Source organism: Pseudarthrobacter sp. NPDC059871, from assembly GCF_042731175.1.
GTDB lineage: Bacteria > Actinomycetota > Actinomycetes > Actinomycetales > Micrococcaceae > Arthrobacter.
Genome location: NZ_JBHWJV010000001.1, coordinates 345,180 through 401,565, shown reverse-complemented (window position 1 = coordinate 401,565; position 56,386 = coordinate 345,180). Strand labels below are relative to the sequence as shown.

The 56,386-nt window shown below is 67.5% G+C and carries 52 protein-coding genes and 2 tRNA genes (2 of these 54 only partly in view); 22 read left to right on the top strand and 32 right to left on the bottom strand.

The features are described 5' to 3' along the window. Positions 1–906 carry the 3' portion of a hypothetical protein gene (locus ACFV4R_RS01800; protein WP_377202221.1) on the top strand. Its footprint begins 303 nt before the window's first position, so only the last 906 of its 1,209 coding nucleotides appear in the window; the start codon falls outside the window, past its left edge; its stop codon occupies positions 904–906. Between the two features lie 302 nt (positions 907–1,208). Then, positions 1,209–1,284 (top strand) — tRNA-Lys (locus ACFV4R_RS01795). A gap of 204 nt (positions 1,285–1,488) precedes the next feature. Here ACFV4R_RS01795 and ACFV4R_RS01790 read toward each other — a convergent pair. Then, entirely contained in the window at positions 1,489–1,947 is a 459-nt protein-coding gene (locus ACFV4R_RS01790) for a MarR family winged helix-turn-helix transcriptional regulator (protein WP_377202286.1), read from the bottom strand. Between the two features lie 96 nt (positions 1,948–2,043). Here ACFV4R_RS01790 and bcp point away from each other — a divergent pair, with 96 nt between their 5' ends. The 8 genes from bcp (at position 2,044) to ACFV4R_RS01750 (ending at position 12,020) form a co-directional block, all read left to right on the top strand. Further along, positions 2,044–2,517: a thioredoxin-dependent thiol peroxidase gene (bcp, locus tag ACFV4R_RS01785; protein ID WP_377202222.1), complete on the top strand. Its 474-nt coding sequence runs from the start codon at positions 2,044–2,046 to the stop codon at positions 2,515–2,517. Between the two features lie 96 nt (positions 2,518–2,613). Then, positions 2,614–2,695, top strand: a tRNA-Leu gene (locus tag ACFV4R_RS01780). A 218-nt stretch (positions 2,696–2,913) separates the two neighbouring features. Beyond that, the gene (locus tag ACFV4R_RS01775; RefSeq protein ID WP_377202223.1) at positions 2,914–3,603 is read left to right on the top strand and encodes a fasciclin domain-containing protein; all 690 of its coding nucleotides are present in this window, start codon (positions 2,914–2,916) and stop codon (positions 3,601–3,603) included. 181 nt (positions 3,604–3,784) lie between these two features. Beyond that, positions 3,785–5,455 carry an ABC transporter substrate-binding protein gene (locus ACFV4R_RS01770; RefSeq protein WP_377202224.1) on the top strand — a complete coding sequence of 557 codons (1,671 nt, stop codon included), beginning with the start codon at positions 3,785–3,787 and terminating at the stop codon, positions 5,453–5,455. A 79-nt stretch (positions 5,456–5,534) separates the two neighbouring features. Next, complete coding sequence (locus ACFV4R_RS01765) at positions 5,535–7,037, top strand: malate:quinone oxidoreductase (protein WP_377202225.1); 1,503 nt, start codon at positions 5,535–5,537, stop codon at positions 7,035–7,037. 63 nt (positions 7,038–7,100) lie between these two features. Further along, positions 7,101–10,328 carry an efflux RND transporter permease subunit gene (locus ACFV4R_RS01760; protein WP_377202226.1) on the top strand — a complete coding sequence of 1,076 codons (3,228 nt, stop codon included), beginning with the start codon at positions 7,101–7,103 and terminating at the stop codon, positions 10,326–10,328. A gap of 115 nt (positions 10,329–10,443) precedes the next feature. Continuing rightward, positions 10,444–11,553, top strand: a complete 1,110-nt coding sequence (locus tag ACFV4R_RS01755; RefSeq protein WP_015937467.1) for an LLM class flavin-dependent oxidoreductase — start codon at positions 10,444–10,446, stop codon at positions 11,551–11,553. Next, the gene (locus tag ACFV4R_RS01750) at positions 11,553–12,020 is read left to right on the top strand and encodes a MarR family winged helix-turn-helix transcriptional regulator (protein WP_377202227.1); all 468 of its coding nucleotides are present in this window, start codon (positions 11,553–11,555) and stop codon (positions 12,018–12,020) included. Before ACFV4R_RS01755 ends, ACFV4R_RS01750 begins: the two co-directional genes overlap by 1 nt. 51 nt (positions 12,021–12,071) lie before the next feature. Here the strand turns inward: ACFV4R_RS01750 and ACFV4R_RS01745 are convergent, their stop codons facing one another. Together ACFV4R_RS01745 and ACFV4R_RS01740 are read right to left on the bottom strand one after the other, a co-directional pair. After that, complete coding sequence (locus ACFV4R_RS01745; protein ID WP_377202228.1) at positions 12,072–12,878, bottom strand: transglutaminase family protein; 807 nt, start codon at positions 12,876–12,878, stop codon at positions 12,072–12,074. A 70-nt stretch (positions 12,879–12,948) separates the two neighbouring features. Next, positions 12,949–13,812, bottom strand: coding sequence for a hypothetical protein (locus ACFV4R_RS01740; protein ID WP_377202229.1), 864 nt, complete (start codon positions 13,810–13,812; stop codon positions 12,949–12,951). On the opposite strand from ACFV4R_RS01740, the gene ACFV4R_RS01735 reads away from it, so the two are divergent. From ACFV4R_RS01735 to ACFV4R_RS01725, 3 genes are all read left to right on the top strand, one after another. Then, positions 13,811–13,993: a hypothetical protein gene (locus ACFV4R_RS01735; protein WP_377227103.1), complete on the top strand. Its 183-nt coding sequence runs from the start codon at positions 13,811–13,813 to the stop codon at positions 13,991–13,993. The two genes, ACFV4R_RS01740 and ACFV4R_RS01735, sit on opposite strands and share 2 nt — an antisense overlap. Before the next feature lie 9 nt (positions 13,994–14,002). Beyond that, the gene (locus ACFV4R_RS01730; RefSeq protein ID WP_377202231.1) at positions 14,003–14,665 is read left to right on the top strand and encodes a DUF1684 domain-containing protein; all 663 of its coding nucleotides are present in this window, start codon (positions 14,003–14,005) and stop codon (positions 14,663–14,665) included. Between the two features lie 101 nt (positions 14,666–14,766). Further along, complete coding sequence (locus ACFV4R_RS01725; RefSeq protein WP_377202232.1) at positions 14,767–15,258, top strand: GtrA family protein; 492 nt, start codon at positions 14,767–14,769, stop codon at positions 15,256–15,258. Between the two features lie 13 nt (positions 15,259–15,271). Here the strand turns inward: ACFV4R_RS01725 and ACFV4R_RS01720 are convergent, their stop codons facing one another. Genes ACFV4R_RS01720 through ACFV4R_RS01700 form a run of 5 tightly spaced genes read right to left on the bottom strand, consistent with a single transcriptional unit; the run spans position 15,272 to position 21,138 of the window. Continuing rightward, entirely contained in the window at positions 15,272–16,429 is a 1,158-nt protein-coding gene (locus ACFV4R_RS01720) for a cysteine desulfurase family protein (protein WP_377202233.1), read from the bottom strand. Between the two features lie 3 nt (positions 16,430–16,432). Then, entirely contained in the window at positions 16,433–17,347 is a 915-nt protein-coding gene (gene nadC / locus ACFV4R_RS01715; RefSeq protein ID WP_377202234.1) for a carboxylating nicotinate-nucleotide diphosphorylase, read from the bottom strand. Beyond that, positions 17,340–19,130, bottom strand: a complete 1,791-nt coding sequence (gene nadB, locus ACFV4R_RS01710; protein WP_377202235.1) for an L-aspartate oxidase — start codon at positions 19,128–19,130, stop codon at positions 17,340–17,342. Before nadB ends, nadC begins: the two co-directional genes overlap by 8 nt. Next, positions 19,130–20,431, bottom strand: coding sequence for a quinolinate synthase NadA (nadA, locus tag ACFV4R_RS01705; RefSeq protein WP_377202236.1), 1,302 nt, complete (start codon positions 20,429–20,431; stop codon positions 19,130–19,132). The genes nadB and nadA overlap by 1 nt, the downstream gene beginning before the upstream one ends. After that, positions 20,428–21,138, bottom strand: coding sequence for an NUDIX domain-containing protein (locus ACFV4R_RS01700; RefSeq protein WP_377202287.1), 711 nt, complete (start codon positions 21,136–21,138; stop codon positions 20,428–20,430). The genes nadA and ACFV4R_RS01700 overlap by 4 nt, the downstream gene beginning before the upstream one ends. A gap of 239 nt (positions 21,139–21,377) precedes the next feature. On the opposite strand from ACFV4R_RS01700, the gene ACFV4R_RS01695 reads away from it, so the two are divergent. The 3 genes from ACFV4R_RS01695 (at position 21,378) to ACFV4R_RS01685 (ending at position 24,439) form a co-directional block, all read left to right on the top strand. After that, positions 21,378–22,757, top strand: coding sequence for an amino acid permease (locus ACFV4R_RS01695; RefSeq protein ID WP_377202237.1), 1,380 nt, complete (start codon positions 21,378–21,380; stop codon positions 22,755–22,757). A 108-nt stretch (positions 22,758–22,865) separates the two neighbouring features. Continuing rightward, positions 22,866–23,693, top strand: coding sequence for an alpha/beta fold hydrolase (locus tag ACFV4R_RS01690; RefSeq protein ID WP_377202238.1), 828 nt, complete (start codon positions 22,866–22,868; stop codon positions 23,691–23,693). 98 nt (positions 23,694–23,791) lie between these two features. Beyond that, positions 23,792–24,439: a phosphoribosyltransferase gene (locus tag ACFV4R_RS01685; protein WP_377202239.1), complete on the top strand. Its 648-nt coding sequence runs from the start codon at positions 23,792–23,794 to the stop codon at positions 24,437–24,439. Positions 24,440–24,541: 102 nt separating this feature from the next. On the opposite strand, the gene ACFV4R_RS01680 is transcribed toward ACFV4R_RS01685, so the two are convergent. Next, positions 24,542–25,876, bottom strand: coding sequence for an MFS transporter (locus tag ACFV4R_RS01680; protein ID WP_056085224.1), 1,335 nt, complete (start codon positions 25,874–25,876; stop codon positions 24,542–24,544). A gap of 219 nt (positions 25,877–26,095) precedes the next feature. Between ACFV4R_RS01680 and ACFV4R_RS01675 the strand changes: the two genes are divergently transcribed. Continuing rightward, complete coding sequence (locus ACFV4R_RS01675) at positions 26,096–26,827, top strand: IclR family transcriptional regulator (protein ID WP_377202240.1); 732 nt, start codon at positions 26,096–26,098, stop codon at positions 26,825–26,827. Positions 26,828–26,867: 40 nt separating this feature from the next. On the opposite strand, the gene ACFV4R_RS01670 is transcribed toward ACFV4R_RS01675, so the two are convergent. The 4 genes from ACFV4R_RS01670 to ACFV4R_RS01655 all read right to left on the bottom strand — a co-directional run bounded on the left by ACFV4R_RS01670 (position 26,868) and on the right by ACFV4R_RS01655 (position 33,628). Further along, complete coding sequence (locus ACFV4R_RS01670) at positions 26,868–28,226, bottom strand: MFS transporter (protein WP_377202241.1); 1,359 nt, start codon at positions 28,224–28,226, stop codon at positions 26,868–26,870. Between the two features lie 108 nt (positions 28,227–28,334). After that, the gene (locus tag ACFV4R_RS01665) at positions 28,335–31,412 is read right to left on the bottom strand and encodes an AAA family ATPase (RefSeq protein ID WP_377202242.1); all 3,078 of its coding nucleotides are present in this window, start codon (positions 31,410–31,412) and stop codon (positions 28,335–28,337) included. Continuing rightward, entirely contained in the window at positions 31,409–32,587 is a 1,179-nt protein-coding gene (locus tag ACFV4R_RS01660) for an exonuclease SbcCD subunit D (RefSeq protein WP_377202243.1), read from the bottom strand. The genes ACFV4R_RS01665 and ACFV4R_RS01660 overlap by 4 nt, the downstream gene beginning before the upstream one ends. Positions 32,588–32,665: 78 nt before the next feature. Continuing rightward, positions 32,666–33,628: an aquaporin gene (locus ACFV4R_RS01655; protein ID WP_377202244.1), complete on the bottom strand. Its 963-nt coding sequence runs from the start codon at positions 33,626–33,628 to the stop codon at positions 32,666–32,668. Positions 33,629–33,804: 176 nt separating this feature from the next. Between ACFV4R_RS01655 and ACFV4R_RS01650 the strand changes: the two genes are divergently transcribed. Beyond that, a complete protein-coding gene (locus tag ACFV4R_RS01650) occupies positions 33,805–34,887 on the top strand; it encodes an ADP-ribosylglycohydrolase family protein (RefSeq protein WP_377202245.1) in 1,083 nt (360 codons plus the stop codon). Here ACFV4R_RS01650 and ACFV4R_RS01645 read toward each other — a convergent pair. Continuing rightward, complete coding sequence (locus tag ACFV4R_RS01645; protein WP_377202246.1) at positions 34,868–35,344, bottom strand: DUF4395 domain-containing protein; 477 nt, start codon at positions 35,342–35,344, stop codon at positions 34,868–34,870. The two genes, ACFV4R_RS01650 and ACFV4R_RS01645, sit on opposite strands and share 20 nt — an antisense overlap. 117 nt (positions 35,345–35,461) lie before the next feature. After that, a complete protein-coding gene (locus ACFV4R_RS01640; protein WP_377202247.1) occupies positions 35,462–36,472 on the bottom strand; it encodes an exonuclease domain-containing protein in 1,011 nt (336 codons plus the stop codon). Between the two features lie 108 nt (positions 36,473–36,580). Between ACFV4R_RS01640 and ACFV4R_RS01635 the strand changes: the two genes are divergently transcribed. Next, positions 36,581–37,360 carry a DedA family protein gene (locus ACFV4R_RS01635; protein WP_377202248.1) on the top strand — a complete coding sequence of 260 codons (780 nt, stop codon included), beginning with the start codon at positions 36,581–36,583 and terminating at the stop codon, positions 37,358–37,360. Between the two features lie 83 nt (positions 37,361–37,443). Here ACFV4R_RS01635 and rdgB read toward each other — a convergent pair whose 3' ends face one another. The 6 genes from rdgB to clpS form a co-directional block, all read right to left on the bottom strand. Continuing rightward, positions 37,444–38,097, bottom strand: a complete 654-nt coding sequence (rdgB, locus tag ACFV4R_RS01630; protein WP_377202249.1) for an RdgB/HAM1 family non-canonical purine NTP pyrophosphatase — start codon at positions 38,095–38,097, stop codon at positions 37,444–37,446. Further along, positions 38,094–38,852, bottom strand: coding sequence for a ribonuclease PH (rph, locus tag ACFV4R_RS01625; RefSeq protein ID WP_015937492.1), 759 nt, complete (start codon positions 38,850–38,852; stop codon positions 38,094–38,096). The genes rdgB and rph overlap by 4 nt, the downstream gene beginning before the upstream one ends. A gap of 65 nt (positions 38,853–38,917) precedes the next feature. Beyond that, on the bottom strand, positions 38,918–39,715 hold the full coding sequence (locus ACFV4R_RS01620; RefSeq protein WP_056085206.1) for an MBL fold metallo-hydrolase: 798 nt from the start codon (positions 39,713–39,715) through the stop codon (positions 38,918–38,920). Continuing rightward, positions 39,712–40,752 (bottom strand): glutamate racemase, encoded by a 1,041-nt coding sequence (gene murI, locus ACFV4R_RS01615; protein WP_377202250.1) that lies wholly within the window; start codon positions 40,750–40,752, stop codon positions 39,712–39,714. Before murI ends, ACFV4R_RS01620 begins: the two co-directional genes overlap by 4 nt. A 105-nt stretch (positions 40,753–40,857) precedes the next feature. Further along, complete coding sequence (locus tag ACFV4R_RS01610; RefSeq protein ID WP_377202251.1) at positions 40,858–41,424, bottom strand: DUF2017 domain-containing protein; 567 nt, start codon at positions 41,422–41,424, stop codon at positions 40,858–40,860. Then, positions 41,417–41,779, bottom strand: a complete 363-nt coding sequence (gene clpS / locus ACFV4R_RS01605; protein WP_377202252.1) for an ATP-dependent Clp protease adapter ClpS — start codon at positions 41,777–41,779, stop codon at positions 41,417–41,419. Before clpS ends, ACFV4R_RS01610 begins: the two co-directional genes overlap by 8 nt. A 96-nt stretch (positions 41,780–41,875) precedes the next feature. Between clpS and ACFV4R_RS01600 the strand changes: the two genes are divergently transcribed. Beyond that, positions 41,876–43,204: a nicotinate phosphoribosyltransferase gene (locus ACFV4R_RS01600; RefSeq protein ID WP_377202253.1), complete on the top strand. Its 1,329-nt coding sequence runs from the start codon at positions 41,876–41,878 to the stop codon at positions 43,202–43,204. Between the two features lie 9 nt (positions 43,205–43,213). Continuing rightward, a complete protein-coding gene (locus ACFV4R_RS01595) occupies positions 43,214–43,837 on the top strand; it encodes an isochorismatase family protein (RefSeq protein ID WP_377202254.1) in 624 nt (207 codons plus the stop codon). Positions 43,838–43,898: 61 nt separating this feature from the next. On the opposite strand, the gene ACFV4R_RS01590 is transcribed toward ACFV4R_RS01595, so the two are convergent. The 9 genes from ACFV4R_RS01590 to ACFV4R_RS01550 all read right to left on the bottom strand — a co-directional run bounded on the left by ACFV4R_RS01590 (position 43,899) and on the right by ACFV4R_RS01550 (position 53,643). Next, positions 43,899–45,680, bottom strand: a complete 1,782-nt coding sequence (locus ACFV4R_RS01590) for a DEAD/DEAH box helicase (RefSeq protein WP_377202255.1) — start codon at positions 45,678–45,680, stop codon at positions 43,899–43,901. Further along, positions 45,680–46,021 carry a DUF3039 domain-containing protein gene (locus ACFV4R_RS01585; RefSeq protein ID WP_015937500.1) on the bottom strand — a complete coding sequence of 114 codons (342 nt, stop codon included), beginning with the start codon at positions 46,019–46,021 and terminating at the stop codon, positions 45,680–45,682. Before ACFV4R_RS01585 ends, ACFV4R_RS01590 begins: the two co-directional genes overlap by 1 nt. Before the next feature lie 131 nt (positions 46,022–46,152). Then, complete coding sequence (nagB, locus tag ACFV4R_RS01580; RefSeq protein ID WP_377202256.1) at positions 46,153–46,932, bottom strand: glucosamine-6-phosphate deaminase; 780 nt, start codon at positions 46,930–46,932, stop codon at positions 46,153–46,155. A 27-nt stretch (positions 46,933–46,959) separates the two neighbouring features. After that, positions 46,960–48,531, bottom strand: coding sequence for a transporter (locus tag ACFV4R_RS01575; protein ID WP_377202257.1), 1,572 nt, complete (start codon positions 48,529–48,531; stop codon positions 46,960–46,962). Then, positions 48,513–49,331 carry an ABC transporter ATP-binding protein gene (locus tag ACFV4R_RS01570; RefSeq protein ID WP_377202258.1) on the bottom strand — a complete coding sequence of 273 codons (819 nt, stop codon included), beginning with the start codon at positions 49,329–49,331 and terminating at the stop codon, positions 48,513–48,515. The genes ACFV4R_RS01575 and ACFV4R_RS01570 overlap by 19 nt, the downstream gene beginning before the upstream one ends. Before the next feature lie 88 nt (positions 49,332–49,419). Beyond that, positions 49,420–49,761 (bottom strand): DUF3253 domain-containing protein, encoded by a 342-nt coding sequence (locus ACFV4R_RS01565; RefSeq protein WP_377202259.1) that lies wholly within the window; start codon positions 49,759–49,761, stop codon positions 49,420–49,422. A 10-nt stretch (positions 49,762–49,771) separates the two neighbouring features. Next, a complete protein-coding gene (locus ACFV4R_RS01560) occupies positions 49,772–50,869 on the bottom strand; it encodes an NADH:flavin oxidoreductase/NADH oxidase (RefSeq protein WP_377202260.1) in 1,098 nt (365 codons plus the stop codon). Next, positions 50,869–51,873: a co-chaperone YbbN gene (locus tag ACFV4R_RS01555; protein ID WP_377202261.1), complete on the bottom strand. Its 1,005-nt coding sequence runs from the start codon at positions 51,871–51,873 to the stop codon at positions 50,869–50,871. The genes ACFV4R_RS01560 and ACFV4R_RS01555 overlap by 1 nt, the downstream gene beginning before the upstream one ends. Positions 51,874–51,942: 69 nt before the next feature. Continuing rightward, a complete protein-coding gene (locus tag ACFV4R_RS01550; RefSeq protein WP_377202262.1) occupies positions 51,943–53,643 on the bottom strand; it encodes a hypothetical protein in 1,701 nt (566 codons plus the stop codon). Positions 53,644–53,845: 202 nt separating this feature from the next. On the opposite strand from ACFV4R_RS01550, the gene ACFV4R_RS01545 reads away from it, so the two are divergent. Then, on the top strand, positions 53,846–55,153 hold the full coding sequence (locus ACFV4R_RS01545; RefSeq protein WP_377202263.1) for an AI-2E family transporter: 1,308 nt from the start codon (positions 53,846–53,848) through the stop codon (positions 55,151–55,153). A 34-nt stretch (positions 55,154–55,187) separates the two neighbouring features. Here the strand turns inward: ACFV4R_RS01545 and ACFV4R_RS01540 are convergent, their stop codons facing one another. Continuing rightward, entirely contained in the window at positions 55,188–55,988 is an 801-nt protein-coding gene (locus ACFV4R_RS01540) for an alpha/beta hydrolase (protein WP_377202264.1), read from the bottom strand. 71 nt (positions 55,989–56,059) lie between these two features. Beyond that, positions 56,060–56,386, bottom strand: the 3' portion of a protein-coding gene (locus ACFV4R_RS01535; protein WP_015937510.1) for a hypothetical protein. It continues 27 nt past the right edge of the window; the window shows 327 of its 354 coding nt (coding positions 28–354); the start codon falls outside the window, past its right edge; the stop codon is at positions 56,060–56,062.

Below are 56,386 nucleotides of genomic sequence, written 5' to 3'. Positions count from 1 at the left end.
GCACCGGCAGAAGCCACGCCCCAGCCGGGCGCCGCCCACACGGCAGCAGCTGCCGGCCAGGATGTTTCCGACACATCCCATCCCGAAGCAGCAGCGGATGCCTCTGAGTCGTCGCCGCTGGAAGCCGCCGGCCCTGAACCCGTTCCGACGGCGGAGGCCGGCGCGGAAAGCCCCAGGGACAATCGGACCCGCCAGGACCAGGCGGAATGGGAGACGCAGTGGTCCGAGGCCGGCGGTTCGGGCACCACGGACTCAGCACCCCACGCCGCACCCGCGGCGGAACAGGACCCGGTGCCGGCCGCCCAGCCGGTTCACCACGCGGAATACACGGAGTCCCACGCACCCACCCTCCCCGGCGCTGAGACGGCAGCCGTGGAAGAGGACGACGCCGGCCCGTCGGCTTCCGCCCGGACCGGCGCGCACACAAGCTACTCCCCCGGCGAGGCCCGGGGCGCCGACGTCCCCGCCGGTGCGGCCGCAGCGGCTGCGCCCGGCTCAGCGGACAGCCGCACAGGCAGCAACCCCAGCGACGCCCCGGTTGCCCCCGCTGCAGAATCCGCCGCTACTGACTTCGCTGCTGCGGAAACAACTGACCGCACCCAGTCATCTGCCTTGGCCGAGAACGGCGCCGACCACCTGCAGGCACCCCCGTCCGATCCCGCACAGGGAACCCCGGAACCACAGGGCCACCTTGCAGCAGAGGAACCGTACGGAGCGGGCTCCGCAGGGGCCGGCTCGGACGGCAGCGGCCCCGCCGAGTACACAGTCAAGGGGGATGCCGGCTCGATGGTCTATTACGAAGAGGGCCACCCGGACTACGACGCGACACGTGCCGAGGTCTGGTTTGAATCGGCCGCCCATGCCGAAGCCGCCGGTTTCCGGGCTCCCCGCCGCAGGCGCCTCTGAGGCTGTGCCGGCAGGACCCGAAGGAGCCTGCAAACCCCGCGAATCCCGCCCGGCCCGCTGTGTCCCAACTCACAGCGGGGCCGGGCGGCTGGAGCCCACGCCACGGGCCCCTTTCCCCCGTCCTGCAGCTGTCCGCATGTGCCGAAAATCCTTGAGTTTCCGCGGTTCCTGGACCCGCAGACCCTCCACACGGAACCGCCGGGCAGGCCGATTTCACATGCATCAAAAGTTCGTGTAGAGTTTCATGTCGTTGCGGAGATCAACGGGAAAGAAAAAGCCCGGGAGATCGAAACAAATAAGATGCACCTCTAGCTCAATTGGCAGAGCAATTGACTCTTAATCAATGGGTTCCGGGTTCAAGTCCCGGGGGGTGCACCACTGGGAAAACAGCCTCTGGCTCGCGGAAACGCAAGCCAGGGGCTGTTTTGTTTTGTCCGGCATTCTTTGCCCGGCACCGCCCCACCGCCACACACGGCTCACGGAGACTCCTCCCGCAGAAGAGGCACCCCTTGCGGGCACAAAAAACGTGGCCCGGGAGTCCGGGCCACGTTGTGTGTGGAAAGTTCGCGTGTGGTGGCGCGTTCAGCTGGAAGGGTTGTCCACCAATGCAGCAGCGTTGGCAGGAGTGGTGGCGAACTGGCTGGCCAGTTCCCGGACCACTGATTTGAGCTCCTGCCGCAGGAGTTCGGGGTCGATGGACGAGGACGCCAGCACCGACCGCTCCATTTCGACAGCCTCGGCCACCGCTTCCTTGCCCCTCTCGGTAAGGGAGACCACGTGGCTGCGGCGGTCCGACGTGCTGCGGACGCGGGCAATGTGGCCGTGCGTCTCAAGCCGGCTAAGGGTCTTGCCCATGGTTTGCGCCTGGACACGCACGTATTGGGCCAGCTGCGCCTGGGTCATGGGACCCTGCGCGGCGAGGACCTCAATGGCGATAACGCCGGCGTGGGTCAGGCCGATGGCGCCAAGTTTTTCGTTCCACGAGTGTTCGACGAGGCGCGCGGCAGTGGACAAGAGGCGCCCCGTGGGCCAGTGATCCATATCAGGCATAGCAGCAAGTATAGCCAAATGCTGATTAGCGCTGGCTTCCCCCGCTTATTAGGCTGTTGTGTCCCGCCCGCAACAAGGAGAAAAACAATGGCTGAAAGACTCGTTACCGGCGACGACGCGCCCGGTTTCACGCTCAAGGACGCGACAGGCAAGGACGTTTCCCTCTCCCCCGCCTCCGGCCGCAACACGGTGGTCTATTTTTATCCGGCAGCCGCCACGCCGGGTTGCGCCAAGGAAGCCTGCGATTTCCGGGACAGCCTGGCGGCCCTTCAGTCCGCCGGATACGACGTGGTGGGAATCTCTCCGGACCCCGTGGAGAAGCTCGCCAAATTCGCTGCCGCGGAAGAACTGACCTTTCCCCTGCTTTCGGATGAGGACCACGCCGTGGCGGAGGCCTATGGCGCGTGGGGTGAAAAGAAGAACTACGGCAAGACCTACCAGGGGCTCATCCGCTCCACTGTCGTGGTGGGCCCAGACGGCAAGGTGGCACTGACGCAGTACAACGTCCGGGCCACCGGCCACGTTGCCAAGCTGCGGCGGGACCTGAAGCTCGACGCCTAACGTCCCGGACTGCCGGGCGGTGCGCATGCGCACCGCTACAATGGAAGCTGGCATCCGCCGTCGTGCTCGTTTTTTGACGTAGCGCAGGGGTGCCGGGCGCGAGTGGTGAAATTGGCAGACACGCAGGATTTAGGTTCCTGTGCCTTCGGGCGTGGGGGTTCAAGTCCCCCCTTGCGCACTCAGTAAATACAGGAATCCCCTGGCTCCGGCCGGGGGATTTTTGTGTTTAAGCAGGTGGATCCCGGAAAAACTTTTCGGAACCGCCCATCCGGAAGGACCGGCCGCCCGAATGCACTGTGAGACGCCAGCCACAGTGCAGGTGCCCACCAGCCGGATCAGTACCTTTACCGCAGACATCCAGTAGGCGGCCGGCCCACAACAATCAAGGAGAACGCAATGCAGACAATCAAGCGCACAACTTTCACGGTCGCAGGCGTTGCAGCTGCCGCGCTGCTTAGCCTGACCGCGTGTGGCGGTTCCGGAAGCACCTCCGGATCCTCAACCGCTCCGTCAGCGGCGCCGTCGGCCTCCAGCATGGCCCCGTCACCGTCGGCAAGCTCCACCGCCAGCGCCTCCGCCGGCGCTATGGACCCGGCAGCAAACCTGGTGGGCCCGGGCTGCGCCGGCTACGCCGAAAAGGTACCCACCGGCGCCGGATCGGTCCAGGGCATGGCCCTTGACCCCGTGGCCGTTGCGGCCTCGAACAACCCGATCCTGACCACCCTCACCGCTGCGGTTTCCGGGAAGCTGAACCCGAAGGTTGACCTGGTTGACACGCTCAACGGCGGTGAATTTACGGTGTTCGCCCCGGTCGACGACGCCTTCGCCAAGATCGACCCCGCCACCATTGAAACGCTGAAGACCGACGACGCCCTCTTGAGCAAGATCCTGACCTACCACGTGGTTCCCGGCCAGATCACGCCCGACAAGATCGCCGGCACCCACGCAACTGTCCAGGGCGGCTCCGTGACCGTAACGGGCAGCGGCGACAACCTCAAGGTGGACGATGCCAACGTGATCTGCGGCGGCGTCAAGACCAAGAACGCCACCGTTTACCTGATCGACTCGGTGCTGATGCCCAAGTAGGCAGTGCCGGAATTCCGGCCCAAATCGTTGAAGCTGGGCCCGCTGTGAGCGGGCCCGGCTTCAGCGCGTTGGACCTGTACCCGCCCGGCGGATGCCAGCGCCCGCGCCGGCACGGTGGCGGCGGCTAGACTGGACCCGGTCCGCAGGCGGCGGAGATCCACAATCCAGGGGTGATAAACGGGTGACCAGAAGTACATCGCGGCGAACGGTCCTCACTGCCGGCGCCGCACTCCTGGCCTGGGGCGTGACCTCGTGCACCAACGCACCGTCCCCCTCGCCGTCGTCGGATTCCCCCAGTTCCGCGGCCGCTGCCGAACCTGCGGCGACGTTCAGCTTCGGTACGGCAGCCCAGCCGCTCGGGCTGGACCCCGCGCTCTCCAGCGACGTCGAATCCCAGCGCATCACCCGGCAGGTCCTCGAAGGCCTGGTAGGAGTGGACCAGACCACCGGCAAGCCCACTCCCCTGCTCGCCACCGAATGGTCCGAGTCCAACGAGGGCCGCAGCTACACCTTTAAGCTGCGCAACGGTGTCACCTTCCAGGACGGCACCCCCTTCAACGCCGACGCCGTCTGCACGAACTTCAACCGCTGGTTCGCTTTCCCCGCAGAGCTGCGGCGGCAGGCTCCCGGCAGCTCGTTCAAAGGCGTCTTCAAGGCGCACTCCGACGAAGCGGCGCTGTCCATCTTCAAGAGCTGCACCGCCGTGGACCAAGGCACCGTCCGGATCGACCTCACGCAAAGGTTCACGGCCTTCCTCCAGGCACTGACGCTTCCCGCTTTCGCCATTGCGTCTCCGGCAGCCCTGGCGGCGGGGAAAGCCGATGTCCTGGACCAGAACCGCGCCGGGCGGCCCGTTTCCGCCTTTGCCACCGCGCCGGTGGGTACAGGGCCCTTCAGCTTTGGCTCCTGGGATGACCAAAGCGTCACCCTGCTGACCAACAAGGCCTACTGGGGCGACCGGGGCCAGATCGCCACCATCAACTTCCTGGCCTACGACCACCCGCAAACACGTCTGCAGGCGTTGCTCGACGGCCGGATCGACGGCTACGACGCCGTCACCGTGGGCAACTTCGACCAGCTGGTGAAGCGCGGCAAGCAGATCGTCCAGCGCGACCCGTTCTCGGTCATGTACGTGGGCATCAACCAGGACATCCCGGTCCTGCAGAACCAGAAGGTCCGGCAGGCCATCGAGATGGCCATCGACAAGGAGACCCTGATCCGCAGGTTCTTCATCGACAACACCACCAAGGCAACCCAGTTCGTCCCGCCGAAGATCAGCGGCTTCAACAAGGACGCACCCGAGCTTGGCCACGATCCGGCGAAGGCAAAGGAATACCTGAAGGAAGGGGGCTATGCAGGCGAGGAACTGAAGTTCTACTACCCGCTCAATGTCACCCGCCCGTACCTGCCGACCCCCGAGAAGGTGTACGCCGAGATCAGCCGGCAGCTCATTGCCGTCGGCATCAACGTGCGGCCGGTCCCCGTTGACTGGGCCGACGGCTACCTCCAGAAGGTCCAATCCCCCGGCGACCATGCCCTGCACCTGCTGGGCTGGAACGGTTCCTACTCGGACGCAGACAACTTCGTGGGGCCGCTGTTCGGCGAGAAGAACGGCGAGTTCGGGTACCAGGATCCGCAGGTGTTCTCCAAGATCAACCGTGCGCGGGGCCTGCCCGAGGGTGAGGACCGTGATGAGCTCTATCACACCATCAACGCCCAGATTGCGGCCACCGTCCCGGCAGTCCCCATCGCTTTCCCCATCTCCGCGCTGGCTTTGTCCGACCGGGTGGTCAGCTACCCTGCGTCACCGGTCTTAAATGAAGTTTTTACGAAGGTGCAATTAAAGCCTTGACGGGCCGGGCCAATTTCAGTATGTCGGCAGGGCGGGGATATTCTGTGACAGCCAGAGCCGCTGCAATCGGAGACTGATCGTGACCTTCATTTCCAAGACCCAACATGCCGACGTCGTCCTGATTGGCGGCGGCATCATGAGCGCAACGCTGGGGGCTTTCCTCAAGCAGCTGGAACCGGACTGGAGCATCTCCCTGTTCGAGCGGCTGGACCAGCCCGGCCTCGAAAGCTCGGACCCGTGGAACAACGCCGGCACCGGCCACGCTGCCCTCTGCGAGCTCAACTACTCCCCCGCAGCCAAAGACGGTTCGGTCAGCCCGGCCAAGGCACTGCTGATCAATGAGCAGTTCCAGCTCTCCCGCCAGTTCTGGTCCCACCTGGTGGACGGCAACCTGATCGGATCCCCCAAGGGCTTCATCAACACCGTGCCGCACATGAGCTTCGTGATCGGCGATGACCACGCCCGGTTCCTGAAGACCCGCTACGAGGCCCTCAAGCCGCACACGCTGTTCCGGAGCATGGAGTACTCCGAGGACCACGGCCAGATCGCCAAGTGGGCGCCGCTGATCGTCAAGGGCCGCAACGCCCAGCAGAAGGTCGCTGCCACCCGTGCCGCCGAGGGCACCGACGTCGACTTCGGGGCACTCACCCGCGAGCTGACCACCTACCTCGGGAACAACGGCGTCGAGATCAACTACGGGCACGATGTCACCGGGATCAGCAAGGCGTCCGACGGCGGCTGGGACCTGACGCTGAAGCACCCCAGGTCCGGCGAGCACGGCAGGATCCACGCCAAGTTTGTCTTCGTCGGCGCCGGCGGCGGTGCACTGCACCTGCTCCAGGCCTCGGGCATCCCGGAAAGCAAGGGCTACGGCGGGTTCCCCGTTTCGGGCCAGTTCTTCCGCTGCACGGACGAAACCATCGCCGCCCAGCACAGCGCCAAGGTCTACGGCCAGGCGTCGGTGGGCGCTCCTCCGATGTCCGTTCCGCACCTGGACACCCGCTACGTCAACGGCAAGCGGTCCCTCCTGTTTGGGCCCTACGCCGGGTTCTCCACCAACTTCCTCAAGAACGGTTCCTACCTGGACCTGCCGTTGTCCATCCGGCCCAGCAACATCATTCCGATGCTGGCCGTGGCCAAGGACAACATGGACCTCACCGCCTACCTGGTCAAGGAAGTGGCCAAGCGCCACGGCGACAAGGTTGAGGCGCTCCGGGAGTACTACCCCGAAGCAAAGGACGGCGACTGGGAACTGATCACTGCCGGCCAGCGTGTACAGATCATCAAGAAGGATCCGCAAAAGGGCGGCATCCTTCAGTTCGGTACCGAAGTGATTGCCGGCCGCGACGGTTCCATCGGCGCGCTGCTGGGAGCCTCACCCGGAGCCTCCACCGCTGTTCCCATCATGATCGAACTGCTGCAGAAGACGTTCCCCAAGAACTTCAAGGGCTGGCAGGGCAAGCTGAAGGACATGATGCCCGGTTACGGGGTGAAGCTGGATGAGAATCCCGAGCTCGCCGCCGAGCTTGAGCGCGCAACTGCCAAGTCCCTTCAGCTGGAGAGTGTTTCCGCCAGCAACTGACCCTGCCGGGGCCAGTGGCTGGCCAACCGGGATACAGTCACTAACCCTTCCAGGAGACCATCGATGTTTCGGCTGGCACACCTTTCATTGGCGAACCGGGCGCTGATCGCGCTGATCACCATCTTCGCTTCGGTCTTCGGCGTGATCACCATGTCGTCGCTGAAGCAGGAACTCATCCCATCCATTGAGTTCCCGCAGATCACCGTGCTGACCTCCATGCCGGGGGCCTCGCCGGAGGTGGTGGACAAGCAGGTCAGCGGCCCGCTGGAAACGGCCCTGAACGGCGTGGAGGGGCTGGAATCCACCTCCTCCACGTCCCGCAACGGCGTCTCGCAGATCACGATGGTGTTCACCTACGGCTCCAACCTGGACCGGGCGCGGAACCAGATCGACCGGGCCATCTCCAACGCCAAGCGCACCCTGCCGGCCGACGTCCAGCCGCAGGCCATCGCCGGGAGCATCAGCGATTTCCCGATCGTCTTCCTGGCGGTGTCCTCGGACAAGCCGCTCAGCGAACTTAACACCGACCTCCAGCGGCTGAGTGTTCCCCGGCTGCAGAAAATCGACGGCGTCCGGGGCGCCGATGTCACCGGCGGCGCCACCCAGCACATCGAGATCCTTCCGCGCCCCGAGGCGATGGCTGCCTCCGGTGCCACCATCGCCTCCCTCCGAGACACGCTCTCCAACAACGGAGCCCTGGTTCCTGCCGGCACGCTGGAGGAGCAGGGCAAGACGCTCTCGCTGCAGATCGGCAGTCCGGTCGATTCGCTCGACGCCGTCAAGGCCCTTCCGGTGTCCGGCGCCAAAGACGGGGCCACCATCGGGTCCGTGGCCGACGTCGCCATCAAGGACGACGAACGCACGTCCATCACCCGGACCAATGGAGCCGAAACCCTCGCGGTGTCCGTCACCAAAAAGCCCGAAGGCGACACGGTGGCCATCTCCCACGCAGTGCGGGACAGCCTGGACGAGCTGTCAGCGGAGCTTGGCTCCAACGCCACGTTCACCCCGGTCTTCGACCAGGCGCCCTTCATTGAAAAGTCCATCAAGGACCTCACCACCGAGGGCCTGCTGGGGCTGGGATTCGCCGTGGCGGTCATCCTGGTCTTCCTGATGTCGGCCCGCTCCACCCTGGTGACAGCGGTATCCATCCCGCTGTCCCTGCTCATCACTTTCATTGGGCTCTCGGCTACCGGCTATTCCCTGAACATCCTCACCCTCGGCGCCCTCACCATTGCCATCGGCCGCGTAGTGGACGACTCCATCGTCGTGATCGAAAACATCAAACGGCACCTCACCTACGGCGAGGACAAGGTCACTGCCATCCTTACCGCCATCCGTGAAGTGGCCGGGGCCATCACCGCGTCCACCCTCACCACGGTGGCCGTGTTCCTGCCTATTGCCTTCGTGGGCGAACTGGCCGGCGAGCTGTTCAGGCCGTTCGCCCTCACGGTCACCATCGCACTGCTGGCGTCACTCCTGGTGTCCCTCACCATCGTTCCGGTCCTGGCTTACTGGTTCCTTAAGAGCCCCACACCGGCCGGCGCAGGTGCCCGCGCCGACGCCGACGCCGCCCGGGCAGCGGCCCAGAAGAAGGAACAGCGCGGCCGGCTCCAGCGCGGCTACCTGCCCATCCTCACCAAGACGCAGAAACACCCCGTGCTGACCCTGGTGGCCGCCGTCCTGGTCCTCGGCGCCACGGCAGCCATGACGCCGCTGCTGGCCACCAACCTGCTGGGCAACTCCGGCCAGAACAGCCTCACCGTTCGCCAGGTGCTTCCGGCCGGCACCAGCCTGGCGGACACCAGTGCCGCAGCCGTCCGCCTCGAAGAGGTCCTGCGCGGAATCGATGGAATCAAGGACGTTCAGGTCACCTCCGGCAACGCACAGGCCGGATTCGCTGCACTGGTGTCCTCCGGCTCGTCGAATTCAACCTTCACGGTAGTGACGGATGAGAAGGCGGACCAGGACCAGCTGCAGGAAACCGTCCGCACTGAACTGGCGAAGGTTCCGGACTCCGGCAAGGTGTCTGTGGGGACCCAGCAGGGCGGCTTCGGCACTTCCTCCACCGTGGACATCACCCTCAAGGCTGCCAGCACCCAGGACCTGCAGGCAGCCAGTGACGCCATGGTGAAGGCCATGACCGGCGTGCCGGGCACCAGCGAGGTGGAAACCAACCTCGCCGCGAGCCAGCCGGTGGTCCAGGTCAAGGTGGACCGGGCAAAGGCAGTGGCGGCGGGCCTGAATGAGGAGCAGGTGGCAGGAGTCCTCGCAGCCACCATCAGCCCGGTCCCTGCCGGTACAGTCCGGATCGACACCAACGACTTCCCCGTGAGGATCGGCCAGGGAACCAGGTTCACCAGCATCGACGCCGTCCGGAACATCCCGCTGCCGGCCGCCGGAAGGCCTGTCACCCTTGGCAGCATTGCGTCCGTGGAACAGGTGGATATTCCGGTGTCCATCACGGCCAGCAACGGCCAGCGCACCGCCAAGGTGTCCGTGACGCCGTCGGGATCCAATCTGGGTGCCGTCAGCACCGAGGTTCAGGGGCGCCTGGCAGGCGTCGAACTTCCTGCGGGTGTAACCGCTGAGATCGGCGGTGCCACCACGCAGCAGGCAGAGTCCTTCCGGCAGCTGGGGCTGGCGCTGCTGGCCGCGATCGCCATCGTGTACGTCATCATGGTGGCCACCTTCAAGTCCCTGGTCCAGCCGCTGATCCTGCTGGTTTCCGTGCCGTTCGCCGCCACAGGCGCAGTTGCCCTGCTGCTGGTCACCGGCGTTCCCCTGGGGCTGCCCTCGCTGATCGGCATGCTGATGCTGGTGGGCATCGTGGTCACCAACGCCATCGTGCTGATCGACCTCATCAACCAGTACCGGCAGCCGCGAACCGGCCCTGCCGGAACAACCATGCCGGGAATGAACGTCGCGGACGCCATCACCCACGGCGCCCGGCAACGCCTCCGGCCCATCCTGATGACGGCACTGGCAACAGTTTTCGCGCTGACGCCGATGGCCATGGGGCTCACCGGCGGTGGCGGCTTCATTTCCCAGCCGCTGGCCGTGGTGGTGATCGGCGGCCTGGTTTCTTCCACAGCCCTGACCCTGGTCCTAGTTCCTGTCCTGTACCGGCTCGTGGAGGGCCGGCGCGAACGGAAGGCGCTCCTCCGCGACCTGCAGGCACAGCCGGAATTCGAGCCGGCGGCCGACGTCGATGCCGAGTTCCGCGACTGGACCACCGGCGATGTGCCGAGGGTCAGCGGACGCCGCGCCGCGCCCGGCAGCCCCGACTGACAAAAGTGGAATAAATCCCGCATGGATGCGTTGTATCCGTCGATAGATGCAAATGCATCTAATTTGGACTACACTGGAACCAAGCCAGCAAGTCCAGGAAACGGAAGGGCACATCATGCAGTTCGGTGTTTTCAGCGTCAGCGACATCACCACGGACCCCACCACGGGCCGCACCCCCACCGAGAACGAACGCATCAAGGCCTCGGTGGCCATCGCCAGGAAGGTCGAAGAGATAGGCATGGATGTCTACGCCTTGGGCGAGCACCATAACCGGCCCTTCTTCTCATCCTCCCCCACCACCACCCTCGCCTACATCGCCGCGCAGACCGAGCGGATCACCCTGTCCACGGCAACCACGCTGATCACCACGAACGATCCTGTGAAGATCGCCGAGGACTTCGCCATGCTCCAGCACCTGTCCGATGGGCGCGTGGACCTGGTGCTGGGCCGCGGCAACACCGCCCCGGTCTACCCGTGGTTCGGAAAGAACATCCAGGACGGCGTGGAGCTCGCCATCGAGAACTACAGCCTGCTGCGCAAGCTGTGGGATGAGGACACCGTCAACTGGTCCGGCAAGTTCCGGACCCCGCTGCAGAATTTCACCTCCACCCCGCGCCCGCTCGACGGCGTGGCCCCCTTCGTGTGGCACGGTTCCATCCGCACACCGCAGATCGCCGAGGTGGCGGCCTACTTCGGTGACGGGTTCTTTGCCAACAACATCTTCTGGCCCAAGGAGCACTACCAGCAGCTGATCGGGCTCTACCGCGAGCGGTACGAGCACTACGGGCACGGCACCGCAGACCAGGCAATCGTGGGCCTCGGCGGCCAGTTCTTCATGAGGAAGAATTCCCAGGACGCTGTAAAGGAATTCCGCCCGTACTTCGACAACGCCCCGGTGTACGGCCATGGACCCTCCCTGGAGGACTTCACGTCGCAGACCCCGCTGACCGTGGGCAGCCCGCAGGAAGTCATCGAGAAGACCCTGAGCTTCCGCGAGCACTTCGGTGACTACCAGCGCCAGCTGTTCCTGATCGACCACGCCGGCCTCCCGCTCAAGACGGTCCTGGAACAGCTGGACCTGTTTGGCGAGGAAGTCCTGCCGGTCCTCCGCAAGGAGTACGCGGACCGCAAGCCGGCGCACGTGCCGGACGCACCCACCCACGCATCCCGCGTCGCGGCGCACCTGGCAGCCCAGGACGCCGAAAAGGCCACGGCGGAGGCGTAATGGCAACCAGCCAATCCACGTCCCCCGTCCGGCTCGCCGCGGAAACCTGGGAGTCACTGTTCCGGGCGCAGGTGGCCGTAATGCGCAGGCTGCAATCCGGCCCGGCGTTCCGGAAGCTGGCGCTGAATGAGTACGACGTCCTGTTCACCCTGTCACGCTGCCCATCCGGCTGGCTCCGGCTGAACGAGCTCAACGACAACGTCCTGCTCAGCCAGTCCAGCCTGAGCCGGCTGGTGGAGCGGCTGGAAAAGCGCGGCCTGGTAGCGCGGATGCCCGCCCCGGAGGACGGCAGGGGTGTGCTGCTCAAGCTCACCGACGAAGGCCGGGAGCTCCAGAAGGAGATCGGCCGTGAGCACGTCCGCGACATCTCCGCCCTGGTGGGGCCGGCGCTGACCCCCGACGAACAAAACGAACTGCGCCGGCTCACGGACAAGCTCCGAAACTCGCTGGGACAGCTGCCGAGGTAGGAGCGCCGGGCGGGACCTGAACCTGCCGGACCGGAACCGGCCGGCGACAGGTCAGCCCAGCGCTACCAGTGCGGCAGGATCCTCTGCCGGCAGCATGCCGTTGACCACTGCGGTGACGCGGAGCTGGTTGAGTGTCAGGCTTCCGCCCACCGTGGACAGGAACGCAGTGTCGGACGAGTCACGGCCGGCTGTGATGCGCAGCATCGACTCCCGCGGGGCCAGCCCCGTGGGGTCGATGATGCGCCACGAGCCGTTAACGTAGGCCTCTGCCACGGCATGGAAATCCATGGGCGACAAACCCGGAGCGTAGACAGCGGCTAGCCGTGCGGGGACGTCCTTGGACCGCAGCAGCGCGATGGCCAGGTGTGCGAAATCCCGGCATACTCCGCGGCGGTGCAGCAGTGTTTCCACAGCGCCGTCTGTGCCACGGGACGAACCGCTGATGTACCGGAGTTCCCCATAGACCCAGTTCCTGACGGCCTGGACAAGTTCTTCCCCATGCAGTCCCCCGAATTCCGCGTAGGCGGTGGGGAGGAGCCGGTCAGATTCTGCATACCGGCTGGGCCGGACGTAGCGGATCTGTTCGGCCAGCGTCGCACCCTCCGGATCAGCGCGGCCGGCCACCGTGGCTGAGTACTCGACGGTGACGTCGGTGGGGTCGGCGAACTCCATGTAGTGGAAACGGCCGCCGTGGTGGTCGGAGATTTCCGTTAGCGGGACTTCCTCACCGCCTGCCAGCACCGACAAAGATTCCTCGAAGGACGAGTATCCGTTGTTCCTGGCGGCGGCAATAGCCATGGCCACCTTGGTATTCGCCGCGGTGCGGAAGGCCAGGCGTGCGGAAACAGAGCGTTCCATGAATCTCCGGGGGTGTCGGCGTTGGAAAGCAGTGCCGTGCCTGGGCGCCCTGTGGGGGCCGGCGACGGGACTAGTTTTTGATCTCCAGCGACATTAGCATCCGCTGGACATTGGCAAAGTCCGGGCTTTCCCCGGCGTACGCGGCCGCCGCGCCGAGGGTGTCGAAGGCTTTGGCGGGAGCCACCTTTTCATCCGGCGCAAACGCCTTCAGTGCCACCAGGTCGCCGAAGGCCCAGTCACCCTTGCCCGCCGGGCCGCGGACGGTGTTCCGCAGTTCGCAGGCCTGGTTGCCGGCCCCGCCCACCACGTTGGTGATGCCGTAGGAGCCGAAGTAGCGGTAGCCCTGGATCACCCTGAAGACCACGCGGGGCGGGATGGTGCCTTCGCCTGACCCGGCGGAGGCGGCCGGGGAGGCGGGAACACTGCTGATCACCGTGTAGGGCCGGCGCGACCCTTCCGGGCATTCGGCGGACGACGGCGGCAGTCCGGTCCGCAGCGCGGCCATGAAGGTCCCGTCGGGCTTCTTCACCTCGATCTTCAACGCTCCCGGAAGGGTGCCGTCCTCGGGTTGGACTGATTGGGCGATCCAGTCCTGGGGAAGCTCAAAGCTGACCGTCCTGGCAGGATCGGAGAAGGTCTTCCACGCAGCGGCGGTAGCCGCCGGCCGCGGTTCGGCTGAAGCAGTGCCGGAGGCGCCCGCTTCACCGGACGGGCCGGGCGCGCCACCCGATGCCGACGTGTCCGCCCGCGCCGCCGTTGACGCACCGGCCGAAGCGTTTGAGGGCTCCGCCTGCGCGGTCCAGCCCGAACCGGATCCACCCGCCTGCGGGCCGCTGCAGCCGGCAAGCAGCAGGGCAGCCACCGTCAGGACACCCAGGGACCCCGGCCTGGCCGGGCCCCGCGCCGGTACTGCTGCTCTTCCCCTGGCTTCCATGCAGCCAGCCTATCCGCGCCGGGCTGCCCCGCCGCCCAGGCGCGTGGCGTTTCCCGTTGCCGCGCGTGGACCGCTCGTGCACGGCATCCCGCTGCTCCGCTCCGCTCCGCACCGCACCCATGGAACCGCCGGAGGTGCCGTCGTCGTGCGCTGCGCCGTCAGTACGCGGCAGTACGGCTAGGCTGGGGACATGGCGCACGGGCAGCAGGGCATGGACGAAGAGAACCTGGCGGAAATGTCCGCAGTCGACATCGCCGACTGGAGGCTGCGGACCTTCGCCCTCTACGACAATGTGCGCCGGATCGCCGCCGATAACCCGGCGGAAGCGCATTCGTACTGGCGCCATCAGCGCGACCTGATGTTTGGCACACACCCGGCCTCGGCGCTGACACCGGCGGACAAGGCGCAGTTCTCCGGGTTGAAGACCGCTGATTACGATCCCATCTACCGGTTCCATGTTCCCCTCACCAAGGAGGGTGCCGGCCGGGAGATGAGCGTGGAAACGGGCACCGACGGCGTGGTCAACTTTGTCCGGCTGGGCACCTTCGACCTTCCCGAGATGGGCCAATTGGCCGTGTGGAAGCTCAAGGGGTACGGCGGCGGTATCTTCGTGCCGTTCCGTGATGCCACGGCGGGCCGGCCGGGCGGCACTTACGGGGCCGGCAGGTACCTGCTGGATACCATCAAGGGCGCGTTCCACGGAGTGCAGGGTTCCGGCCCCCACGCCACGTTCGTCCTTGACTTCAACTTTGCCTACAACCCGTCCTGCGCCTACAACGATGCCTGGGCGTGCCCGTTGCCCGGCCCGTCCAACCGGCTGGCCGTGGAGATCCCTGCGGGCGAGCTCTACTGACGATTCAGGAGCCCGGGCGCCGCCTGCCCCGCGGCACCAATCACTGCGCCGCGCCTGCGGACTGAACCGGGACGGTGCTCCCGGTATGGCAGGGTGGACGGATGGATTCCACCAGCGCGCCGGCAGCCGTCCATAAACAGCAGGACGCCCGCCGCAAGCCGGCCGCCCTGCGCCGCCGCGGAATCCTGCGGTTTCCGGTGGTCCGGCAACTCCTTCGCTTCTCGGGTGTGGGGATCATCTGCACGGGCGCATCCCTGGCGCTTTACGCCCTGCTCAGGCCGTGGATCGGGCCGCAACCGGCAAACGCCGTTGCCCTGGTCCTGACTTCCCTGCTGAACACAGCGCTGAACCGGCGGCTGACATTCAAGATCTCCGGGACCCAGCGCCGGGCCACCGACCACCTGAACGGACTGGTGGTGATCGCCGTGGCACTGCTGATCACCGGAGGCAGCCTGGGCGTGCTGCACTGGATCAATCCGGAGGCCACTGTGGCGGACGAACTGCTGACCACCACCCTGTCCGGGTTCCTGGCCACGGCGGTCCGGTTCACGCTGCTCCGCCACTGGATTTTCCGCCGGGCGCGGCACCGCTAACCGGTCCACCCGATCAGTTGGTGCCGAGTGACCTTACCCCGGCCACGGCCGAGATGACGGCTTTGGCCGCGGTGTCCAGGTCTTCGCCCGTCACCGCCGCGTCGAAGCTGAAGCGGACCGCCGTCTGCGCCACTTCGCGGGGAATGCCAAGGGCCGTCAGCACGGCAGAGGGTTCATCCGAACCCGCCGCGCATGCAGATCCGCTGGAACACACCACCCCCTGGCGTTCGAGTTCCAGCAGGACCGATTCGCCGCTGGTGCCGGGAAAGCAGAAGGATGCCACCGAGGGCAGCCGGTCGGTGGGGTGGCCGGTAAGGATGGCCTCCGGCACTCCGGTAAGCACAGCGTCAATGAATGCGTCCCTCAGCCGCGAGACCCGGCCGGCCTGTTCACGTTGCGCGGGCTGCGCCAGGGCCAGTGCGGTGGCGAGGCCCACGGCCCCCGCGACGTTTTCGGTGCCGGACCGGCGTCCGCGTTCCTGTCCACCGCCATGGAGCACAGGTTCCAGGCGGACCCTGCCCCTGACGTACAGCAGGCCGCAGCCCTTGGGGGCGCCGAGCTTATGGCCGGAGATGCTGAGGGCGTCAACGCCCAGGGCGGCGATGTCCAGCGGCAGCCAGCCCGCCGCCTGTACGGCGTCCGTATGGAAGGGGATGCCCTGCCCACGGGCCAGCTCCGCGAGCGCCGGGATGGGCTGGACCGTACCCACCTCGTTGTTGGCATACATGATGCTGACCAGCGCCGTTTCCGGCCGGAGCAGCGGCAGCAGCGCTCCCGGCGTCACCTGGCCTGTGCCGTCCACGGGAACCACGTCAACGGAGAAGCCGTGGAAGCGTTCAAGGTACCTGGCAGACTCCTCCACGGCAGGATGCTCGACGGCGCTGATCACCACACGGTTCAGGGCGGGGTTCGCAGCCTGCCGGGCCAGGGCTATGCCCTTGACGGCAAGGTTGTCCGCCTCGGTGCCGCCTGAGGTGAAGACCAGCTCGCCTGGCCTGCACCCCAGGACCGCGGCCACGGAGGACCTGGCGCCGGCGAGCGCTGCAGCGGCCGACTCCCCCAGGCTGTGGTGGCTGGAGGGGTTTCCGAAGTCACCGGTCAGGTACGGCCAGACGGCTTCCAGCACTTCGCGGCGGACGGGTGTGGTGGCGGCGGCGTCAAGGAAGATCATGGTTCACCCGACAGTCAGTTCCACGTCCAGGCCCAGGTCCAGCGCAGCGACGGTGTGGGTGAGGGCACCGATGGAGATGACGTCCACGCCGGTGGCGGCGATCGCGGCGACGGTGCCAAGGTTCACGTTGCCGCTGGCTTCCGTGCGGGCCCGTCCGGCCACCAGGGCAACCCCTGCGCGCAGTTCATCCAGGCTGAAGTTGTCCAGCATGATGGTGTCCACTCCGGCGGCGAGGACGGGTTCGATCTGGTCCATCCGGTCCACCTCCACTTCGAAGTGCGTGGTGTGGCCCAGCTGAGCCTTCGCCGCCAGGAGGAGCCCGGTGAGTTTGGCGGGGTCGCCGCCGGTCATGACGGCAAGATGGTTGTCCTTGGCCAGCACGGCGTCCGAGAGGCTGTAGCGGTGGTTCGCTCCCCCACCGCAGCGCACGGCGAACCGCTCGAGGATCCGCAGCCCTGGGGTGGTCTTGCGGGTGTCGGTGATGCGGGCCTGCGTACCCTCGGCGAGCCGGACGAACTCGGCGGTCCTGGTGGCGATGGCGGACATCCGCTGGACCAGGTTCAGTGCCACCCGTTCGGCGAGCAGTACCGAGCGCGCCGTTCCGCTGACGCGGGCCAGGTGGGTGCCGGCGTCGAACGCCTGCCCGTCGTGGACCAGCAGGTCCACGTCCGTGTCCGGGTCCACCAGCTGCATGGCATCCCGGAAGACCGTGGCGCCGCTGAAGACGCCGGGGACCCTGGCGTTCAGCACGGCTGTTGCGCGGGCCCGGGCGGGGATAAGCACCTGGGACGTGATGTCACCGGCCGGCGCGTCCTCCGCGAAGGCACGCTCCAGGATGTCGCGGACGGGTGCCTGCGGAAGGGTGAGGCCGAGGGCGGCGTCAGTACGGACGTGCTCGATCACGGTGGGCTCAGTCATGGGAGAGGCTCGCTTTCGGCCGGAGTGGGATGGTCTCGACAGTTTCGTCGCTGCGGTAGTGGGCACCCAGTGAATCGCGCCGTGCCAGCGCGGCGGACACCAGCAGCTGCGCGGCCAGGAGCAGGTTGCGGTCTTCATGCACGGCGGGGTCCGCTGAGACGGGCACGGCATCAGGGCGCACGACGGCGGCCCAGCGCGCCAGGGTGCCGGCAGCTCCGGCCAACAGCTCCCCGGACCGCAGCACCCCGGCCTTGGCAGTCATCAACGACCGAAGAGCCTCGCGGGAAAAGGGAGTTCCCCAGCCCTTTCCTCCACCGAAGCTGGCCGGCCGACTCCCACCGTGCGCAACTGAACGGTCCGCCGCACGTTCTAAACCAGCAGGGACGGTGACACTGGCACTTGCGTTTCGCGGCAGGGGTGCGGAAGCGTGCGGCAGTTCCGGAGGTCCCGAAAGCGCCGTTGTCGCGTGAGGGTCCGCGCCGGCCGCCGAGCCTGCGAGGCGTTCGCCGGCGCGAGGCCCGAGCGCAGGCGCCGAGGGATCTGCGGGGCTGCCGTCCAGGAAGTCTTCAACAGCGCGGCGGCCGAAAACGAGTCCTTCCAGGAGGGAGTTGCTGGCCAGCCGGTTTGCCCCTTGGACTCCGGTGCACGCAACCTCCCCTGCGGCATAGAGCCCGGGGACGCTGGTTCGGGCGTGGAGGTCGGTGGCGATGCCGCCCATCCAGTAGTGCGCTGCCGGGGCGACGGGGACCAGTTCCCGGGTCCAGTCGATTCCGGCGTCGAGGGTTTTCCGGGTCAGGGTGGGGAAGCGCCGGCTTAGGAAGCCCGCACCCTGGGCTTGCTCGATAGGCCTGGCGTCAAGGTAGACATGGCCGCCGGGGTTTCCGAGCTTGGCCAGGTGCAGGGCGATGCTGCGTGAGACGACGTCGCGGGGGGCCAGTTCGGCGTCAGGATGGTAGGCCTTCATGAAGCGCCGTCCACCGGCGTCCACCAGTATGGCGCCTTCGCCCCGGACGGCTTCGGAGATGAGCAGTGGCCCGTCCAGCCGGTGGGGCCGGGGAGCTGCGGCGGCTACCAGGCAGGTGGGGTGGAACTGAAAGAATTCGAGGTCTGCGGGGGCGGCCCCGGCGCGGACGGCGAGCGCCAGGCCGTCGCCGGTGGCCACGGCTGGGTTGGTGGTTTGGCCGAACAGCCGTCCTGCTCCCCCGGTGGCCAGCAGGACGGCGTCGGCGGCCAGGGACCGGAGCGTCCCGTCCTGCAGGTATTCGACGCCGGTCACCCGCCCGTTGTGCTCCTTCAGGGCGGTGGTGTGGGCGTGGGTGTGGACGGTGAGCGTCCCCCTGGCTGCCCGGGCCAGCACGGCGCCGATCAGCGCGCCGGCGGTGCGGGCACCGGTGGCGTCGCCGCCGGCGTGCAGGATCCGGGGCGCGCTGTGTGCCGCCTCGAGTCCGAGGGCCGGACCGCCGTCGGGCCCTGAATCAAACCGGACCCCGAACTGCTGCAGCGCAATAATGTCACGGCCGGCCTCGGTGCACATCAGCCGGACGGCGGCTTCGTTGCAGTGCCCCGCCCCCGCGCGCAGGGTGTCTGCGATGTGGGCGGCCACGGTGTCGCCCGGAGCCGGTTCAGGCAGTACCGCCGAAATCCCGCCCTGGGCATACCAGGTGTTGCTGTTCTCGAGGCTGCCCTTGGTCAGCAGCACCACATCCGCACAAGCATCCGATGCCAGCAGGGCGGCGTACAGCCCGGCGATGCCGCTGCCGACGATGACAAGCCGGCGGCTCATCAGGGCCTCGCGGCGAGCATGCGCTCAAGGGCGGTGCGGGCGTTGGCCTGGACGGCGCCGTCAACGGTGATGCGGTTGACGACGCGCCCGGCCACCAGTTCTTCCAGGACCCACGCAAGGTAGCCGGGGTGGATCCGGTACATGGTGGAGCAGGGGCAGATCACCGGGTCCAGGCAGAAGATGGTGTGCTGCGGGTATTCGGCGGCGAGCCTGTTCACCATGTTGATTTCGGTACCGATGGCGAACGTGGTGGGCTCGGTGGCGGCGGCAATCGCCTTCTTGATGAAGTCGGTGGAACCAGCGGAGTCGGCGGCGTCCACCACTTCCATGGGGCATTCGGGGTGGACGATGACCTGGACACCCGGGTGCTCTGCCCGGGCCTGCTCGATCTGAGCCACACTGAAACGCTTGTGCACGGAGCAGAACCCGTGCCACAGGATGACCCTGGAGTCCAGCAGCTGCTGTTCCGCGTTGCCGCCCAGATCCTTGCGCGGATTCCACATGGGCATCTGCTCCAGCGGAACGCCAAGGGCCTTGGCAGTGTTGCGCCCCAGGTGCTGGTCCGGGAAGAAGAGCACCCGCTGGCCCCGCTCGAAGGCCCATTCCAGGACAGTCTTGGCGTTCGAGGACGTGCAGACGATGCCGCCGTGCTCACCGCAGAAAGCTTTGAGGGCTGCGGAGGAGTTCATGTAAGTGACGGGAATGACCGGAACCCGCCCGTCGGCGTCGGGCTCGGTTCCGAAGATCTCCTCAAGCTGCTCCCAGCATTCCGCTACGGAATCGGCGTCGGCCATGTCCGCCATCGAGCAGCCCGCGGCCAGGTTGGGCAGGATCACGGCCTGTTCCGGCGTGGACAGGATGTCCGCCGTCTCCGCCATGAAGTGCACGCCGCAGAAGATGATGGCTTCGGCCTCCGGCTTGGTGAGGGCCGCGTTGGCAAGCTGGAAAGAGTCACCCACGAAGTCCGCGTACTGGATGACTTCATCCCGCTGGTAGAAGTGGCCCAGGATGACTGCGCGGTTGCCCAGGTTGGCTTTGGCGGCGTTGATGCGCTGGGCGAGCTCCTCGTCAGAGGCGCGCTTGTACTCCTCCGGCAATTGGCCCTGCCGGGGGGTTGCCGCCGGGGCAACGTCCGCGCTGGAGGCACCGGGACCGTAGGCGGGGATGCCGGCCAGGGCTTCGGCGAGGTCATAGTCCCACGGCCCCCTGGCAAGGGCCGGGCTGCAGGTGCTGCCGCGGGCAGCACCCTTTTCAGCCTGCTCGCGCGTAATCAGCTGGATGGCTGTGTTGACGCTGCTCATGGTGTGCTCCTGTTGTCGGGGTCGAGGCCGGGGCGGCCGGTGTAGCGGTAGAGGCGTGGCGGGCGGTGCTTGCCGCCCTGCAGGTATTCGCCGGTTTCTTCGATTTCCGGTGTTGCCTTGAGCTGGCGGCGGAAGTTGGCCGGGTCCAGTTGGCGGTCCAGGACTGCCTCATAGACTTCGCGGACCTGTGCCAGGGTGAAGTATTCGCCGAGCAGGTGGTAGGCCACTGAGCCGTAGGCGAGTTTGTTGCGCAGCCGCCAGAGGGCGTAGTCCACGATCGCGTTGTGGTCGAAGGCGAGGCCGCCGAGCCTGTCCGCCCGGAACCATCGGACGTTCTCGGATTCGTCAGCGAGCGCCGCTTCCGTGGGCTGGACCAGGGCCCAGTACACGATGGACACCACGCGCTGTGAGGGTGACCGGTGCAGCCCGCCGAAGGCGTACAGCTGCTCCAAGTAGCTCGGTGCCAGCCCGGTGGTGTCCCGCAGGTTCCGTGACGCTGCGTCCTGCAGCGACTCGTCATGGGACAGCGGGCCGCCGGGAAGAGCCCATAGGCCCTTGAAGGGCTCACGGATGCGCCTGACCAGCGGCAGCCACAGGGTGGGCCGCCCGGAGGTCTCGCTCGGACGGAGCGCGAAAATGACTGTCGAGATTGCCAGCGACGGCGGCGCGGCCTGGCGTTCGGAGACGTTTGCCGAACTGGAGAACATGGCCACACCGCCTTTCGATTCATCAGCCACAGGGCACCATCAGGGCTCTGCGCGCTAGTTATAGTCAAGTTGACCTGAACTAATTCTACGGCCACGCCGGGCCGGATGGGAAATGTTTCTGCCGCGGCCGCCCGGCGCCCATCGGGGCGGCCCAGTGGGCGCACCCCCGGCGAAGAGAGTAAATTCAAGAGGTCCCACGAGGAACATCACGCCAAACCCCAAGAAGGTTCAACCGCACCATGACGACGAAGTCCGCATCCGTACGCCCGGAACGCCACCTGGGCCACACCATGAAACCCCGCCAGCTGACCATGATGGGCCTGGGCAGCGCCATAGGCGCCGGGCTGTTCCTCGGCTCCGGAGCCGGCGTGCAGGCTGCCGGCCCCGCCGTACTGCTGTCCTACCTCGTGGCGGGCACGCTGATCATCCTGGTGATGTGGGCACTGGGTGAGATGGCCGCCGCCAACCCCAACAGCGGCGCCTTCTCGGTGTACGCCGAACGCGCGCTGGGGCGGACCGCCGGCGCCACCATCGGCTGGCTGTGGTGGCTGCAGCTGGTGGTGGTCATCGCCGCCGAGGCCCTTGGCGCCGCCGGGCTCCTGTACTCCGTGTGGCCCGTGGTTCCGGTCTGGGCCCTGGCACTTGCCTTCATGGTGGCGTTCACCGCGATCAATCTCGCCGGGGTGCGGAACTTCGGTGAGTTCGAGTTCTGGTTCGCCATCCTCAAGGTTGCAGCGATCGTGCTCTTCCTGGCAGTCGGTGCGGCCCTCCTGCTGGGCTTCCTCCCCGCCGTCACGTCGCCGGGACTGTCCAACATCAGCTCCGATTTCGCCCCGCAGGGCCTCGGCGGGGTGGCCGCCGCACTGTTCGTGGTGATCTTTGCGTTCGGCGGCACGGAGATTGTTTCAGTCGCCGCTGCCGAGACCCAGGACCCCGAGCGCAGCGTGGGCAGGGCCATCCGTACGGTGGTCTGGCGCATCCTCGTCTTCTACATCGGCTCCGTGTTCGTCATCGCCGCGGTCCTTCCGGCCACCTCCGAAAGCCTGGCGTCCCCCTTCGCCGGCGTGCTGGACGCAGCCCGGATCCCCGGTGCGGCAACGGCAATCACCCTGGTGGCCGTTGTCGCTCTCCTGTCCGCACTCAACGCCAATCTGTACGGCGCCTCCCGGATGGCCTACTCGCTCGCAGAGCGCGGCGAAGCCCCGCAGTTCCTGACGCGGCTCAGCGGGGCCAGCGTGCCGATGCTTGCCGTGGCCGTCTCGGTGGCTTTCGGCTTCGTGGCCACCGTGCTGGAACTGCTTTTCCCGGACAAGGTCCTTCCCGCGCTCTTCCAGTTGGTGGGTTCAACCTGCCTGGTGGTGTGGGGAAGCGCCCTGGTGTCCCAACTGATCCTCCGGCGCCGCGCCGCCCGCGACGGCACACCGCTTCCCCTGAAGATGAAAGGGTTCCCCGCCCTGACCCTCCTGGGGCTTGTCCTGCTGGGACTGATCTTTGCGGTAGGCTTCAGCGCCGAGGAGAGCCGGGTGCAGCTGTTCAGCACGTTTGCGCTGATTGCGGGAATTGCCCTGGCCTGCGCCGCAGGTGCCCGGATCCAGGGCCGCCGCCGCCAGTCCGAGTGACTTGAAAAACCCGGCAGCCCGGCCGGTAGAGTGGCTTGTACCTTCGGCGGCACCGCACGATCCGTGCGGACCCCCGCCACCGTGTTCGAGTTGATGAGGACTGACACCATGAGCGGCAGGCACACCGGCCAACAGCATGCGCACACCGTGGAGGGCACGGACCCCCAACTGTTCGTGGCGGTGCATGATCCCGCTGACGATGCCGGGTTGCGGCCGGTCCTGCTGCTGCACGGCTTCTCCTCCTCGGGGAAACTCAACTGGGAGGACACCGGGTGGGTGAGCGCCCTCCTGGAGGCCGGCCGCCGCGTGATCACGGTGGACCTGCCCGGCCACGGCCGCAGCGGCGCGCCGGAGGACCGTGATTCGTACTCCCCCAGCCGCATCCGCGCCGACCTGCTCCAGACAGCGTTCGACGCCGGCGTCCGGCCCCTGCAGGACGGCGATCCTTCCAGCGGGCTCGACCTCGTCGGCTACTCCCTGGGATCGCGGCTGGCGTGGGAGTTTGCCTCCACCCAGCCCGAGATCGTCCACCGCCTGGTGCTCGGCGGACCCAACATCTCCGATCCGCTGGCCGAGTTCGACCTGACGGCCGCCCAGGATTACCTGGCCGACGGCACGCCGATCGCCGACGGATCCACCGCGCAGCTGCTGAAGATGGCACTGCTGCTGCCCACCAACAACATTTTCGCGTTGCTCACCCTCGTGGAAGCCATCAAGGCCGAGCCCTATGACCCCGCCGAAGCGGTCCCCCACGTGCCAATGCTCCTGGTGGCCGGAGACCAGGATGAACGGATCGGCAGCCTCCCCAAGCTCGCCGAACTGGCCAACAGTACCGGGGGCATGGCTGAGCAGCTGGTCCTGCCGGGCCGGAACCATACAAATGCCGTCACCAGCAGGGCCTTCAAGCAGGCGGCTATTGCTTTTCTGGCAGTCTGAGGATTCCCGCACCCAGGATGACGCCGGCACCCTGAATCTCCCTGCACCCGCCCGGCGGTAGGCTGGATTCACAGGGCCGGAAGAGCCTGGAGGGGCAGATGGGTACGCGATTCGAAGACCGAACCGAGGCAGGCGAACGCCTCGCCGCCGCACTGACCCAATTCCGGGAGCGGCCCGGCGCCGTGGTCCTGGGCCTGGCCCGCGGCGGGATACCGGTGGCTGCGGCAGTTGCCAAGGCACTCTACCTTCCACTGGGAACCGTGCTGGTCCGCAAGCTGGGCATTCCGGGTCACGAGGAAACGGCGTACGGAGCACTGGCGTGGGCCCGCGGCCGCACCGTCAGGCTGGTCAACAAGCCGCTGGTGGACCGGGTGCTGGAGCACGGCGTCCGCCGCGAATGGCTGGACGAGGTGGAGGAACGCGAGCGTGCCGAGCTGCAACGCCGGGTGGGCCTCTACCCCGGAACGTCCACTGACCTGGCCGGGAAGACCGTGCTCCTGGTAGATGACGGCCTGGCTACCGGCGCCACCATGCGGGCAGCCGTGGAAGCGGTCCGCGAGAGTGGCGCTGCCGTGGTGGTGGCCGCCGCTCCGGTGGGCTCGATCGAGGCCGAGGCGTCAGTGGAGCGCGTTTGCGATGCCGTGATCTGCCTGCACCTGCCGGGCAAGTTCCGGGCGGTGGGCAGTTTCTACCGGCACTTCGAACAGCTGTCCGACGACGCCGCCATCCACTACCTCCGGGATTAGCAACGGCGGGCCGGACGCAAAGGTCCGGCCCGCCGTCGACGTCGTTTCCCCCGGGCCCCGCCGTCAAGTTTCCTTGGCCGAAGCGGGGCGCGGGACTGGTGGTCAGTGGTGGGCGCTGACGCCCAGCGGGCGGCCCTTGGTTTCCTTGGCCAGCACTACCCCGATGGCGGAGATGACGCACAGCACCATGATGTAGATGCCGATTGACCCGGCCCACTTGGTGCTCTGCAGCAGTGTTTCAGCGATGGTGGCCGCAAACGCGCCGCCCAGGATGGCGCCGAATGCGTAGCCAATCGAAATGCCGGAGTACCGGACGTTGGCCGGGAACATTTCGGCGTACATGGCGGACATGGGCCCGTAGGACAGTCCCAGTCCGATGGTGAGGACGAACAGTGCCACTCCGTAGAGCCAGATGTTCTTCGTGTCGATCAGGGCGAACATGGGAAGCATCCAGGCGAACACGATGGCGTAGCCGGCCAGGAACGTCTTGACCCGGCCGATCTTGTCAGAGAGCCAGCCGCCCACCAGGGTGAAGATCAGCCAGCCGAAAGATGCCAGGGTGGTGGCCAGCAGGATCTGCGGGGTGGGCATCTTGAGGGTCCTGGTGGCGTAGGAGATGAAGAACGCGATCAGCAGGTAGCCGGCCGCATTGTTGCCGATGAAGATCAGGGTGGAGTACAGGACCGGCAGCTTGTGGTTGCGGATAAGCTCGCCGAGCGGGGCCTTGCTTTCCTTCTTCCGCAATGCCATCTCCTGGAAGACAGGGCTCTCGGCCACAGCGCGGCGGATCAGGTAACCCACCACGATCAGGACGATCGACAGCAGGAACGGGACGCGCCAGCCCCAGGCAGCGAAGTCTTCCTTGGACATGCTGCTGTTGAGGAAGAAGAGCAGGCCGGTGGCCAGGATCATGCCGACAGGAACTCCGATCTGCGGGTAGGCACCGAAGAGGCCACGCTTGTTCAGGGGTGCATGTTCAACGGCCATCAGGGCGGCGCCGCCCCATTCGCCGCCTGCGGAGAAGCCCTGGATGACGCGCAGGAGGATCAGCAGGACCGGGGCCCAGGCACCGATCTGGGCGTAGGTGGGAAGCATGCCGATGAGGGCCGTTGCAGCACCCATCATGACCAGTGTGAAGACCAGCATGGCCTTGCGGCCCAGCCGGTCACCCAGGTGCCCGGCAACCACTGCGCCGAGCGGCCGGAAAAGGAAGCTGATGCCGATCAGTGCGAAGGACAGGATCTGCGCCAGTCCGGGGTTTGAGTCGTTTAGCGGCGCCAGGAACAGCGGGGACAGCAGCGTTGCTGTCAGCTGGGCAAAGATGAAGAAGTCGTACCACTCGATGGTGGTGCCGACGAGCGTGCCCGCGAGGACCTTGCGCTCTTCCCTCCGTGTGCTGGGACCGGAGAGTGTATCCACCTGGGAAGGTGTGGTCATTGAAACTCCATTGTTTATTGGCGGCATGCACCGCCGGACGCCTTCAGGAATACCGACAGAACGGTCAGTTGGTAAGTAGAGTACTACGATAATGTGAGACGCAACACGGTGTGGTCGAATTTTGCGATGAACGGCGAGATGGCATCCCAGTTCCATATTTGAACGGTGAGTTCCCATAAAGGACACACCTACCCGCTCCGGGCACCTACGATGGACTCCATGACCTCCACCGCAGCCGCCCCGGCAGGACCGGCAGCCCAAGCTTCGCCCTCCCAGACTCTCTCGCGCGGTATTCGCGCCCTTGAGATCCTGGCAGCTGCGCCCGGCCCGCTGACTATCGCCGAACTGGCCGATGCCATGGGCGTCCACCGGTCGGTGGCCTACCGGATCCTGCGCACGCTTGAGGACCATTCACTGCTGGTGCGCGACGACGCCGGGAAGGTGCAGCCCGGACCCGGACTTGCCGTCCTGGCACGGGGCGTCTCGCGAAACCTCCAGTCTGCCGCCCTCCCCGAGCTCACCCACCTCGCAAACACCCTGGACATGACGGCGTTCATCGCGGTCTGGGACCATCATGACTGCATCACGCTGGTCACCGTCGAGCCGCGGCATTCGGGGGCCACAGTGGCCCAGCACCCCGGCACGAGGCATCCCATCAACGCCGGGGCACCGGGCATCGCCATCCAGTCAGCCTTCACCGGGGCCGAGTGGGACCGGCTGGACACCGGTGTGGCCTACCGGCAGGAGGCCGGCGAGGCCCGCCGGTTGGGGTACTCGGCAAGCCATGACGAGGTTATCGCGGGGGTTTCCTCCCTGGCTGCCCCCATCAGGGTGCCGGGCAGCCGGCCCGCCGCGCTGGCCGTCGTCTACATCCGTTCCGCCCACGATCCCGCTGCCGTGGGTGCCGCGCTGGCGGGGAGCGCGGCGAGGATCCAGGAGCAGTTGGCCTGACCCGTCCGGCCGGGCTGCCGCCACCGAAGGCGTGCCCGCATCAGCCGCGGCTGCCGGTTCCACGCTTTCCAAGGACGACGGCGGCAGCGGCGCCCAGCAGCGCCAACAGCATGGAGGCTGCAATGGGCACCAGGAACGCAAGGTGGTGGCCGCCTGCCTCTGCCAGGTAGCCACCGATAGCTGAGCCCAGCGCTGTGCCGGCCACAATACCGCTGGCCAGAGCTGTCATGACAGTGCCCAGCCGGCCGGTGGGCGCCAGGATGCCGCCGGCCGTAAAGACCGTCACCATGACCGGACCCACCGGGATGCCCAGGATCAGCAGCACGGCCACCATGGCTGCCAGCGAATCCGGCAGCAGCAGGAGCAGGGAAAGGAGGGCCATCAGCCCGGCGGAGACAATCCACCGGCGGGTCAAGGTGAAGGTGCGCGGCCAGTAGGCCACCGAGAGTGCTGCAGCGGCAGAGCTCAAGCCCACCGCCGCGTACAGCAGTCCCGCGATTTCCGGCCCCGCGAACGGCGCAGAGAACGAGCTGAGGGCCGCTTGCGTCGAGCCGAAGAACGTTCCCATGCAGACCATGGCGGCGACAGGAAGGGCGACGGCGGCTGGCAGCTTTCCGGCCCGGGGGGCCGGCTGCCCGGTTCCTGCCTTCCGCGCGGCTGGCCGCACTGCCCGGTGGGTGGGGTGGGCCGCGAACGCGGGTACCAGTGTGGCAGTCATCGCGGCGGCCAGGGCGAGGGGCAGCCACGGCGCCAGGAGACTGGCCAGGATTCCCACCAGCGCCGGGCCCAGGACGAAGGTGACTTCGTCGGCGGTGCTCTCGTAGGACAGGGCCGTGTCAAGGTCGGCGGCCTGCTGTGACGCCGGGCCATGCGAGGCGAGCGCCATCCAGCGCACCCGGGCGAGGGGGCCTACCTGCGGGGAACTCGCACCGGAAACAAGCGCCGCCGCGATAACGGCTCCGAACAGTCCATCGGAGGTCACAGTCGACGTGGCCGCCAGAATGAGGGCCAGGACCGCCACCGTGTTGATGATCGCCGCGGTCAGCAGGACGGGCCGCTGTCCCCGCCTGTCGGCGAGCGCACCGAGCACCGGGGCACCAAGGGCCGAGCCGATGCCTACAGCCCCGGCAGCCGTGCCGCCCGCGGCGTAGGACCCGGTGACGGAAGTGACCATGGTGAGGGTGCCCACGGTCAGCATGGCGAGCGGAAGCCGGGCAAACAGACCAAGGGGAATGAAACTGCGGCCAGCGAGCAGGGGAAGCCGGGCAAACCGGCCGGTCCTGGCCGGTTGGGGAACGCCCGTAGCCGCTGCAGGTTGCGACGGGGATCCGGGTTCAGTAGATACCGGGGACGGCGGCGCCGTGGGCGGCGACGTCGGAGAAGGGCTGTGTGAAATCAATTCCGGGCTCGTTCAGATCATGCGCATCGTCCCTCCTCCCGATGCGCGCAACCCGGTAACCACACCATTCTACGCCTGCATCTGGACCGCGGCCCGGCCAGCTGCGGGTCAACCGGCGTCGAGTGCCTCCGAGATCCTCAGCGTGGATCCGGTCCGGCCCTTGAGCACCTGCAGTTGGGTCCCGATCCGCTGCTTCATCTCGCCGACGTGGCTGACGAGGCCCACCACGCGGCCGCCGTCGCGCAGTCCCTCAAGGGCGTCCATGACCTGCTCCAGCGACTGTTCGTCGAGGCTGCCGAAGCCCTCGTCCACAAACAGAGTTTCGATTTCCACTCCCCCGGATTCCTGCTGCACGACGTCGGCGAGGCCCAGGGCCAACGATAGGGAAGCCATGAAGGACTCACCGCCGGACAGGGTGGATGTGTCACGGCGGTGGCCCGTCCATTGGTCCACCACTTCCAGGCCCAGCCCGGATTTGGCACCGCGTGCCGCTTTGGCGTCGGTGTGCTGCAGCAGGTACCTGCCGTCACTCATCGCCACCAGCCGCTCGGACGCCGCAATGGCAACCTGTTCCAGGCGGGCTGCGAGGACGTAGCTGTTCAGGCTCATCCGGTAGGTGTTCTCGCCCCTGCCGGCAGCTGCGTCCGCCAGCCCCGCCAACATTCGGGCCCGCTCCGCCGGTTCCCTGGCGGAGCCTGCCAACGCGGCGTAGTCCTGGCTGATGGCGGCCAGCGATGCCAGGCACCGTGCGGCCATTCCTGCGGCGAGGTCTGCCTGGCGCGCCGATTCGCGGGCCTCGGCAGCTTCACTTTCCAGCCCGGCGAGCCGTTCCCCGCTGGGGTCAAACCCCTCGGATTTCTCTTCCGCGGCGCGTACCAGGTCCTCGGCAGCGAACAGCTCGCGCACCCTGGCCGCCTCATCCTGGCCGGCACGGACTTCGGCCTGGAGTCCGTCAGCCTCCGCACTGTCGAGGAGTTGGCCGCGTGCTTCCTCGGCCGTCCCGAAGCCGGCCTCGGGCAACGCCAGCTCAAGCTGCTCGCTGGCGTCGTCCGCCTGCGACTGCGCCACTGTCAGCGCGGCCTGTGCTGCCACGGCCTTGTCGAGCACAGCCACTGCACCCTCCAGCGAGCGCAGGCGCCGGGCCAGGCGGGGACGCCCGGCCCGCAGGCCGGACAGGGCCTCGTCCAGCGCAGCGGCCTGATGGGACACTTCTGCCAGCGATGACTCCGCCTGCGCCAGCCCCGCATCAATTCCCGCCTTGGCGGCTGCGGCCTCGGCCATTCCAGCGTCCAGCGCCTCAAGTTTTCCGCGGACCCCTGAAAGTTCCGCTGCCGCGCGCTCCGCCTCTGCGGCTGCAGTACGCGCCGCTTCGGCGGCGGCGAGTGCTTCGTCCTCGGGGGTGTCGCCGCCCTGCCCTGCAAGAACCGCCACCGACTGCTCAGCGTTGGCCAGTTCGGCGCCAACCCGGGCGAGGGCGCCGTCTGCAGCCTCGTAGGCCCCGTGTGCTTCGTCCTCTGCCTGTGCCAGCCCCGGGCCCTGGCTGCCGCCGGCGGCAGGCGCGGGATGCTCAGCGCTGCCGCATACCGGGCACGGGTCACCGGCCTGCAGCTGGGCGGCAAGTTCCGCAGCGGCATGGGTAAGCCGCTCCTCCCTCAGGTCCAGCCATTGCTGCTTGGCCTCCAGCTGGCGCTCCCTGGCGGCATCGCAACGCAGCTTCACGGCATTGCGCGCCGAGACAGCTGACGCGTGGCGGCGCACCACATCGAGGAGCTCTCCCGCTGACGATGCTTCCTTGCTCCGCAGCGCAGCGGTTCCGGCCAACAGTTCCAAGGGCCCCAGCCCGGCTTCGAGGCCTGCCCGTTCGTCCAGGAGGGCGGCGGAGCGGATGCCGAGCGTGGCTCCGGCTGCCTCCAGCTCTGCCTGTTTCCGGCCCAGGTCGGCGTGACGCTTCCGCAGTGCCTGCAACCTGTCTTCATCCGGAAGGCGCGCCTCCACGACGGCCAGCAGGGAACGTAGCCGGCCCAGTTCATCCGCGGCAGACGCCGTGACGGATGCCGGCAGGGAATCTGCACCGCTCCCGGCCGCAGCGCCGTCCGTGAGTTCCAACGGCGCCAGTTCGGGGTCGTCGTCAGCGGCAAGGCGAAGGAACGTCAGTGCCGACTCCGCGGCCCGGGACGCGCTGGCGACCCTGGCCGCAGCACCGTCAACGTTTTTCAACTGGCCTTCGAGGACTTCGGCCTTGCGGTGCCGTGCCAGGCGGGCCGCAAGTTCTTCGAGCCGGGGCGCGGCATCCGCAACAGTATTCCGCCGAGCTTCGGCCGCTTCAAGCCTGCGCCGCCGTTCGCGGCGTCCCGTTTCCTCATCGACAGCCAGCGTCCGCACCGCGGCCGCCGCTTCGGCCTCCGCAGCGGAACCGCGAAGTACCTCCAGGCGTTGCGCGACGGCTCCTTGCAGCCACTCCAGCCGTTCGGCCGCGTTGTCCGCCGCAGGGGCGCCGTCCTCCGCCAAGTCCAGGGAGGCGGCCTCGGACTCGGCACGTGCAGTGAGCAGCTCCAGTTGCCCTGAAAGTGCAGCGACGCTTTCCCGGGCCGCGAGCGCCTCCCGGGAGAGCTCCTGTTCCAGGGCTTCGAATCGCTGGGTGCCGAAGAGCTTCTGCAGCAGCTCGAGCCGGTCAGCAGCCTTCGACCTGAGGAAGGCGGCAAAGTCCCCCTGCGGGAGCATCACCACCCGGGTGAACTGATCGCGGTCCATCCCCAGCAGTGCGGTGATCTCCGCACCGGCCTCGTCATTGCGGGCGGACTTTTCCACCCAGGCGCCGTCAACACGCTCCCGCAGGAGCGTTTTTGCCTGTTGGGTAGTAAAGCCGTTCCTGCCGCGCGCGCTCGGCTTGTCCCAGGCGGGTGAGCGGGTGACTTCGAAGCGCCTGCCCTGCGCCGAAAATTCCAGGGTCACCGCAGGTTCCTGCGAGGGCTCTGCGTGGTCGCTCCGGAGGCGTTTGCCGTCCTGCCGTGCACCCGGCACGGAGCCGTACAGGGCGAAGCAGATGGCGTCCAGGACGCTGGTTTTTCCTGCACCCGTTGGCCCGTTCAGGAGGAACAGTCCGTGCCCGCTGAGCCGGTCAAAATCAACGTCCTCGGTCCCCGCGAAGGGGCCGAAGCCAGAGATGCGGAGGTGGTGGATCCTCACAGTGCAGCCTCCTGGAGCCGGACGTTCTCCAGCGCGGCCGCGAGCGCCGCCTTCTCGGCGTCGTCCGGTGTTCGGCCGCGGACGTGGTCCAGGAACCCGCAGCACACTGCGAGGTCGTCAGGGGCTTCGGCGAGCCTGCTGCTGTAGCTGGTGGACAGCGCCGGTGTGCCGCCCTGGGGGTCGAAGCCCAGCACCAGGGTGTCGGGGAACCTTGCGCGGAGCCGCTCCATGGCGCGTGCCGGCCGTTGGTCATCCGTCAGCGTGACCTGGCAGTAGGCAGTCTCGGCCCATGCATGCTCCGGCAACTCCAGCAGTTCCGCCAGGGGGCCCCGAAGGACCGCCAGGTGGCGCGGGGCGTCCCACAGCACTTCCTTTACAGACGTGATGCCGTCCGGCCCGAGGTCCACCAGCCAGGCGCCCTTGCTGTGGTTGGCCTCGGAAAAGGAATAGGCCAGGGGTGAGCCTGAGTACCGGACCTGCGGCGAAAGGGACTGGCGTCCGTGCAGGTGGCCCAGCGCCGTGTAGCTGAAGCCGTCGAACAGGTCCAGCGGGACTGCTCCCACCCCGCCGATGCTGAGTTCCCGTTCGCTGTCCGAGCTGATGCCGCCGCTGGCGAAGGTGTGGGCCAGGACCACTGAATGGACCGCAGTGGAGCCGGCGCGCCGCGCGATGTCCTCCCGGATCAGGGTGGTGGCCGCGCGGGTGACGTCGAAATGGCTGGCCGCCTCCACGCCCAGCTGCTCTGCCACGAGCCGCGGTTCCAGCCAGGGGATGCCGTAGATGGCGGCGACGGTATCCCTGCCGGCCGCACCCGGACCCAGCGGCAGAACCAGCGGCTTGTCCAGGTCTTCCACGCGTGTCCGCAGGTGCACTCCCCCGCGTTCGAGCAGCCGGGCCGCAAAGCCCAGGCGGATGGCGGAGTCATGGTTGCCGCTGGTGAGGACCACCTTTGCCCCGGCGTCCGTGATCCCCACGAGGGCCTCATCCAGCAGGCGCACGACGTCGACGCCTGGCAAGGCGCGGTCGTACACGTCCCCTGCAATCAGGACAACATCAACCCCGTGAGCCGATACCGCCGCCACGAGCTGGCTGACGAAAGCACGCTGGGCATCAAGCATGCCCACGCCGTGGAAAGACCGGCCGAGATGCCAGTCCGATGTATGAAGTAACCGCATCTTTCTAAGCTATCGGCTGCCACTGACAGTTTGCGCCAGCGCCGCAACCCGTCAGTGGCATCCCACAGTAAAAGGCCCTCAGCCCCGCTTGCCGTCGAAGAACTCCCGGGCCTCGCTGCTGGACCCGGCCGCGCGTTCCGGCCGCGCCGCGCTGCGTGCTTCCGCGCCCGAGCCGGCTGTAGCGTCCGTGCCGGCTGCGGCGTCCGTGCCAGCCCCCGCAGCAACCGCAGGGTGCCCGTCCACGGAGGAATCGTCGTCGGACGTGTCCGCAGCGAAGGGCGCGGGCGCCGGCGTGGCGCGGAAGATGCGGAACAGCAGGCCCGCGATGGCCGCACCGGCGAGGGGCGCCAGCAGGAATACCCAGAGCTGTTCAACGGCCCAGCCTGAGCTGAAGACGGCGGACGCCAGCGCCCGGGCGGGGTTGTAGGGCAGATTTCCCATTGCCTGTCCCAACTGCAGGAGGGCGGCGAAGGTCAGGCCCACGGCAAAGGGCGCGACGACGGCGCCGGCCCGTTCGCGGGCGGCGGCACCGAGGAACACGGCCACAACGATGGCTGCGCCCAGCACTTCGAGGAGGAGCACGGCAGCCACGGGCGCCTGGATAATCGAGTGCTCACCGAAGCCGGCGGTGACGGTATCGAAGGCGGTGCGGCTGTCCGCGATGCCCGGCAGTGTGCGCAGGACCGCGAACAGCACCAGGGCCCCCACCACGGCGCCGGCCAGCTGGGCAACGGCGTAGGCGGCTGCCGCGCCGGCACGGATGCGCCCGGCGAGAAGGTGGCCCAGGGTAATGGCCGGGTTGAAGTGCCCGCCGGAAACGTGCCCCACTGCGAGCATCGCCGCAGTCACGGCAAGGCCGGCCGCCAGGGCTGCGGGAAGGGGGCTGGACTGCGGGATGCTGAACAGCGGGACCCCAAGGCCGGCGACGGCAATGAAGAGGCTGCCGAACGCTTCGGCGCCAAGCCTGGGCAGCAGGCCCGGGCGGACGGCGTCGGAGGTGCCGGGAAGGGCATCGTGTCGGTCGGGAACGGTAGTGCTCATGATGGGACCTTTGGGTAGGGGCCAGGGGTGCTGCCGCCGGGCAACCCCAGTATTGTTCCAGCCCCGGCTGGGCGTTGGCTGGACACCGGCCGGATGCCGGCACCGTCGCCGGTCCGGCGGTGCAGTCCCCCGCCGCTGCTTTCCGGACTGCGGCACGCCCACGGTAGATTTGCAGCATGAGCTCTGACACTGCCGTGCCCGCACTGAAGTCCCGCATCCACGGATGCTTGCTCGGCGGCGCACTCGGCGATTCCCTCGGCTACGAAGTTGAGTTCGATCCCATTGCCGACATCCGGCGCCGCTTCGGCCCGGACGGGCTGAGGGACTTTGCAGCCATTTCCGGCAGCACCCACATCTCTGACGATACGCAGATGACCCTGTACACGGTGGACGGCCTGGTTGAAGCGCTGGAGTGGGCCAACTCGGGGGTCGGCGCCGACGTCAACGCGTGCCTGTGGCTGGCCTACCTGCGGTGGCTTGCCACCCAGGGTGAGGATGCCGGGCCCGCGGCGCCGGCCCCGCAGCCCCGCTGGATCGACGGGCATGCAGTCCTCCACCAGCGCCGCCACCCCGGCCGGGCCTGCATTTCCGGGTTGGCCACCGGAGAAATGGGAACTTCCTTCCGGCCCGTAAATCCGGACTCCAAGGGCTGCGGCACTGTCATGCGTTCTGCACCTTTCGGCCTGGTGCCGCATGTGACGGCCGACGCCGTCTACAAGTTGAGTGCCGACGCCGCCTCCCTGACCCACGGGCACCCTTCGGCGCGGCAGAGCGCCGGGGTGTTCAGCCTCCTGATCCACCGCCTCATCTCCGGCGAAGCCCTGCACGAGGCAGCCGCTGCGGTAACTGCCCACGCGGCCGGCATCACCGGCGTGGCACCGGAACTGCCGCAGCGCCTTGAGGTGGCGCTGCGGCTGGCAGCCCAGGGCGCTGTCCCGCCCGAGGAACTCGTCGCCGAACTCGGCGAGGGCTGGGTCGCGGAGGAGGCGCTCGCCGTCGGACTTTACGCCGTCCTCGCCACCCGCCCCGCCGATGACGCAGCCGCGGACGCTCCCGTGCGGCACTTCCGGGACGCGGTGGCGTTGGCGGTGAACCACAGCGGCGACAGCGACTCCACGGGATCCGTGGCCGGCAACATCCTGGGCGCCTACTACGGCGAGGCGTGCCTGCCGGAAGAGTGGCTTGGCGTGCTCGAGGCCCCGGACGTGATCCGGGGCATGGCGGACCTCCTGGTGGGAGTCACAACCGGCGAAGGCTGATGTTGTTGCACGCTTCGCAGACGTCCTCCGGAATCAGCCCGCGGCGCTGAAGCCAGCCAAAGATCACACAGCCCAGGCAGAACGCCAGGAACGCCTCCAGCGAAGCCGCCACGATCAGGACGCCCACGACAGCCCACGACGCCGGTTCGGCACCGGAGAGGAAGAGGACAAGCGCCGCGGTGGACACCACCGCGCCCATCCCCTGGGCGAAACGCTTGGGCGGTCCGGCCACGAGCTTGACCCTGCCCAGCCGCGGCGTGATGACCTTGACGGACAGCAACGCCAGCGGGGAGATCCGCGGCCCGAACAGCACCCTCAGCCAGAAACCCGCGGCAATGGCCGCCAAGCCCCACACGGAACCGCTCAACGCAGTAGCCACCGCCGCGAGAACCACCAGCCCGGCAGTGACGCGGGCCGCATACTCGTTGACGGGGTTGGGGAAGGCGAAGAGGCTCATGGTGCAAGGCTAGGATCGGGCCGCCACCGGGAGGAAGGATTGTTGCTTCCCGTGAACTCCCGGAGGTTCGGCAACGCCGCTTCGCCTGCCGGGGCGGCCGCCGGGCCTGTAGGGAGGCTACGCGGTTGCTGCCCCCGCCATGCTCCCCACCATCTGCAGGAACTCACCCTCGGACAGCACCTCAATGGCCTGGCCGCGGTCGTGGAGCTCCAGCACCCTGCGGGCCTTGCCCGTCAGCCGCCCGGAACGGAGGTCCGCGGCGACGAATCCGTCACCCACCACCAGGACTGTGGTCCGGCCGGTCACCCGGCTTTCGGTCCGGGCACCAGCCTCGGCGGAGCGGACCTTCGCCTCCGGCCGCCCAATGGACAACTGACCGGTGAAGACGACGGTCTGCCCGTAGAGGGGATGGCCGGGTTCCGCGTCCGGGTTGGGCTCCGGGTTGGGGCCTTCGTCCGGCCAGCCGGACTGGAAGGGCCGGACCAGCGCAGCCCCGTTGCCCGACCCGCCGGCAAGGGCGGTCAGGCTTTGCTTGGACAGCTGGTCCACCGCCGGATCGAACGCGTGCTGCCGGGGCATCACAAGCCCCAGTGAAAGATAGAGCTCAGCCAGGCTGTTCGCGCCGTTGCGCCGGGCAATGTCGATCAGGATTCCGGCGCAGGCCCGGGCATCCTCTGCGGCGTCGTGGTGCCGGAGCAGCGGGACGCCGGCCTCCTCCGCCGCGAACGGCAGGGAGTTGGACACCAGGGAGTAGCACCGCCGGGACAGCATCACGGTGCAGACGTAGTCGTACGCGGGGCCGGGAAGTCCGGAGACCTCCAGGGCCGAGCGGATCACGCCCAGGTCGAAGGCGGCGTTGTGGGCGGCCAGCACGTCATCGCCGATGAAGGCCCCGATTTCAGGAAACAAATCACCGAAGCGGGGACGGCCCGCAACGTCCGCGGCGGTGATGCCGTGGATCCGCACGTTGTGGTATTCGAAGTGGTCATGGTCGGCCGGTGGCCGCATCAGCCACGCAGCTTCCTCAACCACCTTGCCGCCGCGGACTTTCGTCAGGCCCACTGCGCAGGGAGAGCCCCTGAAGCCGTTCGCCGTTTCAAAGTCTATCGCCGTAAAGTCCAAACCCACGCCTGCAACCTTACCGCCGGAAGGCGTCCGGACCCGACAGGCTTCCGGCCCGTCCGGACCGCCCGGCGCAGGCCCGTCAAGTACCCTTGAAGGGTGAACTTTCCCCTGATGAACCACCTTGCTGTGTCCATGCTGGGCGGTGCAGGACCGGTCCAGCCGCAGCTGGCTTCCTTCCTCCCCGACTGGCTGAACCCCCAGATCTTCCTGGCTGATCCTGCCCTGGCGCCGTGGGTGGTCCTGCTGGTGTGCGGCATCGTCTTCGCGGAAACCGGCCTGCTGGTGGGATTCTTCCTCCCCGGCGATTCCATGCTGTTCACTGCAGGCCTGCTGGTTGCCACGGACACCATCAAGTTCAACGTGTGGCTGCTTGCCCTGCTGATTGTGATCTCGGCCATCATCGGCAACCAGACGGGCTACTTCATCGGGTCCAAGGCCGGCCCGGCCATCTTCAACAAGCCGAATTCGCGGCTGTTCAAGCGGGAAAACGTGGAGAACGCCCACGCGTTCTTCGAAAAGCACGGCGGCAAGGCGCTGATCCTGGCCCGCTTCGTCCCCATCATCCGGACCTTCGTGCCGGTCATCGTGGGCGTGGCCCAGATGGATAAGAAGAAATTCTTCCTCTACAACGTCATCGGTGCGCTGCTGTGGGGCGGCGGCGTGACGCTGCTCGGCTTCCTCCTCGGCGACAAGGTCCCGTGGGTGCGCGACAACCTGGATATCATCTTCATCGTCATCGTGCTCGTATCGGTGCTGCCCATCGGCATCGAGGTCCTTCGCGGCATGTCCGCCAAGCGCCAGGCCCAGGCCTACGGTACCGACGCCGTTGACGAGTTCATCGAGGAACACACACCGGAGGACGAACACAAGACCCCCCGCCACCCTCAGTAGCCGGATGGCGAAAGGCGCGGTCCCACCATGAGGACCGCGCCTTTTTCGTGCACATTTCCGGGAGGTTCCCGGCCAGACCTGCGTCAGGCCGGCTGCGATTCCAGTGCCGCCACGATGGCCGGCAGCAGGGCACGGAAGGCCTTGCCGCGGTGGCTGATGGCGTTCTTCTCCGCGGCCGACAGTTCAGCACAGCTGCGGTCGTGGCCGGCCGGCTGCAGGATGGGGTCATAACCGAAGCCGCCGGCCCCGCGGGGCTCGCGCAGCAGGACGCCCTCGAGCTGCCCGTACTCCACCACCTCGCGTGTGTCCTCCTCCTCGACTGCCGGGACAGCCAGGGCCGCCGCACAGACGAATGCGGCACCGCGGTGCTGGTCCGGCACGTCGGAGAGCTGGCCCAGGAGGAGATGGAGGTTGGCTTCGTCGTCGCCATGTTTGCCGGACCACCGCGCGGAGAAGATGCCCGGCGCGCCGCCCATGACGTCGACGGCGAGCCCCGAGTCATCGGCGATGGCCACCAGGCCGGTGGCGGCGGCCACGGCGCGGGCCTTCAGCAGCGAGTTTTCCGCAAAGGTGACGCCCGTTTCGACGACGTCCGGCGCACCCGCTGCCGCCGCATCGACCACCTGGGTATCGACGTCGAGCCCTGGTACCTGGCCGCGCAGGAGTTCGCGCAGCTCCCGCAGCTTGCCCTTGTTGTGCGTGGCGAGGACCAGCCGCGGGGTGGCCCCTGCACTCACAGGGTGTCCGCCAGCGTCTCGCGCTGGATGGCCGCGAGCTGGGTGGTGCCCAGCAGCGCCAGGTCCAGGAGCTGGTTCAGTTCGTCACGGTCGAAGGGCGCGCCCTCGGCGGTGCCCTGGACCTCCACGAATTTACCGGACCCGGTGACCACCACGTTCATGTCCGTCTCGGCCCGGACGTCCTCGACGTAGGGCAGGTCCAGCATGGGAACGCCGTCGATGATGCCCACGGACACGGCAGCGATGGTGTCGGTCAGCGGCTGGGCGTTCCGCGCGATCAGCTTGTTGTCGCGGGCGAAGCGGATGGCATCGGCGAGGGCCACGTAGGCGCCGGTGATCGCCGCGGTCCGGGTGCCGCCGTCGGCCTGCAGGACGTCGCAGTCCAGCACGATGGTGTTCTCGCCCAGGGCCTTGGTGTCGATGATCGAGCGCAGGGACCGGCCGATCAGCCGGGAGATCTCATGGGTGCGGCCGCCGATCTTGCCCTTGACGGATTCCCGGTCGGAGCGGGTGTTGGTGGCGCGCGGGAGCATGGCGTATTCGGCGGTGACCCAGCCCCTGCCCTCCCCCTTGAGCCAGCGCGGGACCCCGGCGGTCAGGGAAGCCGTGCACAGGACCCTGGTGTTGCCGAATTCGATCAGCGCCGAACCTTCAGCCTGGTTGGACCATCCGCGGGTGATGCTGATGGGCCGGAGCTGGTCGGGGGCGCGGCCGTCGGCGCGCACAATGGGCACTGCAGTTGCTTCAGAAGTCATGCCTTTAGCTTATCGAGTGCCAAGGGCAGGGTCCGCCCCGGCAGCCGGGCATGCTCGACGGGCCGCTAGATGGTGTAGTGCACTCCTGCCACGGCCACGGCCACGTCACCCGGGAAAACCGGGCGCGCTTCTGCCATGACGGTGGTCTGCGAGGTCCAGACGGGGATGTGGGTCAGCAGGAGCCTGCGGGCATTCGCAGCCGCTGCTGCTTCGCCGGCGCGCTTGCCGGTGAGGTGGACGTCCTTGATCCCGTCGTCGCGGCCTTCCTCAAAGGCCGCCTCGCACAGGAACAGGTCGGCGTTCTTCGCTGCCTCTTCCAGCCCGGGGCAGGAGTCCGTGTCCCCCGAGTAGGTGAGCGTCCGGGCCACCGGGTTGCCGTCCTTGTCCGGTTCCACCACCTCCACCCGAAGCGCGTACGCCTCCTCCACGGGATGGTTCACGGCGTAAGGCGTCACCGTGAAGGGGCCCACCGTCACGGGCCGGCGTTCGCTCCAGTTGGTGAAGTCGAATTCCTCGTGCATCCCGGGGTCCAGGTCCAGCCCGTACGCAGTGGCCATCCGGTCAGCGGTGGCGGCGGGTCCCCAGACGGGAATGCGTCCGCGGTCCCAGCCACCGGGCTTCCAGCGGACGGCGACGTGCAGTCCGCACAGGTCCATGCAGTGGTCCGGGTGCAGGTGGGTGAGGAAGATCGCGTCGATATCCTCAAGGTCCGTGTAGCGCTGGATGGCGCCCAGGGCACCGCTGCCGAGGTCCATGACCACTTTCCAGGTCCGCTCCCCGTCGGTGGCGGTCAGGAGGTAGCAGGATGCCGGGGATCCGGGGCCGGGGAACGAGCCGGTGCAGCCGACGATGGTGAGCTTCACAGGCCGGTCCCCCCGGTGCTGCCGCCGGGGCCGGTGTCCGCGAGGGCGCGGTCCACGAAATTGGAGATCCGCGGCCGGGTCCGTGCGCTCTGGGCAGCGGCGATCATCTCCGGCGTGATGCGGGCCAGGCTTCCCGTAGGGTACTGCGCAGCAACGTGGTCCACGTGGCGGACGGACAGCACCTCGGGTCCGAGGAACCGCCGGGCCAGGGTTTCGAACTGCGCGGCGTCGCCGGTGGCCACGAAATGGTGCTCCGGCGGGGTTGCCGCCGTGCGCTGCAGGTTGTTCGTAGCCAGGGCACGGTAGACATCCTTGGCCGTTTCCTCGGCGCTGGAAACGAGGGTGACATCCGCCCCCATGACATAGGAGATGACGCCGGTCAGCAGCGGGTAGTGGGTGCAGCCCAGCACCACGGTGTCCACTCCCGAGGCCTTCAGGGGTGCGAGGTACTCCTCGGCGACGGCCAGCAGCTCCGGCCCGGTGGTGATGCCGGCTTCGACGTAGCTGACGAACTCAGGGCAGGCCACGGAGGTGATGTGCAGGTCCGGGGCTGCGGCGAAGGTGTCCTCGTAGGCCCGGGAGCCGACGGTGGCGGAGGTGCCGATGACGCCGACGCGCCCGGAGCGGGTGGCCGCTACGGCGCGGCGGACGGCCGGCTGGATGACTTCGATGACGGGGATGCCGTACTTGGCCGTGTACCGCTCGCGGGCGTCCCGGAGCACAGCGGCCGACGCCGAGTTGCAGGCTATGGTGAGCAGCTTGACGCCGGAGTCCACCAGTTCGTCCATGACGCCCAGGGCATTGGCGCGGACTTCGGCGATGGGCAGCGGTCCGTAGGGCCCGTGTGCTGTATCCCCGACGTAAAGGATGGACTCGTTGGGCAGCTGGTCGATGATGGAGCGGGCCACCGTGAGGCCGCCTACGCCGGAATCGAAAACGCCGATGGGCCGGGTTTCCAGCGCCGCTGCGGGAAGGTCGCTGGCTGCGGACGCCTGTGCAGCGACCACTGACGGCTCCTTGCTCGAGGCTGTTGTCATGATTATTCGAGGATAGGTCTTCCCTGAAGCCTCAGCCATCATGTTGTGGCCTGGAACTCGTGTCTGATGTGTCACAGGCCCGGCTGCCGGCGCGGCGGCGGCCGCTCAACGGCGGCTTTCCATGGACTGCAGCATGGCCTGCACCAGGGATTCCTGCAGCCAGGTGGTGAAGTTGTACACCAGCGCCAGGTAGCTTTCCACGTCTTCGGCCTGGGACCAGTCCTGCATCAGGTGGACGTGCTCGGCATCCTGTTCGTCGCGGATGTCCAGCCGCTCGGCCAGTACCAGGCGGACGTCGTTCAGCGCCGTGGACCAGTGCTTCGCGCCCTCGGTGGTCAGCACGATTTCGTCCTTGTCGAGGTCAAGCGCCGCGGCCCGCAGGGCTCCGATCTTGGTTTCCCGCAGCGAGCGCTCGGTGAGCTGGCGGAATTCCAGTGAGGCGGCGCCGTCGTCCTTGACCACGTTCGGCAGCAACCGCCTGACCGCACGGTCGGTGGGCTCTACCACGTCCATGTCCAGTCCGATGAGTGCCGCCAGCGGGTCCTGGCCTTCGCGTTCCTCCGGCTGCAGCATGGAGATGACATCGGCAATCAGGCTCCGCAGGAGTTCGCGCTCGGTTGGTTCCAGGAATCCGGTGATGCCCTTGAGTCCGTACTTGAATGCCTTAGCCACGTTTCCCCTTGCCCCGGCCCTGGTTCCCGGACGTGCCGCTTGCCTTTTCCACGGTGGCCCACAAGCCGAAGCCGTGCATGGCCACCGCGTGGCGCTCCACCTGTTCCTTGCTGCCGTGCGTCACGATGGACCGGCCCTTCTTGTGGACCTCCATCATGAGCTTGTTCGCCTTGGTCTCCGAATATCCGAAATAACTTTGGAAAACGTAGCTGACGTAGCTCATGAGGTTGACGGGATCGTTCCAGATCACCAGGTTCCAGGGGATGTCCGGGGCGGCCAGGGTGTCTGTGGACTCCGCTGTTCCGGTCCGGGTGCCCTCCTGCGTATCAGGGCCGGGCGCAACGCTAATGCTCATCTGTCCATTCTATGGGCGGGATGGGCCCACGCCGGCGAGGGCCCCACGTCGAAGCGCAGCGAGACGAGGGAGCCGGTGGGGACTAGAGTGATTTTCGTGAGTACCTCTGCCGGCTGGGACCATCCCCGCACGTCCTTTTATACAGACCACTACGAGCTGACCATGCTGCAGGCTTCGCTCCATTCCGGCGCGGCGCACCGCAAATCGGTGTTCGAGGCATTTGCCCGGCGGCTCCCGGACGGCCGCAGGTACGGCATCGTGGCAGGCACCGGCCGGCTGCTGGAGGGGATCGCCAACTTCCGTTTCGGCGAGGCGGAGCTGGATTTCCTGGCCCGCACCAACGTGGTGGATGACACCACGCTGGAGTACCTGTCCTCCTACCGGTTCTCCGGCGACATCTGGGGCTACGCGGAGGGTGAAGCCTACTTCCCCAACTCCCCCATCCTGATCGTCGAAGGCACGTTCGCCGAAGCCTGCATGCTGGAGACGTACATCCTGTCTGTCCTCAACCACGACAGCGCCATCGCTTCCGCCGCATCGCGCATGGTCAGCGCCGCCGGCGGGCGCCCCTGCATTGAGATGGGGTCGCGGCGCACCCACGAGGAAGCGGCTGCTTCGGCCGCGCGTGCCGCCGTGATCGCCGGGTTTGGCAGCACCTCCAACCTCGAGGCCGGCATCCGGTACGGCATCAGGACAGTGGGTACCGCCGCGCACTCCTTCACGCTGCTGCATGACACCGAGCGAGAGGCCTTCGAGGCGCAGATCGCTTCCCTCGGCGAGGGTACCTCCCTCCTGGTGGACACGTACGACGTCGAACAGGCCGTCCGCACGGCCGTGGACATTGCGGGTCCCCGGCTGGGTGCGGTGCGGCTGGACTCGGGCGACCTCGTGGCCCAGGCCCAGTGGGTCCGCCGGCTTCTGGACGACCTCGGCAACGAGAACACCAAGATCATGGTCACGTCCGATCTCGACGAGTACGCCATCGCCGCCCTGCAGTCCGCTCCGGTGGACGCATACGGTGTGGGCACGTCGCTTGTCACCGGTTCGGGCGCTCCCACTGCCAGCATGGTCTACAAACTGGTCAGCCGCACCGACGACGACGGCGCGTACGTCTCCGTGGCCAAGGCCGCCAAGAACAAGGCCAGCGTGGGCGGGCGCAAATATGCGCTGCGTAAGCTGGACAGCCGCGGCACGGCTACGGCGGAGGTGGTGGGCGTGGGCCACCGCCCCGAAGACGACGGGAACGACCGTCCCCTGCTGCAACAGTTCATGAAGAACGGCGAGCTCCTTCCCGGCTGGACCGGGCACGAAGGAGTGGTCCGGGCGGCCCGGCGGCACGCCGATTCCATGGCCGAACTGCCGCCGGTGGTCAACCGGCTGCAGCGCGGCGAGGCAGCAATCCCCACCATCTACGAAGACCACTGAGGAGGACTGATGTCACGCGCACTGATTATCGTCGACGTCCAGAACGACTTCTGCGAGGGCGGTTCGCTTGCCGTCGAGGGAGGCGCAGCCGTGGCCGGCGCCATCAGCGAATACGTCGACGCCCACCACAGCGAATTCGACCACATTGTGGCCACCCAGGACTGGCACATCGATCCCGGCGGGCACTTTTCGGAAACCCCTGATTTCAAGGACAGCTGGCCGGCTCACTGCGTGGCGGGCACCCGCGGCGCGGACCTCCACCCGGATCTGGACACCGAATACATCGAGGCGTATTTCCGGAAGGGCCAGTACGCTGCCGCGTACTCGGGCTTCGAGGGACTGCTGGCACCCGAGGACGCCGTCCCCACCGGGGAGCGCCAGGCCGGTTCAACAGGCGACGACCTTGAGCCGGACGGGGACGCCGTTGGCCTCGACGACTGGCTGCAAAGCCATGACGTTGAGGACGTTGTGGTGGTGGGCATCGCCACGGACTACTGCGTGCTGGCCACCTCCCTCGACGCCGTCCAGGCAGGATACTCGGTCACAGTGGTCCGGTCCCTTACGGCGGGCATTGCCGATGACCTGGAAGAGACCGTGGCGGAGATGGAACTCGGCGGCGTGGACGTCGCCTGAGAGCCGGAACCTCCAGGAATGGCCGGGCCTTCGGGCCCGGCCATTCCTGTTTGGCTGACCGCTACTTGCGGCCGACGAACCAGTCCTGGAGCTTCCGCAGCCGCGCCTGCAGCTGTTCCTCGTTGGCCTGGGCCACGGGTGGACCGCCGCAGACGGTGCGAAGCTTGGTATGCACCATGCCGTGCGGAGTGCCGGTCCGGGCCGCCCATGCGGCCACGTTTTTCGCCAGCTCGTTCCGCAGGTCCATCAGCATCCTGTGGTCCGGTACGGCGGGAATAACGGTTTCCGCCGCTGCCGGCCCCTTCCGGTTCTTCCGGTTCAGCTGATCATGCTGGCGCTGCCGCAGCAGCGTGCCCACCTGCTCGGCGTCCAGGAGCCCGGGGATGCCCAGGAAGTCCATCTCGTCGTCGGACCCCACCTCGCCGCCGGTGCCGAACTCGCCACCGTCGAACAGGACCCTGTCGAAAGATGCTTGAGAGTCCAGTGCCTCGAACTTGCCCTTGGTGAGGCTGTCCGAGGCTTTGTCTTCCCGGTTGGCCTCGGCCATCAGCGAGTCCTCGGGGTTGAACAGGCCGTCGCCGTCTTCTTTCTCCGGCCGGTCCAGGGCGTGGTCCCGCTCCATTTCCATGGAGTTTGCCAGCGCCATCAGCGTGGGGACGGACGGCAGGAACACTGAGGCAGTTTCGCCGCGTTTGCGGGCACGCACGAAACGCCCCACAGCCTGGGCGAAGAACAGCGGCGTGGACGTGGACGTTGCGTACACACCGACGGAAAGCCGCGGCACGTCAACGCCTTCGGACACCATCCGGACAGCCACCATCCACCGCTTTTCGCTCGCGGTAAACTCCTCGATCTTGCTCGAGGCCTTGGCATCATCGGAGAGGATCACCGTGGGCGACTCACCCGTGATCCGCTTCAGCTGCCCGGCGTAGGCCCGGGCGTCCTCGTGGTCCGTGGCGATCACCAGGCCGCCGGCATCGGGCACCGTGCGGCGCACCTCGCTGAGCCGCCTGTCCGCGCCCGCCAAGACGGCGGGGATCCACTCGCCGGCCGGGTTCAGTGCTGTCCGCCAGGCGTGCGAGGTGATGTCCTTCGTGACGGCAGCCTCGCCCAGGGACGCCGCCATCTCCTCACCGGCACTGGTACGCCAGCGCATCTGGCCGGAATACGCCATGAACATCACGGGCCGGACCACATGGTCGCGCAGGGCGTTGCCATAGCCATAGGTGTAGTCGGCTTTGGAGCGCCTGATGCCGTCACGGTCCTCGGCGTACTCCACGAACGGAATGGGCGAGGTGTCCGAACGGAACGGTGTTCCGGTCAGGGACAGCCGGCGGATCGCGGGGTCGAAGGCCTCCCGCAGCCCATCGCCCCAGGACAGGGCTTCGCCACCGTGGTGGATCTCGTCCAGGATCACCAGGGTGCGGGCGGCCTCCGTCTTGGCGCGGTGCAGCATCGGCTTGCTGGCCACCTGGGCGTACGTGACAGCAACACCGATGAACCCGCGGCCGTGCTGGCCGTCCGAGTTCTTGAAGTTGGGGTCGATCGCGATGCCCACCTTGGCCGCAGCGTCAGCCCACTGCCGCTTGAGGTGGTCGGTGGGCGCCACGATGGTCACGCGGTTTACCGCACCGGAATCGATGAGCGTTGAGGCGATGCGCAGGGCGAAGGTGGTCTTACCGGCGCCGGGCGTTGCTACCGCAAGGAAATCGCGGGGGCTTTTGGCCAGGTAGAGGTCAAGGGCCTCCTGCTGCCAGGCACGGAGTTTCGGGGCGGTTCCCCAGGCTGCGCGTTCCGGATAGGCCGGGGGCAGGGTGGGGCCGCCAAAGAGCGTCTCCGTCACTACTTGTTGCTGCCTGAGTCCCCTCCGGGACCCTTGCCGCCGTCGTTGCCCGGGCGAAGTCCCTCGTAGACCTCTTTGCATGTGGGGCACACCGGGAACTTCTTCGGATCCCGGCCCGGCGTCCAGACCTTGCCGCACAGCGCGATGACGGGCTCACCGCTCAGCGCCGACTCCATGATCTTTTCCTTGCGGACATAGTGCGAAAAGCGCTCCCGGTCCCCCGGTTCGACCTCTTGGCGCAGTTCCTCGCGCTCAATGGTGGCCGTGGACGTTCCAGCCCCGGAAAGCTCGCGCATCGGGTCGTTTTCGAGAGGGTCCGTCATGCTAGTCATGCCAACCATCTTAGCCTTTCCGGCAGGGCAGCGTCCGACCGGCGGCGCGGCGCCCGGGGGCACGTTCCCGGGGCCGGACGCACCACGGTGAAGCCCGGCGTCGTACGTTCCCGCGACGCGCCCGCGTGCGGGAGGCGACCCTAAATGCCCTGCCAGGAGGGTTTGTTGTCATAGGTGTGCCGGTAGAAATCGGCGAGTTTCAGGGCCGAAGCGGCGGCCTCGTCCACCAGGACGGTGGCATGCGGGTGGAACTGCAGGACCGACGCCGGGCAGATCGCAGCGACGGGCCCCTCCACGAAGTCCCGGACCGCCTGTGCCTTCTGGGCGCCGGTTGCGATCAGGATCACGTGCCGGGCGTCCATGATGGTGCCCAGGCCCTGCGTGATCACGTGGTGCGGAACGTCCGCCAGGCTGGAGAAGAACCGCGCGTTGTCCTTGCGGGTCTGTTCGATCAGGCTCTTGATCCGGGTGCGCGAGGCGAAGGAGGACCCGGGCTCATTGAAACCGATATGGCCGTCGGTGCCAACGCCCAGCAGCTGCAGGTCCACGCCCCCGGCATCGGCGATGGCGGCTTCATAGGCATCGCAGGCTGCCGGGATGTCCGCGGCCGAGCCGTCCGGCGAATGGACGTTGGCGGGGTCGATATTGATCCGGTCCGTGAATTCGCGGCGGATCACGTTCCGGTACTGCTCGGGGTGCCCCTCTGGCAGTCCCACATATTCATCGAGGGCGAAGCCTGACGCCCGGCTGAAATCCAGTCCTGTTGCGTGGCGCGAGGCCAGCTCCTCGTAGACGGGCAGGGGCGAGGACCCGGTGGCCAGCCCCAGCACAGCGTCCGGTTTGCGCCGCAACAGCTCTTCGATGGCGTCAGCCGCCAGCTTTCCGATGGGACGGCTGCCGCCAAGTATTACAACTTCCACATCAGGCCGTCCTTCGGGGGTGGTGGATCAACGGTTCACAGTGAGTTGGGCCAGCATTTCCGGACCGCGTGCTTCCAGCCAGCGGCCGCCAACCCTGACGCCCACCACAAAAAGTACCAGCCCCAGGGTCAGGCCTACGCCAAGGTTCAGCCACCCGAAGAACGGATTACCCGTGACGCTCTGCACGATGAGCAGCGCGGCCTCCGGAATGACAAGGAGGGCCAGCACACCCATGCCGCCGAATTGCACCAGCATGGTCTGGCCAACATTTCCCGGCGGCTTCTTGAACGGGCTGTCGCCCGGCAGCGGAACGGCGATGTTGTACCGGGCGGACACCACGGATGACAGTCCGAGCCCGCTGAGCAGCATGCCCAGTGACAGGCCCAGCACGCCCGGCAGCCACTCCCATGACCCGGTGAACGCAAAAGGCACTACCGTGAAGGCCAGCACCACCGGGACGGAGAGGATCAGGCACGCCAGTGCACGGCCCAGGCGGTCTGCGGTTCCCCTGACTCCGGTGGCCAGGTGGAGGGCGAAGGCGGTGTTGTCATAGGAGATGTCTGCAGAAATGGACCAGGCCATGAGGAAAGCCGTGAGCGGGCCGAGCACGGAAAGGGCGCCAAAGCTGTCCCCCTGGCTGGCCTGGAAGAACAGCACCACGGCCAGCAGCGGAATGACAATAAGCGATCCGCCGTAGCGGGGGTCCCGCAGCCAGTACGTGAGTGAACGGGCTGTTACGGCTCCGGTGGGTGTTGGCGGCAGCAGCGCGAACATCCCCAGCTTTCCGCCCTTCCGGCTTCCACCGCCCGCGTAGGGCGGGTTGACCAGCGCGCGTTCCAGGAGGACTTTCCAGCACCAGGTAAGGCCTGCCAGCGTTGCGGCGGCGATCAGCAGTTTCAGTCCGGCGGCGCCGGGTTGACCGGCGTCAATGTCTCCGCCAAGGGACCAGGCCGCACCCAGCGGCGTCCACGCAAGGGCACGGGCAAAGTCCGGCAGGAACGCCGCCGAGGCGCTGATGCCTTGTGCCACGCCTGCCACGATGGGCCCCAGCAGGATCAGCGGAATCATGAAGACCACGCCGCTGATGTCCTTGAAGCGGCGGGACGAGGCGAGGCTGGCCGTGGCGGTGGTCACCACCTTGGACAGGATGATGCAAGTCAGGATTCCCAGGACAGCCCCCACCAGTGCGGCGCCGGCCGAAAGGACGCCCCGTGACCAGGTGGCCACCGTGGCCAGACCCACCAGTGCGGTGGCCACCCCGGGAATACCAATCAGCCCGCCCAGTGCGAGGCCGGCCAGCAGCTGACGCATGGGCACGGCGAAGGTGGTGAACCGCAGCGGGTCCAGGGTCATGTCGGCAGAGGAGACGGCCACCGGGATGAGCCCCCACCCAAGGATGGCGATGGATCCGCCCAGCACCACGGCAGTCTGTGCAATTTCGTGGCTTTCGCGCCCCACCATGATCTGCGCGACCACCAGCGCCGCGACGATTCCCACGGCGTAGAGGGCGCCAAAGGCAATTCCCACGATTTGCCAGGGGCTGCGCTTGAGTCCGTTGCGCAGCAGTGTCAGCTTGAGCCTTAGGAGGTGCGCAACCATTCCAGCCCTTCCGTGTGGCTCCGGCCGCCCACCAGCTGGACGAACCGGTCTTCCAGGGAGGCTCCGGCGCGGACTTCGTCAACGGTCCCGGCAGCCAGCAGGCGGCCGTCGGCCACCACTGCCACGTGGTCGCACATGCGCTGCACCAGGTCCATCACATGGCTGGAGACAATGACTGTTCCGCCCGAGGCGACGTAGCTGTCCAGGATTGACCGGATATTCGACGCCGAGACAGGGTCCACGGCTTCAAAAGGCTCATCAAGGACCAGGAGCCTCGGGGCGTGGATCAGTGCCGAGGCGAGGGCGATCTTCTTGGTCATGCCGGCCGAGTAGTCCACTACCAGGGTGCCGGCGTCCTGGGCCAGGTCCATGGCAGCGAGCAGCTCGCCCACCCGGGAGGCCACCACCGCGCGGTCCATGCCGCGCAGCAGCCCGGCATAGGTGATGAGCTGTTCTCCGGTGAGGCGGTCGAAGAGACGGACGCCATCCGGGAGGATGCCCATCAGCCTTTTGGCTTCGAGGGGATTGGCCCATACGTCGACGCCGTGCACCAGGGCCGTGCCGAAGTCCGGGCGGAGAAGCCCCGTCGCCATCGACAAGGTGGTGGTCTTGCCGGCGCCGTTGGGACCCACGATGCCGTAGAACGAGCCGGCCGGGACATCGAGGCTGATTCCGTCCACGGCGATCTTGGTGCCAAAACGCTTGGCCAGCCCCCGGATGGACAGGGCCGGAACGGCCCCGCCAGGGGGTGGGCCGGCAGGGGTGGGTGGAAGCGCCGGATGCGGTTGCGGAGCAGTCATGAAGCCAGACTAGCCCGCAGGTGCCGCCCCTGGGGTCCTCCCGGAGGAGTAGCGACAAAGGCGTACGACGGCGGCCGTGGGCGGGTGGCTAGGGGACCTTCCGGATGCGGATGGGGCCTTTGGCGGTGCCCGGATCCACCACGGAACCGCCCTGGGTGACCTCGACGTCGCCGGCGTCAACCAGCCGGCGGGCGGCCTGGCGGACCGGCTCCATCAAACCCCGCCAGTGCTCGCCGCCCACGGCGCGGGCGGCATCGGACGGGCAAATGGTGGATGAGGCTGCCCGGGAGGCCAGCAGCTTCAGGATGGCAGCCTCCAGTTCCTTGCCGGTGGGCTCGGAACTGGGAGAGCCGGAGGCTGACCTGCCGGATGGGGCGGCGCCGCGATGTGCCGCGTCATCCGAGGGCTTCGGCCCGGACTGCCCGTTCACGGCATGCCGTTCAGAACGAGCGCCGCGGAATGGCGCGCTCATACTGCGGAACCCACGGCAGGTCATGGCCCAGCTCGAAGGCCGCACGAAGCCACCAGTGCGGATCGCGGAGCGCCGCCCTGGCAATCAGCACTGCATCCGCCTGGCCAGTGGCCACTGCGTGCTCCGCCTGCCCGGCGGAGGTCAGGAGGCCCACGGTGCCGGTGGGCACTCCGGCTTCCTCACGGATGGCGGCAGCGAATCCGGTTTGGTAGCCCGGGCCCACGGTGATTTCCTGGTGGGCCACCGCTCCCCCGCTGGAAACGTCGATCAGGTCCACGCCATGCTCCGCGGCCTGGCGCGCCAGGCGGACAGACTCCGGCAGGTCGATGCCGCCCGGAGCCCAGTCGCTGGCGGAAATCCGCAGCAGGAGCGGCATCGAGTCAGGGATGGCGGCCCGGACGGCATCAATGACGGCAAGCATCAGGCGGTTCCGCCGTTCCTCGTCGCCGCCCCATTCGTCGTCACGGGTATTGCTCAAGGGGCTCTGGAACTGGTGCAGCAGGTAGCCGTGCGCCCCGTGGATCTCCACAGTGTCGAAGCCGGCGTCCACCGCCCGGGCCGCGGCAGCGGCGAAGTCCGCAATCACTGCCTGGATCTGGTCCCCGGTCATGGCGGCCGGAGTGTCGTACCCCTCGAATGCGATTGCCGACGGGGCTACCGTGGTCCAGCCGCCCTCGGCTTCGGGCACCGTCCCGCGCCGGCCGGAAAATGGCCAGAACGTGGACGCCTTCCGGCCGGCGTGGGCCAACTGGACGCCGATCCTGGTCCCGCCGGTGCCGTGCTGGTGCACGAACGAGGTAATCCGCCGCCAGGCCTGCACCTGATCGTCGTTCCAGATGCCGGCATCGCGCGGGCTGATGCGGCCTTCGGGGTTCACTGCTGCCGCCTCGGTGAGGATCAGCGCGGCCCCGCCGGCGGCAAAGGAGCCCAAATGCATCAGGTGCCAGTCATTGGGAACTCCCGGGGCGGCGTCGGCGTCGCAACTGTACTGGCACATAGGCGACACCCAGCCCCGGTGCTGCAGTTCCAGTGACCTCAGCTTCAGCGGCTCGAAGAGCGCCGGCACTAGAAGAGCACCCTCGCCAGCGCCTGGCGCGCCTTGGCCACGCGTTCGTCCGAGGCCCCCACGACGTCGAACAGCTCCAGCAGCCGCACCCGCGCGGTCTCGCGTTCCGGGCCGAAGTTCCGGCCGATAAAGGCCACCACGCGGTTCAGCCCATCCTCAATGTGGCCTCCGGCGACATCAAGGTCCGCGACGCCCAGCTGCGCTTCAATGTTGTCAGGCTCGTTGGCAGCCAGCGACCGGACGGCCTCGGTGTCCTGGGCGGACACCGCCTGCAGCCTGGCCATCAGCTCCACCTGCGCCAGGCCGGCCTTGGCCTCGTGATCGGACGGCATCTCGTTAAGGGCCTGCCGGTACGCTTCTGCCGCCGAAGCGTAGTCCCCCGCTTCGATGGCGTCATACGCGGCCTGGTGCAGCGGTGGCAACGGCGCTTCTTCCGGTTCGCCGCCGTCTCCGGCGTTCAGGCTGCCGGTGACACCGTTGGCAGCGGCAACCTTCAACAGCTCGTCGAAAAGGCTGCGAACCTGCTCTTCCTCGGCGTGGCCCTGGAAGAGGGGAACCGGCTGTCCCTTCAGGACGGCCACGGCGGTGGGCACTGCCTGGACCTGGAAGGCCTGGGCAAGCTGGGGGAACGCTTCGATGTCCGCGGCGCCCAAAACCAGCCGGCCGCCGTAGCCGGCCACCACACGGTCCAGGACCTCAAGGGCCGCAGCAGATTCCGGGGAATACGGAGCCCACAGGGCGAAGACCACCGGCACCTGCGCGGAGAGCTCCACCAGCTGCTGGAAGTTCTGCTCCGTCACCTCGACCCGCAGCTCGGGGCCATTTTCTGGACCACCTGTCCCACCGGCCGCCGAGGGGCCCGCCGGGGCATCCTGCGACGGCGGGGCCGCAGACGGCGACGGAGCGGCGGGGCGTTGCTTCAGGCTGGAAAGATCGACGGCGCCGCGCAGGTTAAGCAGGTTGGCAGCGGCCGGAGGGACTGGACGGGAAGCAGGCGAACTCATGCTTCCCACTCTAGCCACTGCGGCCGCTGCCGGTGGTACTGCGGTAATGGGACTACTTGGTGCGGGCGGTTACTTGAAGCTGGCGCCCACGAGCCCGCGGGTTGCTGCCACAAGCTTCATGGGATCGGAGGACCCCGCCGGCGGCACATAGACCGCCACCGACTCGGCGAAGCTCAGGACCATGCCGGTGGTGGTTTCCTTGCCTCCGGCCAGGGCTGCAGCGTCGTCACCAATGGAGAGCTTGTCCCCGGCGGCCTTCGGGGTTCCTTCGAAGCCGAAGTTGATGCGGCCCAGCACCAGTGCGCCGCCATCCTCGGTGCGGAACACCACGGTGCCTTCGGGAGCCACTTTGTGGGTGAAGGAGAAGTTTCCGTTTTCGCCGGCCTTGACCACCTCGGCCTGGTAGGACAGGGTATCGGCAATGTACGGCGAGGACTCGCCTTCCACGATCTTGTCCTTGAAGGCCGAATCGGCATTGCTGAGCCGGTCGGCCAAGCCCGACAGGGCCTCTTCCCCGGTGTACAGCAGGCCCGTCTTGTCCTTGGCTTCCACCGTCTCGGTCCCGTTCCGGCTGATGGCGGGGAACGTGGTGCCCGGCTGGAGCGGCGTAGTCTCCATGAGCTTGTAGTTTTCCCGCGGAGACTTCTGGACCAGGGTCAGGAGCTGGGGAACCACGTTGCCATCGCCCTGGGAAACGGCGAGGACCGAGCGCGGCCATCCACGGTCCGTGGTGACCGCCGTCGTCAGGAGCTTGGTGGACCGGACCGGCATGCGGGCCTCATACGAGCCCACCTGCGAGCGGATCTTGTAGTTCGAGGTCCGGACTTCCAGCTCCGTGCCGCCCACGCGGTCCGCCAGCTTGGCAGCATCCTTGGCCGCGTCGCCGGCGTCGACAGCACTGGACACCTGCTCCAGGATGCGGCGGAACTGCACGTCGAGCAGGACGGGGGCGGCGTTTCCACCCTGGGCGGCCGGCGCCGAGGCCGAGCCTGTGGGAGAAGGTGCAGGCGATGTGGCGGCGGTGGCAGTTCCCGTGCCGGCCAGTACCGCCGCGGCCACGCCGGCGGCCGCCATGGTGACCCTGGAGGAGGTGCGGGCCTGCTTGCGTGCACGGGCACGCTGGGCGAATCCGCTGCCCTCGCCGTCGCCGTCACCGTCGCGCCGGCGGGCCGAGAGCACTGCGAGGACAATCCCGCCAAGGATGAGCAGTCCGCCGAGGACCATCAGCGGGATGGCCCAGGGAGTGGCGGTGTCGTTAGGGAAGGTCATCGAAACAGTCGCGGGAGCAGCCTTGGTTCCGTCAGCGGCCAGCAGCAACGTCCAGTCGCCGTCTGCCGGAGGCGTCCAGGAGTATTCGAGCTCACCGCTGGCGTTCTCCGTGGTGACCCAAAGGTCGGATCCTGCAGGGTTGGGTGCCGTGGCTTCACCGTCGGTATGTTCAACCTGCAGGGACTTGCCGTCCTCGGACGTTCCCGTGATGGTGTTGTGGGCAGCGGTACCCACCCATGCCTCGACGTCGTCGGGCCGGCCCGCGGCAAGCATGAAGTTGCCGTCGCCCTGGACATCGATCTTGACGGTTCCGCCGTGGAGTGTCCGCAGCTTCTGGTCGAAGACGGTCAACGGGGCAGCCGTAGCGTCGGCCGGCGCGGACGCCGTAAATGTCTCGGAAGGGGCCCAGATGGTCTTCTGGCCGATACCGGCCAAAAGTGTCAGGAGGCCGAGCAGCACAAGTGCGGCTGCAGTCTTTAAACGCAAGGGAACACCTATCATCAGCGGGGTTTAGCTTCAATAGTAACCATTTTGTTACCACGAGCCCCAGTTCAGGCCCGCTTCACCGCTTTCCGGCATCCCGCGTTAAGCCTCGCTGCGGTGCTCCTCCGCAGGTGTTGACAAGCCTGCTGATAGTGTTTGCGATGATCATCACACCGGCCCGCCAAGGCGGTGCCATGCACGGAACAGGCGCCAAAAACCAGTGACTGACAAGACGGACGAGTCCTCCCAGGCAGCAGGCGATCCAAGGGACGTTGGGCCGTCGCCCACGGTCCCCCAGGGTTCCGGAACTGCCCGCCGGAAAGGTGCCGCCGCAGCAGCGCTGGGCTTCCTCGCCCGCCTCCGCCAACCGCTTCCCGGCGCGCAGCCCCGGCTCCGGTTCGAAATGCCCCCGGAGTACTCCCAGCAGGACCAAACCACCGAGGACCCGGACGGGGTAGCGCGTCCCCAGTACGGCGCGCCCGGGCCACGGATGTCCCCGCAGCATCCGCTCTACATGGGCTTCATGGGGACCGTCGGCGTTGGTGCGGCGCTGCTGGTCTACTGGATCGGTTCCCACACCACCCAGTTGCTCCTGTGGATCGTTGCGGCACTGTTCATCGCGCTGGGCCTGGAGCCCGTGGTGAAGTGGCTCGAGAACCGCAAGATTCCCCGGCCGGCCGGAATCCTGATGTCAGTCGCCGTGCTTATTCTCGCCGTCGTTGGCTTCTTCGCGACGCTGATCCCTACGATCGTCCAGCAGGTCACCGAGATAGTGCAGCAGGCGCCCACGTGGGTCCGGGACTTCATGAACTCGGACCTGTTCCGCACCCTGGACGACCAGTTCGGCGTCCGGGACCGCATCGCCGATGAGCTGAACAAGTTCGTCAACGATCCCAACGCCATGGGCGGAATCGCCGGCGGCGTCGTGGGATTCGGTTCCACGGTGGCCAACGGCCTGTTCGGCGCTTTGATTGTCCTGGTGCTCAGCCTCTACTTCCTCGCCGCCCTGCCGGCGATGAAGAAATGGGGATACCGGCTGGCCCCGCGTTCCCGCCGGCACCGTGTGGAGGCGTTGTCGGATGCCATCACCAAGTCAGTGGGCAACTACGTGATTGGCCAGGCCTGCGTTGCCCTGCTCAATGCCACCTTCGCGTTCATCGTGATGTCGATCGTGGGCATCCCGTTCGCACTGCTGCTCGCGTTCGTGGTGGCATTGCTTGCCTTCATCCCATTGGTGGGTGCCATGATCGCCGGGGTGGTCGTGGTCCTCATCGCCCTGACGGTGGGCTGGCAGACGGCCGTTATCTACGCCATTTGCTACTTTGCCTACCTCCAGTTCGAGGCCTACTTCATCTCACCGCGCATCATGCAGAAGGCTGTGGCCGTGCCCGGCGCGGTCGCCGTGATTTCAGTGATCGCCGGCGGCAGCCTGCTGGGGGTCCTGGGCGCCCTCATCGCGATTCCCACCGCGGCTGCCATCCTGTTGCTGATCAAGGAGATCTACATCGTCCGGCAGGACCAGCACTAGCCCCACACCATGGGGATCCCGCTCCGGGGACGTCTCAGGAGGCGGCAGTCGCCGTGGGCCCGTCCCACTCCGTGGGCAGCGCAGCGGCGTTCCCGCCCGTTGCGGACACCCGCCCCACAATCTCGTTCAGGACCCGTGCGGCGTACTTCTCGCCCACCCACAGATGCTTTGCGCCGTCCACGCCCAGCACGCGCGCTTGGGGAACCAGGCTGAAGCGGGCTGCCGCTTCGGCTGGCTGGAGGAAGTCATCGTGCTCCGGCACCAGGACCGTCAGCGGTTTGCCCGACTCCGCCCACAGCTGCAGGTGCTTGTCGGTGGCACGGTGCAGCGGCGGGGACAGCAGGACAGCACCCTCCACCTGCGAGGCCACAGGTTCGGTGGCACCGTACATCAGGGCCAGTTCCGTTCCGAAGGACCAGCCCACCAGCCACCGGTTGGGCAGGCCGCGTTCGACGGCGAAACGGACGGCCGCCTCCACGTCGTGGCGTTCCCCGACGCCTTCCTCGAACGCACCCGTGCTGGTGCCCCGGGGGGAGCCGGTGCCGCGCGTGTTGAAACGCAGCACAGCGATGCCGGCCAGCGCCGGCAGCCGGTAGGACGCCTTGCGGTAAACGTGCGAGTCCATGAAGCCGCCGTGCGTTGGAAGCGGGTGCAGCGTGATCAGCGTGGCCCGGACCTCGCCGGATTCTGGCAGGGCGAGCTCGCCCACCAGAGTGTGACCGTCCGCTGTCCGCAGCTCGACGTTCTCGCGCCTGGCCGGCAGGACCGTGGAGGCACGGATGGGAACGGGGCCAGCGGCCTGGCTGAATTCGTACGACGCCGGATCAAAAGTCATGCCTGCCAGCTTAGCGACAGCGGGCGGTCTCCACGGCCCGGGCTCCCCCGCGCCGGCTGTTCAGGGCCGCGTCAGCGGTACCTGTAGCTGCGTGAATTCCAGCAGTTCGTGTGCCAGTGGCGCCGTTCAGCGAGGCCGGCGGCGGCACCGAACAGGTGATCGTCCTTCCAGACCACCAGGTGTGCCACCCCGGGCAGCACGGCGGTGGAACATTCGGGGCAGATGTAGGTCTTCGCCGCGTTACGCGCTGTCATGCTGCGGACCATCCATTCCCCGTCCGGCGCACTTTCCCGGCGGGCAATGCCTGCCCGGGCCCGTTCAAGGTCCAGCTCGGGAACGTCGCCGTTCCCCTTTTTTCCAGTTCCCCGCCCGGTGGCCGCAGGCTTCCCGGACACGGG

Excerpts from the sequence above, each read along its gene's own strand:
- ACFV4R_RS01790 (WP_377202286.1), bottom strand. The coding sequence starts at position 1,947 with ATGGATCACTGGCCCACGGGGCGCCTCTTGTCCACTGCCGCGCGCCTC.
- bcp (WP_377202222.1), top strand. The coding sequence starts at position 2,044 with ATGGCTGAAAGACTCGTTACCGGCGACGACGCGCCCGGTTTCACGCTC.
- ACFV4R_RS01775 (WP_377202223.1), top strand. The coding sequence starts at position 2,914 with ATGCAGACAATCAAGCGCACAACTTTCACGGTCGCAGGCGTTGCAGCT.
- ACFV4R_RS01760 (WP_377202226.1), top strand. The coding sequence starts at position 7,101 with ATGTTTCGGCTGGCACACCTTTCATTGGCGAACCGGGCGCTGATCGCG.
- ACFV4R_RS01755 (WP_015937467.1), top strand. The coding sequence starts at position 10,444 with ATGCAGTTCGGTGTTTTCAGCGTCAGCGACATCACCACGGACCCCACC.
- ACFV4R_RS01750 (WP_377202227.1), top strand. The coding sequence starts at position 11,553 with ATGGCAACCAGCCAATCCACGTCCCCCGTCCGGCTCGCCGCGGAAACC.
- ACFV4R_RS01745 (WP_377202228.1), bottom strand. The coding sequence starts at position 12,878 with ATGGAACGCTCTGTTTCCGCACGCCTGGCCTTCCGCACCGCGGCGAAT.
- ACFV4R_RS01735 (WP_377227103.1), top strand. The coding sequence starts at position 13,811 with ATGCAGCCAGCCTATCCGCGCCGGGCTGCCCCGCCGCCCAGGCGCGTG.
- ACFV4R_RS01740 (WP_377202229.1), bottom strand. The coding sequence starts at position 13,812 with ATGGAAGCCAGGGGAAGAGCAGCAGTACCGGCGCGGGGCCCGGCCAGG.
- ACFV4R_RS01730 (WP_377202231.1), top strand. The coding sequence starts at position 14,003 with ATGGCGCACGGGCAGCAGGGCATGGACGAAGAGAACCTGGCGGAAATG.
- ACFV4R_RS01725 (WP_377202232.1), top strand. The coding sequence starts at position 14,767 with ATGGATTCCACCAGCGCGCCGGCAGCCGTCCATAAACAGCAGGACGCC.
- ACFV4R_RS01720 (WP_377202233.1), bottom strand. The coding sequence starts at position 16,429 with ATGATCTTCCTTGACGCCGCCGCCACCACACCCGTCCGCCGCGAAGTG.
- nadC (WP_377202234.1), bottom strand. The coding sequence starts at position 17,347 with ATGACTGAGCCCACCGTGATCGAGCACGTCCGTACTGACGCCGCCCTC.
- nadB (WP_377202235.1), bottom strand. The coding sequence starts at position 19,130 with ATGAGCCGCCGGCTTGTCATCGTCGGCAGCGGCATCGCCGGGCTGTAC.
- nadA (WP_377202236.1), bottom strand. The coding sequence starts at position 20,431 with ATGAGCAGCGTCAACACAGCCATCCAGCTGATTACGCGCGAGCAGGCT.
- ACFV4R_RS01700 (WP_377202287.1), bottom strand. The coding sequence starts at position 21,138 with ATGTTCTCCAGTTCGGCAAACGTCTCCGAACGCCAGGCCGCGCCGCCG.
- ACFV4R_RS01695 (WP_377202237.1), top strand. The coding sequence starts at position 21,378 with ATGACGACGAAGTCCGCATCCGTACGCCCGGAACGCCACCTGGGCCAC.
- ACFV4R_RS01690 (WP_377202238.1), top strand. The coding sequence starts at position 22,866 with ATGAGCGGCAGGCACACCGGCCAACAGCATGCGCACACCGTGGAGGGC.
- ACFV4R_RS01685 (WP_377202239.1), top strand. The coding sequence starts at position 23,792 with ATGGGTACGCGATTCGAAGACCGAACCGAGGCAGGCGAACGCCTCGCC.
- ACFV4R_RS01680 (WP_056085224.1), bottom strand. The coding sequence starts at position 25,876 with ATGACCACACCTTCCCAGGTGGATACACTCTCCGGTCCCAGCACACGG.
- ACFV4R_RS01675 (WP_377202240.1), top strand. The coding sequence starts at position 26,096 with ATGACCTCCACCGCAGCCGCCCCGGCAGGACCGGCAGCCCAAGCTTCG.
- ACFV4R_RS01660 (WP_377202243.1), bottom strand. The coding sequence starts at position 32,587 with ATGCGGTTACTTCATACATCGGACTGGCATCTCGGCCGGTCTTTCCAC.
- ACFV4R_RS01655 (WP_377202244.1), bottom strand. The coding sequence starts at position 33,628 with ATGAGCACTACCGTTCCCGACCGACACGATGCCCTTCCCGGCACCTCC.
- ACFV4R_RS01650 (WP_377202245.1), top strand. The coding sequence starts at position 33,805 with ATGAGCTCTGACACTGCCGTGCCCGCACTGAAGTCCCGCATCCACGGA.
- ACFV4R_RS01645 (WP_377202246.1), bottom strand. The coding sequence starts at position 35,344 with ATGAGCCTCTTCGCCTTCCCCAACCCCGTCAACGAGTATGCGGCCCGC.
- ACFV4R_RS01635 (WP_377202248.1), top strand. The coding sequence starts at position 36,581 with ATGAACCACCTTGCTGTGTCCATGCTGGGCGGTGCAGGACCGGTCCAG.
- rph (WP_015937492.1), bottom strand. The coding sequence starts at position 38,852 with ATGACTTCTGAAGCAACTGCAGTGCCCATTGTGCGCGCCGACGGCCGC.
- murI (WP_377202250.1), bottom strand. The coding sequence starts at position 40,752 with ATGACAACAGCCTCGAGCAAGGAGCCGTCAGTGGTCGCTGCACAGGCG.
- clpS (WP_377202252.1), bottom strand. The coding sequence starts at position 41,779 with ATGAGCATTAGCGTTGCGCCCGGCCCTGATACGCAGGAGGGCACCCGG.
- ACFV4R_RS01595 (WP_377202254.1), top strand. The coding sequence starts at position 43,214 with ATGTCACGCGCACTGATTATCGTCGACGTCCAGAACGACTTCTGCGAG.
- ACFV4R_RS01585 (WP_015937500.1), bottom strand. The coding sequence starts at position 46,021 with ATGGTTGGCATGACTAGCATGACGGACCCTCTCGAAAACGACCCGATG.
- ACFV4R_RS01575 (WP_377202257.1), bottom strand. The coding sequence starts at position 48,531 with ATGGTTGCGCACCTCCTAAGGCTCAAGCTGACACTGCTGCGCAACGGA.
- ACFV4R_RS01570 (WP_377202258.1), bottom strand. The coding sequence starts at position 49,331 with ATGACTGCTCCGCAACCGCATCCGGCGCTTCCACCCACCCCTGCCGGC.
- ACFV4R_RS01555 (WP_377202261.1), bottom strand. The coding sequence starts at position 51,873 with ATGAGTTCGCCTGCTTCCCGTCCAGTCCCTCCGGCCGCTGCCAACCTG.
- ACFV4R_RS01550 (WP_377202262.1), bottom strand. The coding sequence starts at position 53,643 with ATGATAGGTGTTCCCTTGCGTTTAAAGACTGCAGCCGCACTTGTGCTG.
- ACFV4R_RS01540 (WP_377202264.1), bottom strand. The coding sequence starts at position 55,988 with ATGACTTTTGATCCGGCGTCGTACGAATTCAGCCAGGCCGCTGGCCCC.